This is a genomic window from Butyrivibrio sp. TB, assembly GCF_900110805.1.
Taxonomy (GTDB): Bacteria; Bacillota; Clostridia; order Lachnospirales; family Lachnospiraceae; genus Butyrivibrio; species Butyrivibrio fibrisolvens_C.
Window position 1 is genome coordinate 1 of sequence record NZ_FOER01000014.1, and the last position, 57671, is coordinate 57671.

A 57671-nucleotide genomic window follows, 5' to 3' on the forward strand; every position below is an offset into this window, starting at 1 on the left:
GCTGTTACAGTTGCTCCGGTTGTTCCTGTAAGTTCTTCTGTGTCCTTAAGTGTATATCCGTTGAGATCCAGATCCTGCAGATAGTGCTCTACCTTATACTTGGTATCTGTATTTGCTGTAAACGATCCAACAAATACTACATCTCTAGCAGGCATTATGAACTTATTATTCTCGTCTACAGTTACTGCTGTAGTATCTGTAACCTGTTCCTGCCAGCCTTAGAATGTATAGCCCTGAAGGGATGCATCGGATTTTAATGTAATCTCTGTACCAGCTGTAACATTGTTATCTACAGAAACTATGTATTCTCCATCAACATTAGTTGCAGCAGGATTTGCTCCGGCATATTCGCTATCATACTTATAAGTTACCGTATAAACTGGAATCCTTTCCCATACTGCAAACAGTGCCTAATATGGCATTGTTTCATCAGCTGCTACCTGAGTAACCTCTGTTGTAAATTCGCTATCTGTATAATAATTACCTTCATTGTAGTAAATAAAGATATCGGATTCACTTAGGCTCTGCGTCCATTTGCTCTGAGTATTTTCAAAAGCCTTGGCATCATTATAGGAATCACCCATATTTACTTTAGCCCAGCCTTTGAATATATATCCGCTACGTTCAGGAGCTGACTGGATATCTACAGCATCATTTATTATAAGAGGTGTTCCGTCTGATTTGGTTGCATCTTCATGGAATGCTTTAGTTCCGTCATTCTTATACCAAGGAATGAATGTAGGTGTAGGATTCTCGGACTCCTTATATTTTGCTCGCAGCTGAACTGTATACTTAGCTGACTCAATCTCCTGAGTTCCTTCTTTATAGACTTCATCAGACCTCTTAGCATTTGCAAGAAGTACCTCGTATGTCTGTCCGGGATATATCTTAGATCCGGGAACATCAACATATTTGTCTTCCGTCTCATCATAGGTCTGCATTATCCAGTATTCAAACTGGTATCCACTTGGTGCTGTTACTGCGGATGCTGCTACTGCAGATGCTCCATCAACATAACTTCTATTATCAGATGCTGTCTGAGAACTTGATACCGGAGGATCATAATCTGTATCTGCCGAGCTGTAAACAACATATATGCCATTAGCCCCTTCGATTGTAGATCTCCATTTTGCATAGAGATTAAATTCCTTAGTAATCCATGTTCTTTCTGCATCGGAATTGTATGCACCAGCTCCCACATTGCCCCATTTATCCATAGGATCTGTCATGTGGCTGGTTTTATCATATTGAGTTGTTACAGTTGTTTCATTTAGTTTATATCCGTCTGCGTTGAATAGCTGTGTACAAGCTTCATCTGTATACCATCCTACAAATGTATATCCTACTCTGTTACCTGTAGGAACACTTATTGTTCCATTGTAAGATACACGGAAGTTCATAGCCTGAGATTCAGAACCCCAGTCAAGAGTTGAATCTGTATCTGCGTTTGGATGAAGGAATACACGATACTGAACCTGACGCCACTTAGCATAAACTGTAATTCCGCCTAATGGCATCTTTTCAAAGGTATATTTCTGTGTACATGATCTGTCCATGTACCATCCTTCAAATACATATGCATCATATGTAGGATTATAGTAATTTGATCCTCCTTTATTGTAAGATGAAAGGTTTGCTTCATATTCGATGTTCTCTGCTGTATTAAGGTGTCCTCTGTTAGCTTCGTCTATAATAGGATTACCATTGCCATCTACATATGCTCCATCCATGTAGTTGATGGAGAACTTGTTTCTAGTGTAGTAGAAATATAGGTGATTATTATTACCACCATAATTACTATTTAGATTATTCCAACTAATGTTTCCGCCTGCACTTAAATTAACAGTCTCGTTATTACTTTTGGCAATTGCTAGCCTTGAAAAGCCTTCCAGTTTCCAGAAATCATCATTGTAATAAACATAGTTAAAATCATTCGTCAAATCAGTGTATAAAATATACTGATTACCGTTGAATGTTCTAGTTCCGCTAGTTCCATCCGTTGCTTCTATATAGTAATGGAAATATCTCGTTGCATTATCTGTATGCACAAGAGTAAACGTAATATTTTCAGCTGGCATTCTCTCCATACGTGTAATACGCTGAGTGTATGTTGTAGATCCTGATGGCATCCAAGATGTTACTGCATTAGTTTCAGGATATGTATATCCATCAGAGCCAGTAAAATTCCATATATCACTAATATCCTGATCGTACAGTTTTTTTACAGTATATATATCAACCAAAGGAGTACTTGATGTTCTTACTCCTCCCTGTGCCTGATTAAATCGATGATTTGCATTTGCTCTAAATGTAAATGTATATTCCGTCCTGTCATAATAAATATTTACAACTGCATTTCCTTCAGGTGTAATAATTACATTCTGGTCAAACTCCTTCAGATGGAAACCTTCGTACTGCTTATTAGTACCATTTACACGGGCGTATGCATCGTTGCCGGTTCCTACCTTGGTTACAGAATTTACAGTTGTATTAGTATTTCCTGTCAGATTTATAGCTTCTTCATAATCATAGCCTGTAGCATCTATGTTCTGTCTCCAGATAATTACTGTGTAATTGGAAGTATCAGCCACTATCCAGCTTGCATATATTGTAGTTTTTTCACTTATAGTACTTCCAAACTGGAACTTACCTGTTGTATCAGAAGAATTTTCACCATGTGCATCTGCATGCTCTTTGGTGTCATACCAACCGGCAAAGGTATATCCTAAGCGGGTCATTGTAGTACCGGGCTCTGCTGTTACATCATTAGTTTCAAGGAATACGGGGGCATTATATGTAGCGCCCTTACCATTTTCATCAAATACAAGCCAGTGTCCGGCAGGAGCATTAACATCAAATACTACATCACCTTTTACTGTGATGACATCTTCATTATCGAATGTGTCGCCACTATTATATGTATAATCGACTCCATCCTTTTTGATGATGTTATCGCCTCCAAAAGTAACATGCCATCCCTGGAAGTCATGCTCATCATCAAATGGTGTATATGCCTGATTTACAGTATAATCTATGCCTTGGTCATTCTTATCAGCTCTTACATTAAGGAAGTCCTGGCTAAGGCCTGTACCTTTTTCGTCAAGGTAAGTTATCTTATACTGCTTGATCAGAATCGCATAGTAAGTAACTGTTGTCTCATCATCTATTACAGAATCCCAATTATAACCAGATATAGCTGTACGAACATCAGCAATTGTAAGTCCGGTAGTATCTGCTGTATAATCCTTATTTTCTGTCCACCCTTCAAAATTCACACCATCGGGAAGTGTGCCAACGCCGGGATCATAGAGAACTGTTTCCATATCATCAGAATGCTTTACATATATGGAAGCTATCTCTGTCTCGCCTTTTACGAATTTTACTGTTAATCTGCTATTCTCGTCATGCGTACCAGTAACTACAGCATAGACTGAAAATGCATCTGAACTAAACTCAGCTTTGTTGCCATTTATGCTTGCGCCAACAACTGATGCATTGCCGCTGTCATCAACATGAACAACTGATGCTTCGTTAGCATTTGCGATCTCGCTTGTTGTAAGTGATACGCTTATAGGTACCAGTGGCTCTATCTCGTGACCATCATATGAGAATGTAATATCAACTGCTATAACTTTCTCAACTGTATAGTCATCGCCAGCCTGATCTTCTGCTGCCTTAGTTGCTGCACTTATGATACTGTCATCATTCTTAGCTTCTACGGATACTGTTGTTCCTTTAGGGAATGCGCCTTCAGGAGCATCTATACGAACATAGATTCCGTTAGCTGTTCTATGGAATGTAACTGCAGGCTTTTCTTCTTTCTTTTCGAATGCTGCTGTAAAAGTAGTATCTTTTTCTATATTAGAAGGAGTAAACTTAGCTTCTTCCCAAACTACTGTTCCATTAGCATCTTTCCAGCCTATGAACTCATATCCTTCATCTGCTGTTGCTGTTGATCCTTCGATCTTAGCTTCTTTGTCTTCAAGGTCTATCTTTTCACTTGTCTTGGATACGCTACCACCTTCGGTTGCTTTATATGTAATAGTAACAACCTTGGCACCTGCAACTTCTTCATCTTCTTCGAGTTCGAAAGCTGCTGTGTATGTAGCATCTTCTTCTATATTAGAAGGAACATATGTAGGATCTTCTGATACGATATTGCCATCTGCATCTTTCCAGCCTATGAACTTGTATCCGTCATCTGCTGTTGCCGTTGATCCTTCAAATGCTGCTTCTTCATCATTTACATTGACTGTCTCAGTCTCTTTAGAAACTGATCCGCCTTCTGTAGCTATATAAGCTACTGTTACGTTCTTTTCTTCTACTACTTCAACTTCTTCTACTTCGGGTTCTTCAGGCTCTTCAGGTTCTTCAGGCTCTACAACGATTTCTTCAAATACTGCTGTGTAAGTCTTGGACTCTGTGATTCCTGAAGGAACGAATGTTGCATCTTCAGATACGGTATTATCATCAGCATCTTTCCAATACTTGAATGTATATCCGTCATCTGCTACTGCAACTGTACCTACATATACAACAGTTTCAGCGTCAAGGTTTACTTTCTCTTCGAAGTAGTCAACATACTCATCTTCGCCCTTATAAACCTTACCGCCTTCAGTTGTGTTATATGTAATTGTGATAATGTTGGCCTCATCTTCAGAAGTTTCTTCTACAACTTCTTCGGGCTCTTCTGTAAGATCTTCGCCTTCTACATCTTCCTCAAGCTCGCCTTCAGTTTCTTCCTCTTCAACCTCAGGTTCTTCTTCAGGAACTGGCTGTGGTTCAAGCTCTGGATCTGGTGTCGGCTCGGGTTCAGGAGCAGGTTCCGGATCCGGATCCGGCTCGGGTTCCGGTGCCGGTTCAGTAACTTCAGGTGCCGGTTCAGCTGCAGGCTCTGCAGTAGCTTCTACAGTTTCCTCATCAGGCGAACCATCCGCGTAGGTTACTATGGATGCAAAATCACTAGCGAATGTACTCAGCACCAATGCAACTGTCAGCATCCATGCTAAAATTCTCGACTTTGTTTTTCTCATAAGCAATCCCTCTCACTTATACCAGGTTAACTGTTACCTAAGGTAATTTTTTCAGGATTATTTAGAGTTGCCTTCCATCCTCTGTATTTTATTTGCCCTTTTTGAATCTAAAAGCCCTGTGTCTCAAAGCGAGAGTTGCAGCGCATATCCAGTGCATAATGCGTTCTCGTTTTAAGACACAGGGCTCAAAATACCGGGCGTTCCCTGAGTAAAAATTACCAATATGAATTCTTTTTACCTAATATCACTATATCGCTCCAAAAATGTCTTTTCAATAAACATTGGTCGAAATAGCGATAATATGTCACGAAATTATATATTGGTTTTGAACGTATATTCAATCATTTTTATCTTCTCAAGGAACAAAAATCCGCCTTATTATCAATTCCATTCAAAGAATGTCACTGATAATAAGGCGGATTTTGATTCGGTACAATTGAACTTTGTTTATGTACTAAACAAAGATATATTCACAATTCGTACATCTTTATTTAGAGTTTTCTTTTTCTTTTCTTCCTATTAGGATAATACCCGTTATAACACCTGCGCATATAAGGATTATTATTACTCTTAATAGAATCTTGCTTTCATCACCGGTATTTCTGACTCTACTCTCACCAAGTACTGCAGGTGTCTCTGCAGGTACTATAACTTCTTCCTGCCTTGTAGCACCAAGTACTGCAGGTGTATCTACAGGAGCAGGTGGAGTAGGTGTTGTATAGGTTGTAGGCGGTGTCGGAGGCGTTGGCGGTGTTGGAGGTGTTGGAGGAACTGGAGGCGTCGGCGGCGGAGGTGTTACAGAGAATGTATTGGTGAAGTTCGCTCCGCTTCCATCTTGATTAAGACCGTCTATCGTCGCTACAAGTCTGCTGCCTTCGCTGTCATATTTAACACTTACTGTTATGTTATAAACTCTGGTGTCATATGTGACTCCTGATAGGCTTCCTATTACCTCGTTTATCGTGTACTTATGATCTCCGACATCATTTCTGTCATCTGTGAATACATATTGTATCTCTGAGAAAGCAAATGATCCGTCTGCGCTGTTAGTAACTGTCTCTATCACATTGCCTTCTTCATCCTTAAGTTCAAACGAGAACTCGCCAGCTGCAAGGCTTCTTCCTGTAAGTGTCTTGGTTCCTGAAAACTTTACACTGGTTCCTTCAACAGTTTTATCCTCATCATAGATGTTGTTAAACTCTGCGATAAGAGCCAGGTTAAAGTCTGAATCAAATTCGGAAAGATTCTTACCTCTTTCAAAATAGAAGATCTTAAGTGTGTGAACCTTGCCATCCTTGTATCCTGCGCCCAATATATCTGCAAGATTACCGCTGGCAGTATTAACTCTGCTACCCGAGTTCTTGTTAGAATACTGATAATATTGTATTGTCCCTGTGTTAAAGTTAAGCTCAGCTCCAACCTTGTCATGAACTCCGCCGAGGTCTATTACAAGATGTCCGTCAATGAATACCCATACATCATCGTCACCTTCAAAGTTATAGACCATGTCTGCAGTGATACTCGGGTTATCTTCTGTATGTATAAGGCCGTCTGTAGGTATTACAAAGGCTGCTTCTGTTACTGTGCTGAAGTGATAGTTATGGTTATCGCCAGTTTCTTTTTTGCCATTATTATCAAATGGATAAAAAGCTTTGTTTTCATATCTATACGACTCCGCATCACCTATATCGTAGAGGATGACATTCTCTCTCTTATCTGCAACTCCTGCGGATACATCTGTAAAGAGATACTTAAGGCTCTCATTAGATCCGGTAACATCCGGGTTTAATACCGGGTATCCGTCTACAAGTTCAGACTGTACGATACCTGTTGCTCTCTTGTCACTGGCAGCGCTGCCGGTATAATGATTGAATGTTCCGGAAGCTGCTGTATGTCTGGTAGTATTTTCATAATAATAAGTTCCGTCAGAGAACTTAAATGCATGATCCACATTAATCGTCGGCCCATAATAGTCATACAAACTTACGCTTACAGGTGGAAGCGTATCATTCTTGACATATGCAGGGTTTGCTACAAGCTTAGTATGATCATCTATATATTCTGATACATAAAGTCTTAATATAAAGTAGCTTGTATCATATGTCATGTGCGGATCTTTGGCAGAATCATCAGGTATATCTTCTGTAAGCTTGAAATAGTAAGTGTCCGGTGTATCAAAGGAAAGGGTTGAGAATGTTATAATTCCCTTATCATCATTGGGAACGCCACTTTCTTTATAGTAGAGATTACTTGACTCCGGATACGGAGTGCCCTGCTCATCTGTTCTTACTATTGTGAAAGTAAAATCACCTGTTCCAAGATTTTTGCCTGTTCCTGTGAGAATCTTAAATGCCTTGGGAGTATACTGTGCCGGTTTGTAATAAGACTGTGTCTCCCTGTTTGAAACAATTGTGTATGTAGAAAAGTGCTCTGCTTTAAAATCTATATCTTTTGTATTGTTTCTGGTATCACTAACTTTCTCCAGGCCTTCTACTGTTGTTGACCCGCTGGGTCTATCATTTACTTCATCAGCTTCTTTATCTGCATTGTTGTCTGTATTATCAGCTGTATTATTGGCTGAATCTGTATTATTGTCAGGATCTTTCTTTTCCTCTGTAGTCTCAGAAACTGCATCGTCCGATTCATTTGTTTTTACATAATAAACAGTAAGATATGTATCTTCTGAAGCTGTGTCTATAACATTTGAAAATGTGATCTTTACAGAATTTGAATCCTTGGGCTGGATATTGCCGTTTACTTTAGGATTAGTAATAGTTATATCAAAAGTATATGTTTCGCTTGATCTGGTATCGTTTTTGATCTCATCGTCAGATCTTATCAGTATTCCACTAGAATCCGATGATGAACTACCGGTTGCATCATCATTACTTTCTGAAATACTATCAGTCATATCATCGGCTGCTTCCTTGACCTTGGCTTCTAATGAGCTGTCAACTTTGGTCACATTAAGTACTGATCCATCCGGGATAACGCCTGCATCTGCATGCGCTGTAACTGTGATCCCATCTACTGTGACCTCTTTGTCAAATGGATCATTATATGTAAGCTCATCACTACTTACAACAGTAAAGTTGGCATAGAATGCCGCGGAATCATTACCTTCTGCTATTGTCTGTATTAAATCTATACTTGGAGTAAACTCCTCCTTTTCACTTACAATCTGTTCCTCATAGGTCCAGTTGACAAACTCATAGCCTTCATCTGCTGCTGCAAGTGTCCCTGTTATAGTGAGTGTCTCTGCTTCAAGGTCTACATACTCTTCTACCATATCAGTTTTGACATCATCACTTAGAAGTCTTCCGCCATTATTAGCTAAATAGGTTATTTTGAAATTGCCCGTACTATTATCGGCATTTTCAGATGAATCTTCAGATGTTTTTTCTGTAATATTTTCTTCTGTATCTGATCCATCTGATTCATCACTTTCGTCACCTGATCCATCATCTAAAAGATCTGTTTCAGCGCTTTCTTCGGGATCACTTATGTCATGATCAGGGTTGTCCGATTTTTCAGCGTGCATATTATCTGTATTAATATCTGTGCTATTGGTATTTGCATTATTGCCGGTATCTTGATCAGTATTATCTGCTGACGTGCCGGTATCATCATTACTCTGGCTATCTGTTACCGTTATTGCATTCACCGCATTGTCACTAGATCCGCCACTACTGCCAGCGTCATTAACGCTACCTGCTGCACTGTTTTCATCATTTTGTTGTGTCTCATTTAACTGCTGGGTAACACTAGAAGACTCACCTGCGACATTTTCTGCAAGTGTAATAAAGCTGCTGTTTCCAAGAGTATGGAAAAGAACTGTCGCAGCTACAGTTCCGGAAAACAAGGTTTTAACAAATCTTTTGCTCATTCTACCCCTCTCTTCCATTCATATAGCCATAACTATAGCCACTATAAAAGATTCAAGTAAGATAAAACTAGTCGGTAGCAAGCTAAGCAAGTCTACAAAAATGGATTCCCTTTAGCCTCAATCACCTTAAAAGATCTATCGTTTCCTGCTGTATATAGAATTAGTAAATTGTTTTCTTAATAAACCTGCATATATTCCTTATTTATAGCTATCACATGTAGGTAAGATTAAGAAAATATGCGTTTTCTTCAGGTACCCTAACCCTGAAGTCTTACATACATTGGTTATTTTATCACTTTTTGGAGCAGAATGAAATACTTTTGCGTATATTATTATATTTTTTCGTTACTTTTACTTGTATGATATAGTTTTCTTTGATATTTATACGTATACTTATTGTATATTTTCTCGTTTTTTAGTCTCTTATAATATCGGCATATTCGCCGTTGTCTGCCTTTAACAGATCATCCGGAGACAGCTCCAGCTGTGATCCTATACGTCCACCGCTTATATAGATAGTCTCCTGCTCCTTTGCTTGTATGGCTACCTTTGTGACATAATTTTTCTTCATTCCGATAGAAGTTGTGCCGCCTCTGATATAGCCTGTAACTTTATTGATATCTTTGACAGGTATCATCTCTACATTCTTGACACCTACTGCTCTTGCGCACTTCTTAAAGTCAAGTTCCTCTGCAATCGGGATCACGAATACATAGTAGTTATGATCTGCTCCTACGGTCACAAGTGTCTTGAAGACTTTCTCATGAGGAAGTCCAAGAGAATCAGCTATATGTATACCATCAACGAATTCTTTGCATTCATATTCGTGATGCTTGTAAGGGATCTTCATTGTGTCAAGTATACGCATTGCATTTGTTTTTACTTCTTTTTTAGCCATTTCCTTTGTCCTTTTTGCTATAGCTTTTTATTATTCTTTTGTCTTCTTTAACTATATCAGTTCTGTTATAGTTTTATGTTCATCCTTATTATCTATAGTTTTTTCTTTAGATTTTCTTTGATTTTTTATCTTTAACTCTAACTTTTTTACTATAACCATCTTTTATACTTTTCCTAATCTTCGCGCACCCACATTGTACTACTTTTTAACCGGTGATTACACCTGTCTTGTCAGGTGTAAATATCTATTTTTACATTTGTCTTGACTTATTGTAAAGGTAGTAGTATCATCTCCAATTAAGAATCATTGAAACTATTTTTTGATATACAAAGGCAAATTCAGGAGGAGTTTATGGACAAAATATCAAAGGAGATCAGAGATCTTGCCAAAGAAAAGGATGCAGTGATCCTGGCTCACTACTATGTTGACGGCGCAGTACAGGATGTAGCAGATTATGTTGGCGATTCATTCTATCTGGCCAAGGTTGCCAAATCCAACCCACACAAAACTATCGTATTCTGCGGCGTAACATTCATGGGACAGTCCGCCAGCATCTTAAGCCCTGATAAGACAGTGCTTATGCCAGATCTTAATGCTGTATGCCCTATGGCTCTTATGGTAGATGCTGACAAGATAAGGCAGATGAGAGAGCAGTACGATGATCTTGTAGTTGTCTGCTATATCAACTCTATGGCAGAGATCAAGGCTCTTTCAGATGTATGTGTCACAAGCTCCAATGCTCTGAATATTGTTAAGTCACTTCCAAACAAGAATATCTTCTTCATTCCGGATGGTAATCTGGGACGCTTTGTGAAGGAAGAATGCCCTGACAAGAATGTGATCTTAAATCCCGGCTATTGCCATGTACACACTTCTATCACAGCAAATGACGTAGAGAGAGCCTTCAGAGAACATGAAAATGCTGAGGTTCTGGTTCATCCGGAATGTGTTCAGGAAGTATGCGAACTAGCTGACTTCATCGGCTCTACAAAAGAGATAATTGAATATGCTGAAAATTCATCTGCTACTGAGTTCATCGTTTGTACAGAGTCAGGTGTTCTTCACGAGCTTGAGAAAAGAGCTCCCGGCAAGAAATTCTACTTCGTTGGTGCCAAGCAGGTATGCCCTAACATGAAGAAAGTAACTTTGGAAAAAGTCCGTGACTGCCTGTTAAACGGAACCGGAGCCATCAGCGTAAGCGATGAGCTTAGACTTGCTGCTGACAAGCCTCTTGAGAGAATGCTGGAACTTGGCAGTGCAAAAGTACCTGTTACCGCCTAAATATTTTTTATATAAATACTATTTGCGCTGAGCCTGTTGTATAAACTTAAGTGCCCAGCATGGAGGACTATTATGAATAGCGCAAAGAGTTTAAAAACTGATGTAGTGATCGTAGGAAGCGGCGTAGCCGGACTGTATGCAGCCATGAATCTTCCGGATAATCTCAATATCACGATCATATCTAAAGGGAATGTGACTGAGTGTGATTCCTATCTGGCTCAGGGCGGCATATGTATGCTGCGAGATGATGCTGACTACGATTCGTACTTTGAAGATACTATGCGGGCCGGACATTATGAAAATGATCCTGACTCTGTAGATCAGATGATCAGACAATCTCAGGATGTTATCAATGATCTTATAAGTATAGGAACAGATTTTGAGAGAAATGCTGACGGAAGCCTTGATTTCACGAAAGAAGGAGCCCATTCCAACAAAAGGATCCTTTTCCACGAAGACATAACAGGTCAGGAGATTACCTCAAAACTCCTTGAAGCTGTTAAAAAGCTTCCCAATGTGTCAATCTATGAAAATGTCACTATGATAGATCTGATCACAAAGAAAAGCAATATTCTGGGAGATTCAAGCTGCCACGGTGTTGTATGCACAGCCTTACCTGAAAGTGAATTATCTGACAAGTACGGTATCTATGAAACCAATGATGGCAAGAAAATTGTTTTTATAGAGAGCTTTTATACAATCCTTGCATGCGGTGGCATAGGAGGCCTGTTTGATCACAGTACCAACTATCCTATCCTTACAGGAGATGCTCTTGCCATATGCTTAAAGCATGGAATAAAGCTTGAGAATCCCGATTATATCCAAATACATCCTACTACTTTGTACACTGATCATTCATCTATGTATGTAGAGCATTTTGATGGAAGTAAATCCCTTAGACCTTCTACTGATCTCTTAACAGATCGCGCTTTTCTTATATCTGAATCTGTAAGAGGCGAAGGTGGTATTCTTCTAGGTAGTAATGGTGAGAGGTTTACAGATGAGCTTCAGCCAAGGGATGTTGTAAGCAGTGCAATCTTCCAGCAGATGGAAAAAGAAGGTTCGAAGCATGTATGGCTGTCTATGGAGCATATTCCTGAAGATGAGATAAGGAACCATTTTAAACATATCTATGAGCATTGCCTTGAGGAAGGCTATGATGCTACCAAGGAACCTATTCCTGTAGTCCCTGCACAGCATTATTTCATGGGTGGAATCAAAGTTGACCTTAATGGTCAAACTTCTATGAGACATCTTTTTGCAGCCGGTGAGACCTGTTGCAATGGTGTTCATGGTAGAAACAGACTTGCCAGCAATTCTCTTCTTGAAAGTCTAGTATGGGCCAAAAAGTCCGCATTACTTATCAAAGAAAAATATGACAAGCGTGTCGTATTTAGTCATATCCCTTGCAGTGAAAATGCTTCGGATGTTTCTCTTACACAGGTGGCACCTGAATGGATAGATACTATGACTCTTAAAGTCAATAACAAAAAACTTGTTTTATCAGAAATTGAAAGGATGAAAGAATATCATGAAAACCATAAACCAAAGCAGTACATCACATCTCGCACCGGTAACTATGCGCCTTCAGGCAGACGACCTGATCCTGTCAGCGCTTAAAGAGGATATAACATCAGAAGATGTATCCACCAATGCTGTAATGCCTGAGAGCGTCCCTGGAACAGTTGATCTTATCGCTAAGCAGGACGGAGTCATTGCAGGACTGTCTGTATACGAGAGAGTCTTTACTCTTTTAGACCCTGATACTAAAGCTCAGTTCTATGTTAAGGATGGTGACCATGTTACAAATGGTCAGAAGATTGGTAAGGTTGACGGCGATATAAGAGTTCTTCTGTCCGGAGAGCGTGTTGCACTCAACTACCTGCAACGTATGAGCGGCATTGCCACATATACTGCGAATGTAGTAGAATTGCTTAAGGGATCAGATATCAAACTTCTTGATACACGTAAGACTACTCCTAATATGCGAATATTTGAAAAGTATGCTGTAACAGTTGGCGGCGGTTACAACCACAGATACAACTTATCAGATGGTGTACTTCTCAAGGACAACCATATAGGAGCTGCCGGAAGCGTTACAAAGGCTATACAGATGGCCAAGGACTATGCACCTTTTGTCCGTAAGATAGAAGTCGAGGTTGAAAACCTTGATATGGTCAAAGAGGCTGTTGAGGCCGGCGCCGATATCATAATGCTTGACAACATGTCTCATGAAGATATGGAAGAAGCAATGAAGATAATTGACGGCAAGGCAGAAGTAGAAGTATCAGGCAATGTTACCAAAGAAAATATCAAGAGATTGGCAGACCTTGGCGTAGACTATATTTCAAGCGGTGCACTGACTCATTCATCACCGATCCTTGATCTGTCTATGAAGAATCTGCATCCTGTAAATGATTAACATCAAATAAGGTAGGTGTCAAAAACTTTTGACGCCTTATGACGAACTGATTGTTCTGGAGGTGGAAACTTGCGATTATCAGGTGAGGAAAGAAGAAATAACATACTAGAGATTCTGGCTGCTGCTTCTGCACCTATATCCGGGAGTAAGCTTTCAAAGGAGCTTGGTGTAAGCCGTCAGGTAATCGTAACCGATATAGCACTTATCAAGGCTACTCATCCTGATCTTGTAGCCACTAATTCAGGTTATATCCTGATGCATGCCTCTAATACAAGACGCGTATACAAAGTAAGACATACAAATGATCAGATTGAAGATGAACTATCTGCTATCGTAGATCTTGGAGGTAGTGTCCAGAATGTATATGTAGAGCACAAGGTATATGGCACTATAACAGCACCTCTTCAGATAAGTTCTAAAAGAGATATCCAGAACTACCTTCGAGATATGCGCAGCGGAGTCTCATCTCCTCTTTCATCTATTACGGACGGTTACCACTACCATCTGATAGAGGCAAGGTCAGAGGCTATTCTGGATGAGATAGAAGATGTCCTGAAGCAGAAAGGATATCTGATAGAAACCCAGAAAGCTCCGGTTATATATGAGCCCAAGAACTATTCGACTATATGATCGATTAAGATAATAAAAACTACCCATGTTTAAATATGTGGGTAGTTTTTTTAATTAAGAATTTTAACTATTTTTTTATAATAAAAAGCTTCCCGCCATACCCACGGGAAGCTTTTTTATATGGATAAATTATGCCTCAGCCTTAGCTGCAAGCGCATCCTTTATCTGCTTTGTAAGTTCAGGAACAATCTTGTTAAGATCACCTACTACGCCGTAGTCTGCTACGTCGAAGATAGGTGCGTTCTCGTCCTTGTTGATAGCAATGATGATATCAGACTCTTCCATACCTGCTACGTGCTGGATGGCACCTGAAATACCGATTGCGAAGTATACATGAGGACGAACTGTCTGTCCTGTCTGACCAACCTGAAGTTCCTTTGGCTTCCAGCCGTTATCTACAACTGCACGTGAGCAGGAAACTGTTCCGCCAAGTACTTCTGCAAGATCTTCAAGAATCTTGAAGTTCTCTGGGCTGCCTACGCCACGTCCGCCGGATACGAGGATCTTAGCATCAGCGATGTTAGCAACGTTAGCCTTCTCCTTAACGATCTTAAGGATCTCTGTGTAGCAGTTGTTTTCTTCAAATCCAGGATTGAACTTAACAACTTCTGCCTTTGCATCCTTAACAGGAGCGATCTTCTGCATAACGCCAGGACGAACTGTAGCCATCTGAGGACGGAAGTTCGGGCAAGCGATAGTTGCGATTGTGTTTCCACCAAATGCAGGACGAGTCATAAGAAGCTGTTTATGCTTCTGCTCCTGTCCAGGCATAGGATTGAGCGGGAAATCACCGATCTCGAGCTGTGTACAGTCAGCTGTAAGACCTGTGTGTACACGTGAAGATACACGAGGACCAAGATCACGGCCGATTGCTGTAGCACCTACGAGGAGGATCTCAGGCTTGAACTCTTTGATTACCTCTGCAAGAGCGTGTGTATAAGGCTCTGTTCTGTAATCCTTAAGTGCAGGATCATCAACTACGATGACTCTGTCAGCACCGTACTCAGCAAGCTTATCGGAAAGACCTTCAACGTTCTCACCAAGAAGTACTGCTGTTACTTTCTTTTCATCAAGATCTGCTGCGAGATCTTTTGCCTTGCCCAGAAGTTCGAGAGCTATGTTGCTGAGCTCATTATCAACCTGCTGAGCGAAGATAAATACACCCTTATATTCTTCTAAAGACATGTTCATTCTCCTTTTATACTAAATAATTCACATCTTGCATAGCAAATCATTACTATGATTTGCCACGTACGGATTCTTAGATTACGTGCTTCTCATCAAGCTTGCCAAGGATGTACTTAACAGCTTCATCGGTACTGTCAGGAGTAACCTTCTCACCAGCACCCTTCTTAACCTTATCTGAAGCCTTGGCAATCTGTGTAGGAGAACCTTTAAGACCGATATTCTCATCAGCTACATCCTTAAGATCAGCTCTGCCCCATACAGTAACTTCTGCATCGAAAGCATCAAAGATTCCACCAGGAGTCATGTATCTAGGCTCACCAAGCTCTGAAAGAGCTGTAATAAGAACAGGCATCTTAGCCTTTACCATGTGGTAACGGTCTTCGAACTGTCTCTTAACTGTAACTGTCTTCTCGTTCTCATCTACAGAAATCTCTTCTGCGTATGAAATAACCGGGATTCCAAGGTGCTCAGAAATCTGAGGACCAACCTGAGCTGTATCACCATCGATAGCCTGACGGCCTGTGATAACGATATCATACTCAAGGTTACGGATTGCTCCGGCAATTGTTGATGATGTTGCCCATGTATCTGCGCCGCCGAGTACTCTGTCTGTTACAAGGATTGCTTTGTCAGCACCCATTGCAAGAGCTTCACGAAGAACTGCATCAGCCTTAGGAAGACCCATTGTTACAACTGTAACTTCAGCACCATACTGATCTTTGAGCTTAAGAGCTGCTTCAAGACCTGCTTTATCATCAGGATTCATGATAGCAAGCATTGCGCCTCTATCAAGAGTTCCATCCGGTTTGAATTTAACGCCGCCCTTTGTATCAGGGACCTGCTTAACACAAACTACTACTTTCATGTTTTTCTCCTTATATTTGCAGAATCTGAACTATATAAGTTCATTTATATATGCTTTTGTATACGCATATCTGGATATGCATTTTGACGATCATATATCATATTAATGCTTATCATCAAAATAATATTGCTTCTTATATCCTATTATGCAAGTAAGCTTCCTGAGATAACCATACGCTGAACTTCTGAAGTTCCTTCGTAGATCTCAGTAATCTTAGCGTCACGCATCATACGCTCAACTTCGTACTCTCTGATGTAACCATAACCACCAAGGAGCTGTACGCACTTAGTTGTAACGTCCATAGCTGTCTCAGCAGCGAAAAGCTTAGCTTTAGCAGCTTCTACAGAATATCTGTCCTTAGTTCTCTTAGCTTCTGCAGCTTTGTATACAAGGAGCTGTGCAGCTTCTACTTCTGTTGCAAGATTAGCAAGCTGGAACTGTGTATTCTGGAACTGAGCGATTGAACGACCGAACTGCTTTCTCTCTTTTACATAAGCGATTGTTCTCTCAAGAGCGCCTTCTGCAAGACCAAGAGCCTGTGCAGCAATACCGATACGACCACCATCAAGAGTGTGCATAGCGATAGGGAAGCCCTTTCCACGAGCACCAAGCTGATTCTCAGCAGGGATTACGCAATCCTGGAAGATAAGCTCATATGTAGCTGATCCTCTGATACCCATTTTGTGTTCCTTAGTTCCGAATGTGAAACCAGGTGTACCCTTCTCAACGATGAATGCAGTAAACTTCTTCTGCTTTCTGCCCTTCTTGTCTTCTACGATATCTGTGTAAGCGATGATGATATAAACATCAGCTTCTTTACCGTTTGTGATGAAGCACTTAGAACCGTTAAGTGTCCATGTCTTGCCATCTTCTGAAAGAACAGCCTTGGTCTGAACACCCTGAGCGTCTGTACCAGCGCCAGGCTCTGTAAGACCGAAAGCACCAAGCTTCTTACCTGAAGCAAGATCCGGAACGTACTTCTTCTTCTGTTCTTCTGTACCAAATGTAAGAATTGGATCTACGCAAAGAGATGTGTGTGCAGATACAATAACAGATGTTGTACCGCATACTTTAGCGAGCTCTTCTACACACATAACGTATGTAAGAGGATCGCATCCCTGTCCGCCATATTCCTTCGGTACCGGAATTCCTAAGAATCCGCTCTTTCCCATCTTAGTAACTGTCTCGCGTGGGAAAACTTCTGTCTCGTCTGTCTCAATTGCGAGAGGCTTTACTTCTTTTTCTGCAAATTCTCTGAAAAGAGATCTTGCCATTTCATGCTTCTGATCCAGCTGAAAATCCATGTTTTTTCTCCTTTAGTTCTATTGTGACGGCACTGCCGCCAATTTATTCTATCAACACAGGCATTTTACAAATCAAAGACTTGCTATAACCCGTAACTCCCGGGATGGATATATGCCCATCCCGGGAAGCTGATTAATGATATTAAAGCTTGTCAACAGGAGTCTTTGTTCTATCTTCGTTGTACTTATAGAAACCGATACCTGACTTAACGCCAAGGTGACCTGCACGAACCATCTTACGAAGAAGTCCGCATGCACGATACTTAGAATCCTTAGTCTCATTGTAAAGAACATCCATGATAGCAAGAACGATATCAAGACCTACATAATCACCAAGTTCAAGGGGTCCCATAGGATGGTTACATCCAAGCTTCATAGCTGTATCGATACCTTCGATGTCTGAAATACCCTCTGAATATACGAAGATACCTTCGTTGATAAGAGGAATGAGAATACGGTTAACTACGAAACCAGGAGCCTCGTTAACCTGTACAGGTGTCTTACCAAGAGCCTTGGAGATCTCGATAACCTTCTGTGTTGTCTCCTTAGGAGTGTTAGCGCCAGAGATAACCTCGATGAGCTTCATAACAGGAGCAGGATTGAAGAAGTGCATACCGATGATAGGTGTCTTAAGACCTGCACCAATCTCTGTGATAGAAAGAGATGATGTATTTGAAGCATAGATACAATCAGGATTCTTAACGATGTTCTCCTGAAGTTCCTTGAAGCATGCCTTCTTGATATCCATAACTTCAAGAGCAGCCTCTACTACAAGATCAGGATCTGTAGCGATTGTGTTAAGACCAGTCTTAACCTTTGCTACGATAGCGTCTGCAGCTTCCTGAGTCATCTTTTCCTTCTTAACAAGACGTCCAAGATTCTTCTCGATCTTGCTCTTACCGCCATCAGCAAACTCCTGCTTGATATCGCAAAGATATACTGTCTCAACAGCGTCACACTGTGCGAATGCCTGTGCAATACCTGAACCCATTGTTCCTGCACCAATTACAGCTACTTTCATTGTAAATCCTCCTTAGATATATTTTATCTATTATTTTCTGTCAAAAAATATAATCTTATCATTTGATAAAAACAGTTTTCATTTATGATGATAAGATTCATATTGTTTCATAAATCCTGTCAGATCAAGCGTTCTTGAAATCTACGTGCTTAACCTTCTTAGGATCATCCTTCTTACGAAGGAAGTTAGCCATTCCTTCTACCTGATCCTCTGACTCAAAGCATGAACCAAAGAGCTTCTCTTCGATAACAAGTGCGCTGTCAATATCAGTCTGAAGACCATCATTGATTGCTTTCTTACAAGCACGAACAGCAATAGGAGCGTTGCCTGCGATTGTAGCAGCAAGCTTCTCAGCTGCAGGAAGAAGCTCTTCCTGTGTGTATACAGCATTTACAAGACCGATACGAAGTGCTTCATCTGCCTTGATATTACGTGCTGTGTAGATAAGCTGCTTGGCCATACCAACACCAACAGTTCTAGCAAGTCTCTGTGTTCCGCCAAATCCAGGTGTGATTCCAAGGCCTACTTCAGGCTGACCGAACATAGCATTGTCAGAGCAGATACGAATATCACAGCTCATAGAGATCTCACATCCACCACCAAGTGCAAAGCCGTTAACAGCTGCAATAACAGGGATAGGAAGTGTCTCAATTTTACGGAATACATCATTACCCTTCTTACCAAAAGCTTCGCCTTCTGCCTTAGTAAGTGTTGACATCTCTCCGATATCAGCGCCGGCAACAAAAGACTTGTCTCCTGCACCTGTAAGAACAAGTGCTCTTACTGTATTTAAGTCAATGTTATCAAGAACTGTATTAAGTTCATCGAGAACAGCTGAGTTAAGAGCATTAAGTGCTTCCGGACGGTTAATAGTTACAACAGCGATCTTATCTTTCTGTTCATATAAAACAAAGCTCATTGATTCGTCCTCCGATTTTATCCAGTATTAAGAGGGTGTAGATAAGTCCATACAGGCTATCACACCCTCTGTAAGTTTAATTATTCGTACTTCTCAACGATAGTAGCGCATCCCATTCCGCCACCGATGCAAAGAGTTGCAAGACCCTTCTTAGCGTCTTTCTTCTGCATCTCGTGAAGAAGTGTTACAAGGATACGAGCACCTGAAGCTCCAACAGGGTGACCAAGAGCAATAGCACCACCGTTAGGGTTAAGCTGCTTGTCAACGTCGATTCCAAGATCCTTACCAACTGCTACAGACTGAGCTGCGAATGCTTCGTTAGCCTCGATGATATCGAACTCAGATACGTTCTCGATACCAGCCTTCTTCATAGCCTTCTTAGTAGCTGCTACAGGTCCGATACCCATTACTTCAGGACGAACACCAGCAAGTGCTCCAGCTACGAATGTAGCCATAGGCTTAACGCCGAGCTCTTTAGCCTTCTCTTCTGACATAACAACAAGTGCAGCAGCACCGTCATTGATACCTGAAGCGTTACCAGCTGTAACAAATCCATCCTTGTTGATAGGACGAAGCTTAGAAAGAGATTCAGGAGTAACACCCTGTCTAGGACCTTCATCTGTATCGAAGATGATAGTCTCTTTCTTCTTCTTGACCTCTACAGGAACAATCTCATCCTTGAATGCACCAGATTCGATAGCTGCGCAAGCCTTGTTCTGGCTCTTTGCTGCGAACTCATCGAGCTCTTCACGTGTAAGACCCCATTCATTGCAGATGTTGTCTGCTGTCTGGATCATATGATAATCATTGAAAGCATCCCAAAGAGCATCTTTAACCATAGTGTCTACAAGACCACCCTGGCTCTGGCTAGGCCACATCATACGATATCCGTAACGGCCATTAGGAAGTGCAAATGGTGCAAGTGACATGTTCTCCATACCACCGGCAACAACGATATCAGCATCTCCAGCCATGATCATCTGAGCTGCCTGGTTAACACAGTTAAGACCTGAACCACATACAACGTTAGTTGTAACTGCAGGTACTTCTACAGGAAGACCAGCCTTGATAGAAGCCTGACGAGCAACGTTCTGTCCCTGTCCTGCCTGAATAACGCATCCCATGTATACGTGATCAACATCTTCAGGCTTAACACCTGCACGTTTAAGAGCTTCCTTGATAACGATAGCACCTAAATCTACTGCAGGAATTGTGCTAAGAGATCCACCCATTGTTCCGATTGCTGTACGACATGCACCAGCTAAAACTACTTTCTTTGCCATTTTTATACCTCCGTTGTGTAATTGAGCTCATTTGAGAGCTTTGAGTTACATATTTAGTTGTATTGCCTGATAAATTTGTAAAGCTTTTGTTACCATGTATATTCATATTTAATGAGTATTTTCCTTAAGATGGTAACGATTGTTAATTTTTTATCACAACAGATTCATTATAACATAATGTCTGCTGAGATTGCAATATTTTTAACAAAGTGTAAGCGTTTACAATTCAAAAAAATTCTGCTCATACCCAAGCGGGGTTTCAGTATATGGAAACGTGGATGAATACAGCATCCGGAACGATTTATAATCAAGATAGCGTATAGTTTTCAATGGAAACTCACCAATGAAAATTATATATCTATTTACATAGTTTCTTCAAGAAAAAAAGCAACAAAAAGAGGATGTGCAAAATCATCATAATGCACATCCTCTAATACTACTTATTCAGTTACAAAAAGCATATCAAAGTTCAGGTTCAATAAGACCGTATGTGTTGCCTTTTCTCTTGTAAACTACGTTGGTCTCATCTGTCTCTGCATTGATGAAAACAAAGAAATTATGTCCAAGGAGTTCCATCTGTACGCATGCATCTTCAGGATACATAGGCTTAAGATCAAACTTCTTGACTCTTTCAATACGAATATCGTCATCATCCATGTAATCCTGCTCTAAGAACTCCATCTTAAAAGAGCTCTTCTCAGCCTGATGCTTGTCAACGATCTTATTCTTATATTTCTTGAGCTGACGTTCGATGACTTCTTCGACGAGATCAATAGAAGCGTACATATCGCTGCTGACCTGCTCAGAACGGATGATCTTACCTTTGACCGGGATCGTGACTTCGATCTTGTGACGGTCCTTCTCAACATGAAGTGTTACATTAACATTGGTATCAGGATTAAAATACTTCTCAAGCTTACCAAGCTTGTCTTCAACCGCTGATTTAAGTCCGGGAGTTACATCAATGTTCTTACCTATAATTGTAAATTTCATGGCAGTCACCTCTTTACTCGGAAATAATTGATGATTTCCTTTGATAGGTATAGTATAGCATCTTTACATTCAAATATGCAATTAAACATAGCTAACATTAGCATTGTTCACAGTTTGTTCATGACAGGAAGTCATGACAGGAGACAAATGTATTTCCATTAAGACAAAACTGCCCTTTGCATTATGCAAAGGGCAGTTAATAATATCTTATGATTAGAAAATTCTACGAACAGCAAGTGGTGTTCTGTAATTAGCGTTAGAAATGATAATACCGGTCTTGGATGTAGAAGCATGTACTATCTGGCCACCGCCAATGTAGATAGCAACGTGTCCTGAGTAACATACGATATCACCAGGCTGTGCATTTGCAAGTCCGTCTACAGCAGCACCTACACTTCTGTCAGCAGCTGATGAATGAGGCAGGCTAACACCAAAGTTAGCATATACGCTCATTACGAAGCCAGAGCAGTCACATCCGTTTGTTAGGCTTGTACCACCATATACATAAGGATTACCTACGAACTGTACAGCAAATGCTGCAACAGCTTCTCCGATAGAGCTCTTCTCTGTTGTGAAGGATTCAGCTGACTTAACGCTTGATGAAGATGATGACTTGGAAGTATTAGCACTAGCTGACGCTCTTGCAGCTTCCTTGGCAGCTTCTTCCTTAGCAAGTCTTGCTTCCTCTTCGGCTTTGGATTCAGCCTCAACGAATTCAGTAGAAAGTCTTACGTAATCCATTGATACGTAACCTTCACCTTCCTCGATCTCGACTTTAACCCAGCCATCCAACTCTTCTGTTACAACAAGTTCATCATCGATAGGAACAAGTCCAAGAACTTCTGACTCTGTACTTGCTTCCTTACGAACTTTAAGTGTTGTAGTTGTTACTGTAGCAATACGTGTACCAACCTTTGGTGCAAGTTCTACAGCAGCTTCTCCTGTTACACAGTATTCAGCTTTGACATATCCGGTAACAGAACCTGATTTGATCTGATACCATCCATTCTCTTCTCCAAGGTAAGTACCTACGGAATTATTATAAAGTTTACCAACTATCTCATCATTCTCACTAGGTCCACTTCTTACATTAACATAGTCATGTACCTGAGCGATAACAAGGTTTGAAAATGTCTCTTCCTCGTCATTAGTAGTGGTGGTAGCACCGGTTGCCTCTTCAATATCGTTAAGAACTTCTTCATCTACTCTTGATGAAAGAGGAGTAGTTTTAGTAGTCTCTTTAGTTGAGGTCGTTGAAGATCCGGATGAGCTGCTTGTTGATGAGCTCGAACCATCGGAAGCTGAGTTAGCTGATGAATCAGACTGTGCGTCTTCCTGAAGGTTTGATACTTCTACCTGATCTGAAGCAAGTTCATATCCAATTCCGGCGGAAGGAAGTACTGATGTCACTGATGAACCAGCCATTGCTTCTATTCCCGCGCCTGTAAATGTTACAGCAGCCGTCAACATACATACGGCGAACTGCCTACCAAATCTGTTCAATGTTTGGCCTCCCTACATTGTTACGAAATTGTTACACCGATATTTAATATAACCCTTGAGTCTAATTTTGTCAATACTTGTGGCAATTTTAAGATTTAATAATTTACTTTATCTTAAAATTCCACAAAATATGTGCTTTTAAAGGCTATTATTTTGACACTTTTATCAACAAAAGAGGCTCAAGTTATCTGACAACTTGAGCCTCTCTTATTAAAATTGTCCGAGTTGAATATATAATTTCAAGTAAAAAATTGTTACGATTTTCCCACAAGATAGTCTTGAATAGCTGTAACAGCATTAGCACCATCGGCTACAGCCGTAACAATTTGGCGAAGGCGTTTCTTTCTTGCATCTCCGGCTACGTAGATTCCGGGATGTGAAGTAGCACCAGTTTCCGGAGCTATTATATATCCTTTTTCATCACACTCAACAAGGTCTCTGAATTTTTCTGTTTCAGGTGTGATTCCTACAGCAACAAAGCATGCATCTGTATCGAGAGAATTTTCTTCTTTTGTCTTAACATTTTGCACAAGAACAGATTCAACTTTACTGCTTCCTCTTATCTCTTTAACAACACTGTCCCAAACAACTTCTACATTGGGAAGGGACAGAAGTTCATTCTGAAGTGTCTTGGCAGCTCTGAGTTCATCTCTTCTATGAATCAGATATACCTTGCTACATCCCCTTGCAAGAAAGATTGCATCCTCTACTGCTACATCACCTCCGCCTACTACAACTGCGGTCTTGCCTCTAAAGAACGCTCCGTCACATGTAGCACAGTATGATACGCCTACTCCTGTAAATTCATCTTCACCAGGTGCGCCAAGTTTTGAATGATTAGCACCTGATGCTATGATAATGGTATGTGTCTCATATGATCCATTGTCAGTATTAACTTTAAATACCGGAAGCTTAGTATCATTTCCTTCTTCTACTACTTCTATTCCTGATACATTACCTTCAAGGAATAAAGCCCCGAGTTTATCAGCATGTTCTCTAAACTTCATTCCCATATCAAAACCATTGATACCCGGTAATCCAAGATAGTTATCAACTTCATAAGTGTTAAGGATCTGGCCGCCTGATGTAAACTCTTTTTCTATAACTGCAACATTAAGATCAGCTCTCTTGGCATATACTGCTGCTGAAAGTCCTGCAGGGCCGCTTCCTATAATGAGTGTATCGTACATAAATAGACCTCCTTATGATTCGTGGACATTATTAAAACATTTCGTATTTTTATCGTGCTATTTAATTGCGTGCAATCTTTCTATGTTTTTATAATACTCATAAAGTTTGTCTTTTGTCAATTACTTTGTTAACATTAGCTTATAACAAGGCTTTTGTAAGCAATTTATGATTATTGTTTATTATCTAAACATAAAATACGGACAGTTTTTCACAGGACAATACCCAGTGCACTGACTGTCTTATTATAAAAGGAGTTATAAAATGGACGATTACGTTCTTGTAACAGGTGCATCCAGAGGCATCGGCAAAGCTATAGCCAATGAGCTTGCCAATAAAGGCTATAATCTGTATCTTACATGCCTTAAACATGGCGATGACTTAAAGTCGTATAGTGCAGAGCTTTCTGCTAAATACGAGATCAACTGTATACCTTTTGTATGCGACATCGGAAATTATAACGATGTTGCTGAAATGTTCGAGCAGATTCCGAGAGTTAATGTTGTTATCAATAATGCCGGAATTGCCTGGCTTGGTCTTCTGACAGATATGGAACCTCACGAGTGGGACAATGTTATAAGGACTAATCTGTCATCTTTGTTCAACACTTCAAAATGTGCAGTCCCCTTAATGCTACGTCAGGGAGGAGGAAAGATCATCAACATCTCTTCTGTATGGGGGCAGGTAGGAGCTTCTACTGAAGTTGCCTATTCTGCAAGCAAGGGCGGTGTTAATGGATTTACAAGAGCTCTCGCCAAAGAACTGGCGCCATCCAATATAAGTGTAAATGCCATATCCTGCGGTGTCATCGATACGGATATGAACAGGTCTCATCTATCTGACGATGATATGGAAGATCTCAGAAACGAAATACCGGCGGGCCGATTGGGCACGCCGGAAGAAGTCGCAGCTATGGTATTAAAAGTTATAGAGTCCCCCAGCTATATGACAGGACAGATCATAACGCTTGATGGCGGATGGATATAAGTAGCCACTTACTTTACTCACAACACGAGGCTTAGTCTGAAAATACTGTAAGACATAAAGAGCTCTTATGAGAGCTCTTTTAAAGTCTTTACAATAGCCTCCTCATCAAGTGGCTTAGAGATAAACTCTACAGCTCCTATTTTGAGAGCTTCCATCATCTTCTGCTTCTGTCCGGCTGCAGTTACCATGATAACCTTAGCCTGAGGGTCAAATCGCATAATAAGTTTTAAAGAGTCTATGCCATCCATTACCGGCATAGTGATATCCATGGTGACAATATCCGGCTTAAGTGTCTGATATAAGTCATAACCTTCCTTGCCATCTACTGCTTCGCCAATAACTGTGTGACCATTACGTTCAAGAATGTCTCTAAGTACTCTTCTGGATGTTCTGGAATCATCTACTATAAGTACGTTTGCCATGCCTTTTCCTCCTCACAACTCATTATATGTCTCAAACAATTTCTGTTTTTGTTGAATCAGATATATTGATGAATATATTTGCATTTGTGCAAAAAACGGGAAGTGAATAAACCACAGGAGCCTTGATATTAGCAAAATGCGTAATATAGACAGGCGGTTCTAGATCTATCATCTCGCTATCACTGCTTTCCTGTGTGACATATATTCCATTAGTACAATTGATGAATTCGCAAAGCGCATCAAGCACATCTTCTCGGGTTTCTATAAATTCTTCTTTGGTATAACTCATTGCTACCTTCTGAAGATCTGTATAGCTTCCTGAAATGCTGTTGCAGAGCTTATCTCTTCCGATGGTCTTCTGATAACCGACACATTCTCCTGATACGTTCTCTTTCTTTTCAAGATAACCGATAGTAACATGCTGATCTATAAGACGATAAACATTTTTAACCGCAATTATAAGCATCTTAACAGTCTTCTCATCAGCATCTTTGGTGAAGATTGGAACTATCCTGGAGATATCATTGCATCTAAGTGCATCTATATCAGACTCCATGAGTCCATACTTTGATGCATACTCCAAAGATAGTTCTGATATCTCCTGGAGAGTCATAAATCCAAGATCTACCAAAGCTTGAGAGAAGGCCATAAATTCATTGCCCTGCTTATCTAGGAGCCTGGAAACCTGCTCAGGAGATAGATACCCCAATTCAATAGCAAGGTCACCAAAGAATTTGTCGTGAGTTGACTGAAGGGAATTAATATGTTCTGCCTGAGGTATACTCATAAGCTTCTCGTTAACAGCTATAACACCGAGTCTGGCTCTGTCTATAGCCTGTTTTTCATAAACCTGCTTAATCTGTTCACCTGTCAGCCTTCCCTGTTCAACAAGATAATAGCCTAACATTCGATCAAACATTTAAACCGCCTTTCAGTAGAAGGTTTACTTGTCAGTCTTAGTCTTAGTTCTCAGGTGTGATATCAGCTGCTTCTACGCTGCTATCACTTGTTTGTGTAGAATTTGTTTTTTCACTTGCCTCATCAGCATCATGTGTGCGTTTGGGCATCTGAATGATCTTGTCTGCAACGTCTTCAGCACTTGCTCTTTTGATAATATCCTGAGCATTTGCTTCATTTACAGTTTTACCTGCATTCTTGGACTCTGCCATCATACGTGAAGCTGCCTCGAGTGCCATCATCTTGTCCTTAGGAAGCATGATATTCTCTCCCATAGGATTGATAGCAAGTCCGTCCTTGTCCTGAACAAATCTTAAAATATCGCTGAATCTGAAGACAGCGCCTTCAAATCCCTCTCTGCCAAACTTCTTGGAGAATTCTATACCATCTGTAAATATCGGAAGAAATAACTTTCCATTATTGGTCTTCATAACAGGGAAGCGAAGCTTGGTATCTTTGTTGAACTTAATACGTCCATCACTCATCATCTCAGCAGGTCCTTCGTGCTGGATAGGCACGATATAACGTCCTGCTCTTGCAAGAGCTACCATTCGAGCTTCCTTGGTCTGTACTACCTGTGCTCTCTTCTCATACTTAACAGGCCAGCGAGCCTCTGATAAAAAGTCAAGCATTGCAAGTCTGAGCTGAGGATTCATGGGAGCTTTCTTCTGGTCCTGACCAAAATCAGGCGGAGCTACAATCTCGCTTCTTGAAAATCTAGCTCTGTAACGACCATTGTCAATAATGATCCTTTCGATTCCAAGATAGTACAGATAATCAAAGAATCCTCTGTCTGTACTCTCTGCTCCCTCAGGAACAGCAGGGCAATCCTTAACGGTAAGCTTTCTATACTGCTTGCCATAAGCTGCAGCTACCTGCTGCGCTATCTCTTTTTCCAGATAGATGTATGCAAATCCGTTCTCTATAAATGGAAACTTGGTCGCATCATCATAGAGACAGTAGATCATCTTGGCATCACGAACTCGGTTTAAAAGTTCGTTGTAAAGAATACGATGATTCTCACTAAATCCTTTTAGTTTACCTTTTGAGTTATAATACTCAAGTGTTGTAAGTACAAATAAAAGTTCCGGAAGTGTAAGAAATTTAAGTGTATCAAGACCTATCTTCTCTTCATAAATAAGTGGTCCTATCTCGTCCTTACGTTCCTGAGATACCGGATCCTCAAACACATCAGGCTCTTCACCCTGTGTACGAATTCTTGAAATTGGAACCGGATGCGGCCATTCAAGGCCTTCATGTGCTGCGATCTGGTCTTCCTTTTCTTTGATGGCCTCCTCTTCTTTGCGCTTTTCGGCGAGCGCAGCGGCCTCTTCTTCTTTCTTTTTGTTTCCCCCGAATAAGTCAAATAAACCCATAAAGCATAGTCCTACTTTCATTAAAGCTATTCATCTTATAATTATAAATGATTATAAATGATGTTACAATGATGTTCTCTATCAAATCATCATTCTTTAAATTAAAGGAATGAGGTAATAGCCCCTCTATCAGCCTTCAAACACAATATATCCATGGATTTAAAAACTGATAAGAGGCGTATTATAAACCGTTCACTATGGTCTGCAAAAATCACATGTGAACATCAATATCTGATTCATAGAAAGCCTTGACACCTTCTGCCATGTATACTGGATCCTTGGCGCCTGCTGTCTCATAAGGAGAATGCATAGCAAGCTGGGCAAGTCCTATATCTACTGTATTAAGAGCAACCTGAGTATTGCTGATATTGCCAAGTGTGGATCCGCCAGGCATGTCACTTCTATTAGTAAACATCTGATAAGGAACCTTAGCCTTGTCCAGAACCATTCTGAACATAGCTTCAGATGCTCCGTCAGTTGTATACTTTTGGTTTGCATTAAATTTAATTACTATACCCTTGTTCATAGCAGGACGATTAACAGGATCTGCCTTATCTGTATGATTAGGATGCATAGCATGTGCATTGTCTGCTGAGAGCATGAAGCTCTGTGCAAGAGCTGTATGATACTGTTCTCTTGTGCGTCCAAGGCCTTCATTGATTCTTTCAAGAGTGTCTTTTAAGAAAGTTGATGCTGCACCCTGCTTAGTTCCGCTTCCAACTTCCTCATTATCAAATACACAATGTACAAGTGTATGTGATGTAGACTCAGCATTAAGGAACGCTTCAAATGTTGTATATACACACTCCTGGTCATCAAGTCTTGATGAGCTTATATATTCTTTGCCGGCTCCCCATACTGTAGGCTTAACTCTGTTATAAAGAAAAAGGTCACTTCCAATAACTTCAGAAACCTTTACTCCTGCAGCCTTAGCTATAGTTTTGTCAAATGTTCCCTTTGTAGCAATATCACCGAAAAGAGGCTGCATATCCTTCTGAGCATTGAACTTATAGCCATTGTTGGCCTCTCTGTTCATATGGATAGCAAGAGACGGCATCATAACAAGATCCCTGTCTACGTTTATAAGCTTCATAGAGATGGAATTGTCTGAGTCCTTCACAAATACTCTTCCTGCAATTGATAACGGTCTGTCAAACCAAGGGCCATCAAGCATTCCGCCATAGCCTTCAACATTAAGCTTTACATACATACCGCCTTCAGTCATTTCAGGATTTTCCTTGATCTTGAAGGATGGTGAATCGCTGTGGCTTGCTGTCATAAGGAAGCCTTTGAAAGACTTCTTAGGAATCTGGAAAGAAATGATAGATGAACCGTTACGTGTAACATAATACTTGCCACCGGCTTTGAGCTTCCAGCTTTCAGACTCGCGAAGCTTTGTATATCCTTCGGCGTCAAGCCTGGTCTCCATATTGCTGATTACGTGGTAGCATGTAGGAGATGCATCGATGAATTTGAGCATATCCTTAGTGATCTTTTCAAACATTTGTAAATCCTTCTTTCAATAAATATCAAATTCGCGAATCGCTTCGCATTATAAACATTTTAATATCAGATAACCCAGTCATTACCATAACCGCCGCACCAGCATTCGCCCTGTTTGAACTCAGCTGATGAGTATTCCTTGCCATTGCCATCCTTATAGATAAGTTCCTGATTTCTTATGGTAACTCTGGTATCTGCAGGTACTGATGCTGTAATGAAACAGTTAGATCCAACTACAGAATCATGTCCTATGATAGTCTCTCCTCCTAGTATAGATGCCCCGGAGTAGATAGTAACATTGTCTTCTACGGTAGGATGTCTCTTCTTGCCACGAAGGTCCTGTCCTCCTCTTGTGGACAAAGCTCCAAGGGTAACACCCTGATATATCTTGACATGTTCGCCGATAACTGTCGTCTCACCAACTACTACACCTGTTCCATGATCTATCATGAAGTATTTACCAATGGTAGCTCCAGGATTTATATCAATACCTGTTTTGGAGTGGGCATACTCTGTCATCATACGCGGGATAAGCGGTACTCTTAGTAAAAAGAGCTCATGAGCAAGCCTGTTAACAGTTGTTGCAAGTATTCCCGGATACGAAAGAACTATCTCTTCCTTACCATATGCTGCCGGATCGCCGTCAAATGTAGCCTGTACATCAGTATCTACGAATTCACGGATCATGGGAATACTCTCACCAAATTCACCTGCTATACGCTTAGCAGCTTCTTTCCTTAAACGCTCGTCCGTATCTCTGTACTCTTCGTTGTAGGTAAGAGCGATAGTGATCTGCTTCTCAAGATTGTACATGACATCTTCTATGAGAACTGACATACGGTTTCTGTCATTAAAACTCCTGTACACTCTGTCTCTATAATATCCAGGGAAAATAACATTAAGAAGTTTATGAGTAATATCCTCAACCGCTTTGGAGTCAGGCTGGCCAAACACATCCATCTTGTCTACATCGCGTTTTTTGTCATAATCCTGAAGTATTACTTTTATAATGTGATCTATATCATGATTATTAGGCATTGGTTTCTCTTCACCCTTTCTTGTCGGTTTCCGAAAAATAGCAATCATTTGGATTATAACATAAATTTCGGCGTTCGGCTTCCATGCCTCACTTTTATCCGAAATTTATTACGATAACTTCCTGTTATAAACATAAATCACACACATAAACACAAAAATCGCAGGCGGCATATACCGTCTGCGACATATAAGTAGTTTGTTTTATTTTCTGAATGCTCCGATTCCCTTTTGAGATGTATTTTCTTTATTTTCACCAATCTTGGAGAACACAGCGATTACAGCTCCAATACCTGCAAAAATATATTGCTGTATAAGCATTTCATTAAAGGCATCTCCCAAATTAAACTGTGCTATCTTCTCATCCACCTCAATAAATGCTTCAAATACGTTGTAGCCTTTAAAAGCGCTTGTTATATCTAGTGCAAAGCAAAATCTTGTTCCTACATATACCATTGCCAAAACTGCAATTATGCTTATAACTATACCTTTTTTTGTCTTTCTTCCGGAAAGCATCTCGTATCCCTTAAATGCGCATAGTCCCATAATTACACCTGTATAGAATGCGACTCTTCCAAGCTTGTACAGAACTACCATAAATACAACACCAATAAGTGCACCGCCTATAGAACCCAATATTCCAAGTCCAACATTTTCTTCTTTTTCCATTTCAGCTGCCATCTTATCAGTACTTACAGCCTTACCATTAAGCATAGCTGCATGACCGCCCTGCATATATGAATTCTGCTGGCCATTGCCCTGATATATATTATTTGAATAGTTAACATTCTCATTGGCGCTGCCCTGAAAGTATGCGCCCTGACCATTATTAAGCTGATTGTTCTCGTATTGTTCCATTTTAAATTCCTCTTTTTATTGTATTATTTGTACTTAAGAAGCCATTGCTTCTTTTAAATTAATCCCTGTTATATCCTATAAAAACATCTTATAAAAATATCTTATAAGAATCTCTTATACGCTCAAAAAAACCAGGTATGCTGCGTCCTTTGCGGCATGTCCTGGTATCTTCAGCCCTCTTTTAACCCTAAGCTTTCCTTAGGTTTTTAGATCATTTAATTAATAAGCCATTATTAATCGCATGATCCATGAGTTGGATGAGTTCCATCGCACTCTGAAATTTACCCCGCTTATTCTCCTCTGCCCACACGACTACTCCTTGCCATGTAGCATGCTGTCTGAACTTGACCTGAATGATGAAGGTTCCCATATTTCCTCTCATCTTCTGGAGTCGTTCAATTTTTTGTTCAAAATCGCTTGTCCTGATGTTGCCGGATCTTGTTACTGCATGGGTACGCATAAAGCTGCGTTCATTAAGTGCTCTCTGCGGGTAATTCCATCTATCGTAAAGATCATCCATGTGAATTACCATTTCATTGATACCTGTGAATTGAAACGCTGAGGCATCATAAGGCTCCCATACCCTTCCAATGAAGTCTCCGTTCTCACATCTATCAATGCCCACGCATATTAAATTGGGTGCATATAGCTTTTGCTGACTGCTCTCAAGTATCTCCATATTAAACTCCTTAAGAAACAGATGAGGCTACATCGGCCTCTTCAGCTTCGTTGACAGCGCTGTCCATCATCTTGATAAGTTCAAGTGTGCTTCTGAAGACTTCTTTGCGTCCTCCTTCAGCCCAAGTGACTTTTCCCTGCCAACTACCTTTTTCCTGGTGCTGAATTTCTACTATGAAAGTACCTTTTTTGTCCTTACTGTCATTCAGCTTGTGAATGCTCATGAATTTTCTCCCTTTCATTTTACATATTATACCCAAGAAATTTACATAATTAGATTAACATTATATACATCATACAAAATATCATATTTCGGTTTTATTTTGATTTTTATTTGATAATATTTAAGAAAAAGAAAATGCAGGCATCCAGTAATACTGTAGCCTGCACTCTCTTATGAGGGGTATTGATGAGATATACGGCAATAGAAAACTAATGCTCAGGTTTTAGTATTCTATTGCCCACCTTTGTCTGCAGTATTGCTGCTGACATGATGTATTATTACACGCTAACCTAAATCAAAACTAAAAATGTTTTTTAGATAACTAAAAATCCCGGTTATTTAGTTAGATATTTTTTCTAACAAAATAATCGGGATCTTTTTACATCCTGTAATTAGAAATAGAAGTATAAGTTTGAAAGTGTTCCACTTTCAAACCCAAATTGATGACGCGAGCTCCATCAATTTGAACCATTAGTCACTCGCTTTGCTCGCGACATGAGGTTAACCATGTACTTCTATACATTCTCTTTTTTAGTCCTATAAAGGTGAAAAATCATATTCAAATGCCCTGCTGCTTCATGCTTGACATCATGCGTCTGTATGCATCTTCAAGGCTATAGAAAGGTTCCCATCCAAGGCTCCTTAGCTTAGCATTAGATAGTTTCATCTTGGTATCTGCTGCATAACCAAACTTATTATCTTCAGGTATATCAAATACTACCTTGATCTTACCTTCTGCAAGCTTCTTAGAGGCAAACTCAGCCATGCCTGCTATGGTTGTATGTGTATCTTCATTACTTACATTGTAAGCAGCAGAATTATCGCCTTTTATAAGTATCGTAAGAAGACCTCTTATTGTATCAGCAGTATAGCAGTAGTTACCTTCTGAAAGTCCCTTTGTATGAAGAACTATATCCTGCTCATTCATCACACTTCTTGCAAACTGTGCAAATACTCTGTTTTCTCCGGGAAGTATTCCGGCTCCGAATGTCTGAGACAGTCTTGCAATCTTGGTCGGAACACCAAATTCCTTGGCATATGCTATGCACATATTCTCGCACATGCGCTTGGTAAGCTGATAGTTGCTTCTTACAACAAGCGGATCGATATATCCCATCACATCCTCAGTTACTACTGTAGGTTCAAAGAAGCTTCCGTATACTTCCATGGATGATAAATAGACAAAAGAACTGCATCCAAGTTCTCTTGCTACTTCCAGCATATTCTTAGTGCCGTCTAAAGCTGTATCTATTGTCTCTACAGGCTTTTCAACCATAGTTTTTGAAGCTGTTACAGCTGCGCCGTGAATTATATAAAAAGGTGCGTTTTTTTTGTCATCAATTCTTGAGACATCAACATATGCAGACTTTACTGCAAGAAGCAGTCCGTCTCTGTCATTAAGATCAGCTCTGACAAATGAGATATCTCCGCGTCCAAACAGATCACCATAGATAGACTGTGCCTTATCAATATTCCTTACAAGAGCAAGAACACTGATATTAGCGTCTTTAAGTCTGTTCATTGCAGCAAGGCTCTTGACCATCTGCATACCTACAAGTCCAGTTGCACCTGTTACCAGTATTATGGAATCTTTGAGTTTCTCAAAAGGAAGAGTCTTGCAAAGCGCTGTATTTTCAAGATCCTCCTGAAGAGTACTATCATTAGGACTTTCTATAATATTGCTACCGTATACGTTCATCATTAACCTCTTCTAACTCAAATCTAGGAAAAAGAAAATCAAACTATATCAATAGATATATTTATTTAGCCTGTTCCTTGGCCTTGGCTTTGGCAGCTCTTTCAGCTGCTTTTCTGTCTTTCTCTGCTTCTTCCTGCTCAAGTCTTACTTTGTGTCCCTTGGCAAGTTTTTCTATATCTTCCGGTTTTTTAGGAAGTTTTTTGGTCATAAGGAATTCTTCGTAAGCATCACAATACAGATCAACCTCATCAGTAAAAGCAACCTGTTTGCCATGATCAAGCCATAAAATCTTGTTACAAAGCTCTCTAACCTGAGAGATTGAATGGCTAACCAGAAGACCTGTAACACCACTATCAAGGATCTCTTTCATCTTGTCGCCGGACTTCTTCCTGAATGCACCATCACCAACTGACAGTACTTCATCGAGAATGATGATATCAGGATTGACAAGACATGCTATTGAAAAAGCAAGTCTTGATTTCATACCGGATGAGAGCTGCTTGAATTCATAATCCTGAAATTCTTCAAGCTCTGCAAATTTGATGATCTCATCATATTTTTCATCAAGAAACTGTCTTGTATATCCAAGAAGGGCGCCTCGAAGGTATGTATTCTCCTTAACGGTCATATCTCCGTCAAATCCGCTGGCAAGCTCAAGTAGAGCTGCAATATTGCCCTTAGTATGAAGTTCTCCATATGTAGGGATCATAATGCCCGTCACAGCCTTTAAAAGTGTAGACTTACCTGCACCATTGGAACCAATGATACCAAGCATGTCTCCCTTTTCAAGCTTGAAAGTTACATCCTTGTCTGCCCAGAATTCCTTGACATGATAATTACCCTTTAAGTGACGGATAACATATTCTTTTAAACCTATAGCCTTAAAATCACCCGTCATATAACGGATGCTGACATTATTACATTCTATAACTGACATAACGTTAATCCTCTTATAAATAGTACAGGAATGCGTGATTATTTTTCTTGTAGATAAGTCCGCCTATAAGTAGGCTTATTCCCGCATAAAAAAGGCATAGGAGATGATATTCCAGTGATGGAACAAGTCCATCGATCATTATCACACGGAAATATTTGATGTATACATATACCGGGTTCAACAAGAACAATCTCTGTCCCAAGGCTGAAAACTTATCAACTGAATAGAATACAGCTGAAACATATGTCAGCAGAGTAAGCACAATATCGTAAAGATATCTTATATCTCTAAAGAACACGAACATTGCTGACAGTATAAGTCCCACTCCGATATTAAGTCCCAAAATGCAAAGGATAGGGAAGATCAAAAGGAACTGTCTTGGGTGAAATGATATTCCATCAAATGCACAGAATATAAAGTATACAACCAGTGTAAGTCCAAAGTTTACAAGAGCTGATACGTTCTTGGATAAAAGGAACATATACTTTGGCACATTGATCTTAGTAAAAATCTTGGAGTTGTTAACAAGGCTGGTCATACCATTCTTGGTAGACTCCTTGTAATATGACAAAACAAGCTGACCACTAAAAAGGTATGTTACATAATGCTCCATCTTGTGGCCAAACAGATTTGAAAAGATCACATACATAACAAGAAGTGTGAAAAGAGGTGAAAGAATACTCCATCCCATTCCCAAAATACTTCTTTTATATTTCTGTTTAAAATCTCTTTTTACCAGCTCTTCAAAAAGAAACTGATACTTTTTACATTTTTTAATTATCTTTTTCATCTTTTACTAAAATAGCTTTTAAGCCCCTCTTAAAGTTTGGTGACACCTTCTTATAAAGAAATGCCAATGCTTCAACTACCAATGCTGTTACAAGTGAACATACAACATAGATCACAGTCTTCTGCTGCTTAGTAAGACTATCACTTAATATCAGGTTAAGATTCTGAGCATAGTATAAATGCGAAAAATACATCGCTGCAGAAAATCTTCCAAGTATCATACTGAATCTGTTGTTACATACCTCTGACAAAATTCCGACCTGAGCAAAAGACAGAATAACTGATATGGACAATATCATCAGGAAGAAATAGTCATCTCTTCCCGGCTTTTCCATGTACATATATACAATAGCCATCAAATATCCTGTAAGCTGAACGATCTCAAAAATAACTCTTGCCAGTCCGGACCAGTTAATATTTTTGATCTTTCTGACTATGTCAAAAGACCAAATACCTATACATATCTCAGCAAAAGCCCTTATATTACCTTTATAAATAATACTGTACACCTTGGTCGGATTCCTTGGATGTCCGTCAAGGATGCACATCATTCCAAGAAGCATAAGCGCAAGGAAAGGGCACCAGATTTTCCTCATCATGTGAGGAAACTTCCTAAGCAGCGGATACAATATAGTCATGCAGATAAGCATAGAAGATATGTACCACATAACGCCATCAAGTCCGCCATCATAGATGCCTGTCATCTTCAAAAGAGACAGTTCCCAGAAATTCTCTTCGAACTCTTCAAAAGCCTCCACTATGCTCATCTGACCTATTATTATTACAAATATAAGTCCTATAAACCATGCAATAGGAAACTGCGGAAGCACCGCCTTAATCTTCTTTTTAATAAAAGAAGCTGTTTCATTAGCAAGATTCCTGTCAACAGGAATTGTATTATAGTTTTTGGAAGACACTATGCGGTCTACCGTATTCATCATCAGATAGCCTGACACAATAAAGAAGAACTCTACACCCAGCGAACCTCCCAGAAAATAACAGTTATCATCTCCCAAAAGGTATCTTGAATGATGAAGAAGTACAATAAAGGCGAAGACAAAACGCAGAATTTCTATCCTACCATTCCTTCGGCTTTTTGTTTTTTCCGCCATATTCCAACCTCTAAAAATTCGTGTAATAAAATCCAAATAAGGGCGCAAAGGTACAATCCCCATGCGCCCTAACTATTTTAACCAAGAAGTTTCATGAGACGATCAACAATTCTCTCACTTGCATGACCATCATCCATGCATCCCTTACCATCAAGGAATTCTTTAACTTTATCTGCATAAAGTTTTTCATCAAATGAACGAACATTCTGCATCATCTCATCATTGCATTTCGCAACAGGGAATGGAGACTCTTCAAGTTTGAAATAGAATCCACGTTCATTGTTATAAATATCTACATCGCGAGCATAGATAAATCCAGGCTTGCCGCTTAATACAAAATCATAGATCCATGAGGAATAATCTGTAATTCCGCAATCTACGAAGGAAAGAAGTTCCTGAATATCAGGAAGATCTGTTACATCGATAACGCAATCCTGTTTAAGCTTGTTCTGAGTCTTTTCTTTCTTCTTATCATTGTCATGATAACGAAGAAGGATCTTCCACTCTCCGCCGAAGCGCTCTTCAAGAGCTTCGACAAGTCTGTCACAATTAAGATCATATACTTCAAAATTGTGAGTATCACGGAATGTAGGGGCATAGAGACAGAGCTTTGTATCAGGGTTAAGACCTCTTTCTTCGAAGAATTCCTTCTTCCACTGAGCTCTCTTCTCCTTGTATGTATCAAAGAAGATATCATTTCTGGCATGTCCGAGACGCATGATACGTGTTTCAGGCCAGAATGTCTCTCTGAATACGTCTTCCTCAAACTTTGAGTTAGAAATACAGTAGTTGGTAAGCTTACCTGTACGTATTGCAGCTTCAGGCCATGAAAGATTAGTATTGTAATGTGCAAGGTCAAAACGCTTGATACCAAGACTTCCGTGCCATGTCTCAAATACACGCTGCTCCTTCTTAACAGGGAAAGGATAGAACTTATCACCAAGAAGTGAATTGATGATAATAACGTGTGAAGAACATGCTGCTACAAAATATTCATAACTGTTCATCTTAACAACATGAACATTAGGAAGATCCGGAACATAACCTCTTGTATTCATATTGGTAACGCCCCAGTATATCTCAACATTGGCATTGCGCTTTATAAGCTCTTCGCATATATACTTAGGGTTACATGAATAGCTGTGGTTGAAAGTGATGAACATGATCCTGTTATGAACTACAGGTGTATTCTGTGAAAGAACTTTACGGTTCTCATAACCTATAGAACGATCAACCCATGTCTTAGTCTGCTTCCAGGCTACTCCCATTCTCTTAAAGAATCTTCCTTCTACAGCTGCAGGGAACATTCTTTTTGCTTTTCTCTTTACAATCTGAACTACTGGCATTATAAATCTCCTAAAAATACTACTATTATGAATAAACTTCGATGCAGAATATCTATATTACAGTCCGAAGATCTGCTGATTCTCACGGGCATCAATTATAGCACGGAACATATAGAAGTCAACCGGAGTTGTGATCTTAATGTTCTCAGGACGGCCCTCAACTGTGAAAAGCTTATGTCCATAATATTTCATCATACTTGCAGAATCAATAAAGTCATCCTTCTGCTCTTCAATAGCCTTAGTATGGCAAGCCATAATATCTTTGATATGGAAACACTGAGGTGCTCTTGCCATGAGACACTGCTTACGGTCAATGATACGTCCTACTTCGCCGTCAGCCTCGTTATCAAGGAAGATAGTCTCAATAGCAGGAGTAACAGTGATGGCATTGCCCTTGGTATTAGCGCACTCAATCGCTTTAGTTATAGTATTAGGGTCTACAAGCGGACGAACACCATCATGTATAAGAACTACATCATCATCGTTATACATAGATGATATAGACTTAAGTCCATGATAGATAGATTCCTGACCTGAGGCACCACCCGGAACAATAGCACGAACCTTGGTAATATTGAACTGTTCGCAATACTTCTTCATCTTAGGTATCCACTCTTCAAGACAAGCGATAACAATACCGTCTATATCAGGATGGTTCTCGAATTTCTCAAGAGTATATATGATAAGCGGCTTACCGTACAGAATAAGGAACTGTTTAGGCACTGCCTTAGAATTCATACGCTTACCGGTACCTCCGGCAAAAATTAATGCTGCATTCATTTGTAAATCCTTTCCAGCCTTACTATCAGGCCAAGAGTGGTCCTCGTTAATTTGAAGATCATCTCTTTTCAATACTGCTTTTTTCTTCCAGACTCAGATAAAAAGGTTTAAAGAAAATATGCTTCTCTATCTGATCAGGAGAAGGTAACTTCATATAATCACCATACAGGTTCTTTAAATACAAATCGATATTACGCGGAACTCTGTACAAATTACCATCATACAACACTTTTCTGGTTCTGCAAACATCTTTTCGTAAATACATCTCTCCAAAGAAGTATTTACGGCCTGTAGGAACGGTTACATACTTGGAATGATCGTTCTTGCAGATGCGGTTCACATTATCTCCTACCCTTACAAGAGTATCAAGTGAGATAAAAGAAATCAAGAAACCTATAGCTATCTTCATTTTGAAGACCTTAGCCATACCAGCTTCACCGCTGTCAGCTGCCATCTTCATCATCTGCTTCCTGTCACGATAGAACTTCCTGCATGACACAAGAAAACCCAATCCGCAACATGCAAGTCCATGAAGATTCCTTGCGAGCGCATTGTTAAAAGTATTCTCCATGACAAAGAGGTCTATAAAGGCTCCGGCTTCTTTGTTTTTAAAATCTTCTCTTGTTACAACACTGGTACCCTTAAGTCTTATCCTGGACAGAAGAAGGTTGTAACCCTTAGTTCCCTGGGGTGTATGAATCCAATACTTCCAGCCGAATTTCCTGGTAAAAAGAGGTATGAACACATCATAATCTCTTCTGGGCATATTGATATCAATATCATCATCCCACGGAATAAAACCATGATGGCGGACCGCACCTAATGCTGAACCGCCACCAAGAGTATATGTAATATTGTTCTCCTCGCAGACAGAAATGATATCTGCAAGGATCATGTTAAGTGTCTTCTGAAGTGCTGCAAGCTGCTTATCATCAAGAACCACATTGCCAGCCGACTCCATATGCTTAAAAGCATTAACTGTTGAAAGTGACAAGGTACACCTTCCTTTAAACTTCGTATTTCTCATGGAAGATTTTGGCACGAAGGAACTTGCTGATCTTCTTGACCCAGTCAATCTTCTCCATATATACATATGGAAGGATCTTAACTTCAGAACGATCAATCCTACCTGTCTCAATCTGATAGTCAAGCCAGACATTGAATATGATCTCGCTGACTCTTCCGCAATATCTACCCTGGAAATGAGACATGTGTCGTACGTCAATCTTCTTCTCAAGCTCTTCAAGAATATTGAACAACCATGTGCAATACTCATTAAGAAGCTCTCTGTCCATAATCATCATATTGAACATATGTCCACTGGTCTGACGAAGGACTTTATCATAGGTTTCTATATATTCAGGATACATCTGAGAGATGATACCCCTTGTAACATAAAGATGTTCTATATAATGAGTGTGCTGATAATGTGAATACAACGACTCAATAACATAATGACGCTTAGTAGGAAGAAAAACACGATACTTGCCAAGCATAGGCTGAAGCTCACGGCGAAGAAGTATCCTGCCTTTTGGATTCCTTGAAGATCTGAATCCGCCAAAATAGCGTCTGTAATGGCATAGACCTATATAATCCGCGTCAAGATTCTTCCAAGCCCAGTATAAACCTGTAAGCTCGCAATAAAGCGGATTCTTCTCAGAAATATTGTCCCCATCGTTATCTTTCTGATAACCAAGGTCCTTGGGATTACCATCCTTGTCCTTATCAAGAGCAGCACCAACCTGCATAGGAATGTACATCTTGCTATGAGGCATCCAATATTTCTTATGAGTATTGACTATTATCTTTACTGACTGATACTTTTTCATATTATTCCTCTGGTTAGATGTCGGAACAGAGCTTGTCACTATGATCAAAAGCTCTATTATCTTTACAAGTCCGAGAGCCTTTCTTTTGGCTCGAAAAAAGGTACACAACCCCGTGTACCTAACTTTCCCCTAACTATAGGATAATATAACATAAAGAAAACGCCATGTCATTGGCATTTGTGATAAAAGTAAACTTTTTTTGATAAATTTTTTGTAAATTTTAATAAAAGATGAACAAATTATGAACGCCGCTCTATTTGCAGTAATAAAGCGGCGCCCGGCTATCATTAAAAAATAGATTATTGGAGCAAATTACCAAATACAATATCTTCTGATTCCGTATTGCGATAAACTCTAAAACTCATCCTATTATATAGGTAAGAACACGATCATCTTGCCTGATCTTCAAGTTCTGCCGGAAGCTCAGCAAGCGATACAACACTATATTTAAAGTCAGCTCTTGAACCGGCAATCTCTTTGAGTCTCTTGTTGATACGGCGGTAGATGATATCACAGTCTTCCTGACTTGTTCCTACAAGAAGTATAAGGAACTGGCTGTTGGAATACTTGGTAAAAGTATCTCCCTGACGAAGTGTGTCATGTATCGCTTCCCAAAGAGCCTGGCTTCTGGCACGAAGCTTGTCCTGATTGCGTATCATCTTGCCTTCATAATCGACCAGAGTACACAGCATCATAAATACTGAATATCCGGTTCTTTCCATATTTCTTGAAAGGATGTGATAAGCATCGATAAAGCTTGGATACGAGCAGTCATATGCACCCTCATCTTCTGAAACTTCTACAGATCTTCTGTCCTGAGTCATCTCAGCCTGTATCTGATGAATCTGTCCGGGAGCATTGTCAATCTTAGCGCTCATCTTATGATACACATCAAGGAGCTTCTCCGGAATTGGAAGACCAAGTTCAGTAGTATAGTATGCTACTGTGTTGTCATACACTCTTAAAGCATTCTTGTAATCGCCCTTAGCTATAAGTGTCTGGATCTGGCCAACCTGCCAATCGTTCTCAGGATAGATCTCTGCTGCGCGTCCATAGATGTGATAGGCTTCTTCATATTCTTTCTTAGAAAGGATATACTCGCCAAGCCAAGATACCACTTCATCATACATCTTGCGAAGTGCAACGCTCTCCATGATAACCCATGTCTCTGTGGACAGAGCAGGAAGAAGCTCTCCCTGATAGAGGTTGAAAGCTTTATTAAAATATTCAAATTTAAGTTCAGGATCCTGCGTATCATGACCCTTTCTGTAATTGTCTTTAAAATCAAGAGCGTCAACCCATACAGGTACAGCAGGGTCAATTATAAACATCTTCTTATGCTTCTTGACATAACTCTGCGCAGGAAGACCAGCAGCTACCATCTGCTTACGCATCTGATAAAGAAGATTGTTGAAACTGTTACTGATGTTAAGAGTCTCTTCTTCACCATAGAGCGCAGAAATAAGCTCATCCTTATAAACGCCCTTATCTCCCTGAAGCCACACTATCTGCAATAGCTGAGTAAACTTCGATGCGTTATTACGCCCCGGAGTTACTTCTTTACCATCATAGACAAGAGAAAACTTCCCCAAGAGCCGTACCTGTAATACTTTTTCATCCACTTTGGTCTGTTCCATATTCAAGTCCTTCCCCTACAACACCCTTCGAATAAGAATAATATCTGATGCACGAAAAACATCGTTTTATCATAATTTCAATCATAATTAGTATATCACATTTTAGTTAATCATCATATTTTCATCAAAAAGTTTTTTTAAGATGTTTTTTTATAATGATACTGTAAGCACTTACATTATCCGTCTAACACATTGATACGTCAGTAAAATGCAGTGATTTAGGTTTATATAAACCGTAAGCTCCACTTGGACGGACCGGAATCACCAAATTCTTCACAGAAGCAGGCAGTATATAAATCATTACCGCGCTGTTAATTGTTTTATGAATTCATGGCATGATATCTGTAGCTTTTTATTCTGGGGTCCGAAACTCGCTTACGCTCAGACATGCGGACCCCTGGCAGAATAAAAAACTCCAGCTATCACGCTCATGAATTCTATAAAACGATTAAAAAGCGTGGTAATGATTTATATACTGCCTGCTCCTGTGAAGAATTTGGTGATTCCGGTCCGTCCAAGTGGTAGTTTTAGTTATAATTTCATGGCATGATATATATTCTGCCCTTATGTGGTCATTTGCTTTCATTGCTTCCTGCAAGAATACGGTAATGCCCAAGCCAAGGATTACAATTAAAAAATTCAGAGCAAACTTCGCTTTTTTATAAACAAAAACTCTCTGCAGAATTATCTCATTAGTAGATAAGACTGTAGAGAGCTTAATTATATAGTTATGTTTTCTTGAACGTAAATTACAGAAACACGCATTTACTGCGTGTTTCGTGATTCAATGAATCGGTTGGTAAATAGGCCCAATGCCGAAGGCATTCTCAATTGGCTTATTTACTGCACTTTTTGCAGTGTACGAGGTAACAGGGAAGACCTACAAATATCATACCGCCAAGGATATTGCCTATGGTTACGGGTATCTGGTTAGAGATAAAACCGCCGATGGAGAGCTTTGAAAGCTGCTCTGCGGTAATTCCGTATGCTTCCTGAGCTTTCTGTACATATGTCTCGTTCATGGAAGCCATGATGCCAACTGGGATATAGAACATATTGGCAACGCAGTGTTCGAAGCCGCCTACAACGAAAGCCATGATCGGGAAGAATATAGCCCATACCTTGCCGCCTATGTCCTTGGATGCTGTTCCCATAAGGATAGCTGCACATACAAGGATATTGCAGAGGATTCCGGATGTAATGCCTTTTACAGGTGTGATTGTGCATTTGCCAAGAGCTACTTTAATAGAATATGCTCCAAGAAGACCTGATGAATAGTCAAGGTTACCGGAAAAATATGTAAGAGCTGCAATTATAACTGCGCCTACAAGGTTGGAAAGCCAGATGATGCAGAGGTCTCTTACAACCTTGCCCCAAGAAAATCTGTGATCCATAGCTCCCATAGATGTAAGACAGTTACCTGTAAATAGCTCACCACCTATGAAGGTTATAAGCATAAGTCCTACAGGGAAGATAATACCTGATACAAATCTTGAAAGGCCTACATTGCTGATATTATGAGCTGCAGTTGAACTTGTAGCTCCTCCAAGAGCTATAAATGCTCCTGCCATTATGCCAAGAATGATCATCTTTATAATAGGAAGATTTACCTTGGTCTCGCCGCCTTTAATATTAGTTTCAATTACCTGAACCGGTGAATTAAATAAATTGTCCATTGTGTGTTATTCTCTCCTCGTTAAAAAAATCACACAACATTATATCAGATATTCCGCCCTTTTCATATATATTTCTTGGATAAAACTTCTCGCTTAGACGGGCGGTGCAGCAGCCCTAGTGAGAGTTTATCCTTAGATAATTATCTTATAGTTACAAAGTCTGTGATTCTTGCAGATTCTATGTCTTTATCACCTTCAAAGCGTACAGGCACTACAAGGTATTCTTTGTCATAAGCAGTTACTCTCTGAGCTTTCTTAAGGAGTTCTTCCGGTATCTGTGTCTCGATGGTATACTTAGAAACCTTGTTGTCTTCAACATACTTAGTATGATCGAGGATCTTATCGAATATTACTTCGTCAGCTACAGATATGGTGAGTTTCTTGCCATCGTCTTCTGTAAGTACGGTTACGCCCAGGCTGCATGGTCTCCATGGTGCTACTATCATGCGGTAGGTGAAGCTTCCTCCTGGTGTAGCCTTTCTGCTTGTGATAGGGCTTGTAGTTCCGATACTTCCGTTATCCTGCATGTCATGAAGGTCATCATTTTCATACTGGCCGTAGCCTGCCTCTATCATGTCAAGGATATTGGCTTTATCTCCTCTTCCCTTGGCAAGGTCATCGCGTCTTTCGCTATCTGTCATGTAATAGAAATAGATACCGTAACGGTGTCTGTATTTAAGGAAGTGTGGGGAAAAGATATAATCGCAGCCGCAGACTTTAAAAGCAGCCTTACAACCAGCAGCAATAACAGGCTTAACATAATCTGTTATATTATCAGCAATATCCTTAGCGCTCTTGCCATCAGGAATAATGATATATTCAGACTCTACTATCTTGTCTGCAGGTATAGTTACGTCAACACCTGTTGTTGTAGTATTAAGATCCTTATCTCCAAGATCAGCAGACAGTACGTAAGGTCCGTAGCAAAGAGCCATAGCTCTATTTTCATCAGGAAGAGACTGAGCATATAACTTCATAGGAAGTCTTATGATTACAACATCTCCCTTCTGAAGGTCATCCTTAATTACTGCAAATCCGTTTTCAATGTCAAAAGATGCTTTGCTTCCATTTACTGTGATCTCCATGTCTCCATCAAGCCAGTATGGGATCCTTAGTGCAAGTTTCTTTAGATTATCAGAATCTCCTGAAAGTATGATCTTAGCAGTGTCTTTATCAAGAAGATCCGCATCAAATGTATATACTATTTCTTTATCATCTTTTCCTTTAGTATATAGTTTGGAACCCATATACAGTCCGATATAGACCTTATCATCATCTTCATAATAGAAGCTGTCGCCAAGCTTGGTGAAGTTCTCCATGCCTGTTCCTGTGCAGCACCAGAACTTATTGAATCTCTCACCGTAGGTCTTGAAATAACCTGTAGCCATAGGCTGGAAGTAAGTAGTCATACCTGTCTCAGGGTTCTGTGATGACAGTATTGAATTGATGAAGGTCTTCTCATAATAATCAAGGTATTTGACATCGCCTGTTACTTCGAAGAGGACCTTTGCAAGTTTGAGCATATTGTAGGTGTTGCAGGTCTCATTGTTGGCATTAGTGCGCTCTGCATCCAAAACCTTATCAAGTCCGAAATGCTCCCACTCGCTGTTACCGCCTGTAACATAGGTATGCTTATTAACAACCATGTCAAAAAAGACTTCTGCAAACTTAAGATACTGAGTTGCATCTACGACTTCTCCGTCTACGGTCCTGCCATGAACATATAAGTATCTTGCGATAGCTCCAAGGAATTTGGGAATTGTTGTATTGGCATGAAGGCCGTCAAGGGCATTGGGCGCACCTGCTTCTATCCTCTTAAAAAGCTTGTCCTGATCAAAGAAGTGTGCAGCCTTGGCATATCTATCCTCACCTGTAAAGCTATACAAAAGGTATAAAGCATCATTCATTCCGCCGTACTCTGTTGAGGTAACAATCTCATTAAGCTCTTGTCCCCAGGATGATGCTCTGTTGTAGGTCCAATCACCGATGCCCTTGGCAAGAGTAAGTGCATCACTACTTCCTGTAAATCTGTAAACATCAAGAATACCTGCAAGGATCTTGTGCATGGTATACCACGGAACCCATGCCTGAGTTATGATATGGGTCTGGCATCTTTCTACATTATCAAACTGCACTTCAACATTATCACGGTCCAGAATAGCTGCGCCAAAGATGAATCCTTCCTTTCCTTTGGAATTCTTCTGGCACTCTAGAAGGGATGTGATAATATAATCAATTTTATCCTTGATGATCTTTCTTACTTCTGAAGATGCGCATGGATTGGCATAGCTCTGCGCAAGTGCTGTGAGATAATGCCCCATTGTATGTCCGCCGATGAGCATATTCTCCCAGCCTTCATATCTTACTGCTCCCTTCATATCAATGCCTGCTGTATCTCTAAAGCCGGCAAGCATTCTGTCATCATCTATAGAAAGCAGATAATCAATCTCTTTCTCAAAAGCATTGACCATATACTGGTCTGTAACCGTAACATTCTCAAGTCCAATGTTCCTTATTTTAAGTATAGTATCTGACATTTGCACCTCCATAAGTTATAGACTAAATACTTCTCCCTTGGATACCTCAGCGTCTTTGAAGACTTCGCCGAGGTACGTGGCCCCGGACATGCAGAATATAAATCATTTCCACGCTGTTAATTGTTTTATAATTCATGGCATGATATCTGGAGAATTTTATTCCGGGGTCTGAAACTCGCTTCGCTCAAACATGCAGACCCCTAACAGAATAAAATTCTCCATCTATCACGCTCATGAATTCTATAAAACAATTAAAAGCATGTAAATGATTTATATTCTGCATGTCCGGAGCCACGTACCTCCTAAAAGTTTTCGAGGATACTACTCTCCCAAGCGGAAAGTAATAGTAATTGTAATAAATCCAATACTTCTCGCATTCATACTTCTGCGAGAAGCTAATGGTGATAATTTCGTAAGCACATAAAACATAACACATACATTTTTTAGTAAAAATAGCAAAGTGCTATTTTAGGTGTCATTTTTTCTCTATTTACAAAATGACACCTAAAGCATATATTTAAAATAACAATAAGAGAAAAAACATAGATCAAAATGAAGTTTTCCAAATATAATAAACGCCTAAAAAATGTGTAAATACATCGTTATATGCCGCTTAATCAGAATTAGCATCTAGAAAAATGCGGCTTATAAAATAAATAATATGCTTAAATAGGTGTCATTTTGTCAGATTTAGTGTTCTAACTACACTTATCTCGTATTATGCACATGTATTCTGGATTTATACATTACAATACAAAATGCTATTTAATTATGGTGTTCTTTTTTACAACATAAGCTTCCCAATTAGATGGTGCAGTATGCTCAAAGGCTTTACTGGGGTAGGCAGAATATAAATCAGTGCCACGCTTTTTAATTGTTTTTTTAAATTTATGAGCATGATAGATGAAGTTTTTTATTCTGCCCGGGGTCCGCATGTTTGAGCTTTAGCGAGTTTCGGACCCCAGAATAAAAAATTTCAGATATCATGCCATAAATTAAAAAACAATTAAAAGCGCGGCATTGATTTATATTCTGCCTGCCTCAGTAAAGCCTTTGAGCATACTGCACCGTCTAATCGGGAAGCTTCACCACAAAAAATCTCGTAGCCATCAGGTTATGGAAGACACCTACCATGGAGGTTTTTATGAAGCTTATTCCTTTAGCTTTATATTCGCAATATTCATATCACTATACCGGGAAGTTCAAGGCTCTTTCTTCGGAATGGCAGCATAATAAGACTTCCCTTAAGGATTATGAGCTTATAATCATGACAGAAGGAGAATTATACCTTAGATATAATGGGCATAACTATACTGTTAAAAAAGGCGAGTATCTCCTCCTTCCTCCATCAAGTGAAGGGTATAGAGAAGGTTTTAAGAAGGCCTACTGCTCTTTTTACTGGATGCACTTTGCAACTGAGCATAGCAGCAAGGTTCCTTATGAGATAAGTTCAGGAAGTCCGAAGATCAAAGAAATAGATACGTCCAAATACGGCTTCATCCCACAAAGCGGGGCCATAGCTTCGCCTGAACGTATCCTTGTAATGATGAAACAGCTTCAGGATATGGTCAAAAATAACTATCCTACCGTCTCACTTAACGCCATGGTGACAAGTATCATGATGGAATTATATGGAGAGATAACTGTCGGAGCGCCATCCACCAGTGATCCTGCCGCCAAGAAGCAGATATATATGGATATCATCGACTATATCCAGACTAATATATCCAAAAATATAAAGATTGCAGAGATAGCAGATGCCTTTGGCTATAATCCAAAATATCTGTCACATCTGTTTGTAGAAATAAGGAATATACCTCTTAAGCAGTTCATAATAAGCCAGAAGATGGATGCAGCTAATTTTATGCTGGCTGATAATGACAAAACCGTATCTCAGATAGCATCTGATCTGGGTTTTTCAGATGTACATAACTTTGCAAGAGCATACAAAAAGTATACAGGACTCACTCCAAGCGAATACAGAAATGCCTTTGCCAAGCGCATGCTCTTCCATGTATGATTCCTTGTTATGAACACGCAAGCTTTTCAACTTCTTCCTTAGTAGGCATGACCTTAAGCGCGCCTTTTCTGGTGGTTATTATAGATGCTGCAGCATTGGCAAATGTCAGCATCTCTTTAAGATCATCTTCTGTAAGACCATCAAGTCCCTGCTCGAGGATATAATTGAGCACACATGCTCCAAAGGTATCGCCTGCTCCTGTAGTTTCGATAGTATTCTTATTAACAAAACCAGGTACTGATACAATCTTATCCCCATAATAAGCTCTGCTTCCGTCTTTGCCCATAGTGACTGTGATAAGCTTAGGATTAAACTGTTTTCTAAGCTCTTCTACGCCTTCATCAAAGTCCTCTTTGCCTGTAAACCATATGATCTCGTTGTCAGAGATCTTTAAGATATCGCACTGCTTCATGCCTTTAGATATCTCTTCTTTGGCATGATCAAGGCTATCCCACAAAGGTTCGCGAAGGTTTGGATCAAAGCTTATGATAGCGCCGCTTTCTTTAGCTACTTCTATAGCCTTGAAGGTCGCCTCTTCGCAGCACTTGCTGGTCATAGACAGACTTCCGTAGTGGAAGATCCTGCAATTTCTAACAAGGTCGAGATTGAGCTCATCTACTGTGAGCATCATATCAGCTCCGGGATTTCTGTAAAAAGAGAAATCTCTGTCTCCATCCTCGTAGGTATGAACGAAGGCAAGTGTTGTATTAACATTATCATCAACAACAAGGCCGGAATCGTCAATGCCAACGCTCCTTATAGCTTCTGTGAGCTGTTTTCCAAATATGTCTTTTCCCACCTTACCAATATATGCTGTAGATTTAGAAAGGCCTGAAAGCATGGACAGAACATTACATACAGCTCCGCCGGGATTAGCTTCCATAATAGGATTGCCCTGAGCGCTTATTCCATTTTCTGTAAAATCTATTAGTAATTCTCCTAACGCTACTACATCTACCTTCTCCATAACTATCCTTTCTATCGGCCAAATTCACAACCCATATTCGTAAAATCGTTTTTTATTTAAAAATGATCAACCCAAACATAATCGTCTATTTACAGATGATTATGTACAACATATCAGACTTTTTATTTTTCAAGGCTATACTTTTCTATATCTATAAGAGCCTCACCATCAGATACAAAGCTGATGACATCAAATGACTGATCATTGTATACATCTATAGTCATTGCATACTTGCCGCCATTTATAAATACTTCTGCGCTGTACTTATCCAAGATAATACGAAGTTCTATCTCGCCGCCCTTATTATCTACGCTGCAGCTTGTCTTATTAACGATAGCTCTTCTTACTCCTGCAAATTCACGGCTAAGTGTCACCATAGACTCATGTGTGTTGTACTTTACAAACGCATAATTGTTATCTTTCTGGAAGAACCTGACTTCAAAATTGTCATATACCTTGCCTTCTGAAGGTCTTACTTTAACAGTAAGATCAAGTTTTCTTCCATTTAAGATCTCAGCGCTATACTCTCCGTTAAGCTTCATGTTAAGTACAGAGATAAGATCACCTCTAAGACTCTCTATCTCTTTGGCAGGAACCTGATAGAGTCTTCCATCTCTTACAGTAACTTCCCTTGGGATAGACATCTGGCCGCACCACAGATCAGAGGGAGTATAGTTATTGCAGGTATCCCAGTTCTGCATCCAGCCTATCATTATACGTCTGCCATCAGCTAATGTGATAGTCTGAGGTGCATAATAATCGATACCATTATCTATGCACTGGTTATTCTCAACCTCGAAATCGCTGTCTTCTCCATCCCAGTTACCTATAAGGCAGAGAGTTCCATTGCCGCTATTGTATCTGCCCGGAATAGCTTCCATATCCTGAGGGCTTGTAAGAAGAACCCATTTTCCATCCTGGAGAAAGAAATCCGGGCATTCCCACATCTTACCAAATGAATTTTTATTCTGTGCTATGATACGTACAAATTCCCATTTAAAGCCGTCTGCGCTCTTATAAAGGAGCATCTGGCCGCTTGTATCACTGCTTCTGTTACCAACAAGGCAATAGATAAGGCCATCCTTGCCTTCAAAAAGCCTTGGATCTCTAAAATCTATATGACTACCGCCCTCCGGAACATCTTCTGATGTGAGGACCGGATTATTTTCGTATTTGACATAATTTACACCGTCACCAACTGCAACGCACTGAGTCTGGCATTCTGTCTTGTTGCCATTTTCATCGACAGTTTCTGAAACACCGGTGTACATAATGAGATGACGACCATCAGAGAGTTCAATTGCACTTCCGGAAAAGCATCCTCTCTTGTCATACTCCATGTCCGGAGCAAGAACTACAGGAAGATATTCCCAATGAAGCAGGTCACTGCTTACAGCATGTCCCCAGTGCATAGGTCCCCAATGATTATCATAAGGATGATACTGGTAGAACATGTGGTACTGACCCTTGTAATAGCAAAAGCCGTTGGGATCATTCATCCAACCAACTCTTGGTGTCAAGTGAAATGAAGGTCTTAAACCTTCCATTTTACTTTCGTTTTCTTTTTCATATTCGCGTGCTTTGTTAAGTATATCTTCCATGTATATTCCCTTTATTACTTGTTCAAACATTTTTCGTGTTTTGATATATCTGATATTGATAAATAAAAAAGCCTGGACAGCTTCAAAAAAACATCTAACAGTATTTGGGGCTTCGCATTATCGCGAAGCCCGCAATCTACCTATTCTAATTCATATTTGTTTTCGGGCAAGTTTAAATCGAAATGTCTTTTGCCCCTTACGTCATATTATTCTGCATAGAATGCATCAAGATACTTCTGATAGATTGAAAGATACTCTTCAAGTCCGTAAGAATTAAGCTCTTCGATATAAGCATCCCAATCAGCATCTGTAAATCCATTCATGATCCAGTCAGCTTTGTGGCTGTTGATGCACTTTGTAACATCAGCAGAAAGATCAGAAAGCCTCTTGGTATCAGCTTCAGACATGAATACGTTAGGATATACATACTTAGTGTTCATATCAGGTGTGTAGATATCCTTGATCCAGTCAAGTCTGTACTGAGCATCATCAGGACATGTTACATATACACCATAGTACTCATCAAGGATTGCAAGAGGTCCGCCAACGCACTCAGCTTCTCTTACTTCTACAGGAGATGCATCACCAAGAGGTGCGTGCTTGAGCATCTTCTCGCCCTTGTCGTTAGTTCCAAGTTCGAAGATATCGAACTCATCGTCTTCACCATAAGTACCCCAGTTGTTCTGTGGAGACTGGAATGGATCATACATAAGATCAAGCCAAGCACATACAAGTGCAGGATTCTTAGCAACGGATGTAACTACGCATCTGCCTCTGTCAAAACCACTTGTGAATGAACCGTTCTGAGGAGTGATGTTTCTGGTATCAGCTGTAAGAGCCGGAAGTGGTACCCAGTCTTCAAGGTTGTCGATATTAGCAACGTCCCAGCTAAAGCATACACCGTATCTTCCGGATTTACCCTTAGATACATATGTTGACCATTCCTGAGTGAATGCTTCTGAATCGATAAGGCCTTCATCATATAACTTATGAAGCCATGCAATACCATCTTTGTAACCCATCTGTGTTGATGAGCAGATTACTTTAAGATCATCTGTAACTGCGATGTGACGGCCTCTGTCGGCATCACCATAGCCTTCGCCAAAACCATTGATAAGGATTGCAGGATCCTGGTCACCATCATTAACGATACAAGACATAGGAATGATGCTTCCGTCAATGTTAAATTCCTTCTGAATAGCATCAGCATTGTCTCTGAATGCGATAAGTACCTGTTCGAACTCGTCTACTGTTGTAGGCATCTCAAGTCCAAGGAAATCAAGCCACTTTTTGTTGATAAAGCTCATATCACCAACAGTCTGGATAGCTGTCTTCTCAGATCCAAGCTGCTCGATCCATGGAAGTGCCCAGATATGACCGTTCTCATCTTCGCACATAGTGCGGTACTCAGGATATTTGTCAAATACAGCCTTAAGGTTAGGCATGTAAGCATCGATATAGTCCTCTAAGGATATGATAGCCCCCTGCTTAGCATACTTAAGAAGGTCACTGTCACTAAAACCTGCTGAAAATACGAAATCTGTAAGAGTCTTAACATTGGACATCTCAAGTGAGATCTTATCACCCCACTGATCAGACTGAATTGCTGTCCACTGAATCTCTACATTGGTCTGCTCCTGAAGACGCTTGAAAATAGTTCTGTTATTAGGATCAGACTCTGTGTTTGCAGGATAGCTGATAGTACCTGTAAGTGTAGTCTTCTCGGCAAGTGGGAATGTAAGCTCAGAAGCATCAACCTGCTGGAACTCTCCTCCACCTACCTGCGCACCGGATTTGCCGCATGCGCTGGCGCCAAATGCCATACACATAGTCAGCGCCGTAGCAATAACTCTTTTTGCATTACTCTTTCTCATTTTCCCTCTCCTTTTTTGCTATTATCCTTTTACTGCACCTGCCATGATTCCGTTTTCAAAATACTTCTGGAAGAACGGGTACATGACGATAAGTGGCAGACTGGAAACAATAATTGTTGAGTACTTAAGTAGCTCAGCGAGCTGTGCTCTTGCTGCTGTACTCTGCATATCAGAGATCATTCCCGATTCCGGCTGGTTCTGGATGAGAATAGATCTAAGTACAAGCTGAAGTGGCTGCTTGGAAACGTCATTGATATAGATCATGGCATCGAAATAGCTGTTCCACATTCCTACAAACTGCCAAAGGGCAAGTGTTGCAATGATCGGCACACATACCGGAAGAAGTATCTTGAAGAAGTATGTAAGATCAGATGCTCCATCAACTTCTGCAGCCTCTCTAAGTTCTGCAGGCACATTCTGGAAATATGTTCTTGCTACTATCATGTTCCATACATTGAATGATCCGGGAAGTATAACAGCCCACATAGTATCAAGAAGTCCAAGATCACTTATAAGAAGGTATGTAGGAATAAGACCTCCACCAAAAAACATAGTTATGATGAAAATAGTATTGAAGAACTTTTTCCCTACAAAATCAGGTCTTGACATAGGATATGCCGCAAGCAGTGTTATGAATACAGACAGTGCTGAAAACAGTACAGAATAAATAACTGCATTCTTAAAACCTACCCAGATCTGGTTATTGCTCAATACTCTTTCATATGCTGTCAGAGTCCACTTGTCGAACTCAAAGGTTATACCCTTATTCTGAAGGGTTATAGGATCCATAAAGGATGCTACGATTATGTATATGATAGGAAGGATTATCGCTACAAGGAAAAGTGCAAGCAGGGCATATCCTGTTATAAGTAAAGACTTATCTGCACCTGAATATCTTGCAAATTCGCTTTTCTTTTTAAGCTGTGCTTTTACTGTGCTCATATTAGATTCCCCTTCCTTCATTCATCTTCTTAACAACCTGATTCATTGAAATAAGAAGAATAATATTTATTACAGTATTGAAAAGACCTACTGCAGTAGAAAAACCATAATCTCCGTCAAGAAGACCTTTCTTATATACATATGTAGAAATAATCTCAGATGAAGCAAGGTTAAGATCAGTCTGAAGAGCATAAGCCTTCTCAAATCCGATACTCATGATATTACCAACGCTCATGATGAACTGGATAAGAACTATATCCTTAATAGCAGGCCACTCAACAACCTTGATCTGCTGAAGAATATTGGCACCGTCTATCTTGGCAGCCTCTCTAAGATCCTGGCTCGCATTGGAAAGTGCTGCTGTGTACATGATGGATGCCCATCCTGCTCCCTGCCAGATACCACTTGCTATATAGATGGTTCTGAACGCTTCAGGCATAGTCATGAAGTTGATGCTTGAATGGAAGAACAGATTCACAGGGCCTGTTACTGACAGAAGGATACGAACGATACCGCACAGTACGATAACTGATACGAAGTTAGGCATATACAGAACAAGCTGTATGTTCTTCTTCATCCTGACGCTTGTAATCCTGTTAAGAAGAAGTGCAAGTATAATAGGAACCGGGAATCCCCATAAAAGTCCATACACACTAAGTTTTAAGGTATTGATCAGATATGTCATAAAATCGGGAGATGATAAGAATCTGTTAAAATGAGCAAATCCAACCCACTCACTTCCCCATATACCTCTAAATGGGTTATATTCCGTAAAGGCAATCATGATTCCGCCCATAGGAACATATTTGAAGATGATAGTCAGTACAAAGGCCGGCATCATAAAAAATACATATAACTGCCAATGGCGCTTTATATAGTTTAGCTTGCTACGAAAATCAACTGCTACTTTTTCTTTCATACAACCTCCCTAATAGCAATTAGCCAGGTATCATAGAATTACTTTTGATAAGCAATATCCTGGTCAGATTATTTTATACAAGATAAAATACCGGATCTGCCGATCTGCCTATGAAACGTTTTTTACATGAAACGTTTTTTGATGTAACTATGGTATACTCCATTTGTGTTATACACGTCAATAGTTTTTGCTAAATGGTTGTTAATTTTGTTGCTTTTGTAGATTCTAAAATGTAAATTTTGTAAAAAAAGACAACCACGAAACGTTTCATGAAATTTGTAATTCATTTCATTATGTGCTATATTTTTTCATGAACCAAAATAAGCAAAGATATATTTACCCCATTCAAACAATCATCTAGTATAACTATCAAGCCCAGTAATTGTGCGGGATCTGTGCACCTGACATTAAATCGCCGCTACAAAACAGGCTCGGAGGATTTCATGAACAAAAAGAGAAATATACCTACTATAAAAGATGTCGCCAAAGAAGCCGGTGTATCACTTGGAACAGTATCCAAGGTCATAAACGGTAAGCCAACAGGTGAAGAATATGTAAGGAAAGTCAATGCAGCCATCAAAAAGCTCGACTATCATGTAAACAGTTATGCGCAAGGGCTTAAGGCCAGCAAGACTTATACGGTTGCGGTCCTTCTTCCAAACACCTATACTCCATTTTTCGGTGACCTTGCGCACTATATTAATATCGAACTTCAAAAGCGTAATTACAGGATGCTTCTATGCTGTTCTGACTATGACAGAAGGCATGAACAGGACTATATAGACATGGTCCTTCAGAATAAGGTTGACGGGATCATAGCACTTACCTATAATCCAAATCTTCAGATACCGGATGATGTTCCTTTTGTATCTATCGATAGAATCATAGCTCCAAACATCCCATGCGTAGCCAGTGACAACTTCGCCGGTGGTCACCTTGCTGCCGAGATACTTGCAAGTAAAGGGTGTAAAAAGCTGGCCTTCCTGCGAAAGGGATCAAATCTTGATAATGAGCCCAATAAAAGAAGGGGCGGTTTTGAAAACGGCTGCATGTTAAAGGGACTTGAATATGAAATGAAGATAATAGACGATGCAGACAGTGACGAAGAATTCCTCAAATTCTTAAAGAGTCATATTCATAATGGTAAGCTTGATTTTGACGGAATGTTCTGCGTTACAGATTCTATAGTTTATGATGTTGTTAAATTCCTAAAGGGGCTTGATATCAGGGTTCCGGAAGATGTGCAGATCATTGGTTTTGACGGTGTCAGGATTCATGGCAACAAGGACTATACTTGCTCTTCTATAGCTCAGCCCACTGACAAGATCGCAGAGATGTGCGTAGAACTGCTATTACAGGACAGCATGAGCATCAAGCCTCCGCTTGTATGCCTTCCCGTAAGCTTCGTAGAGGGCGGCACCACCAAATAACTGCGGCCGCCCAAACTTCGCACTTTCCAAACATACACTACTCCTTGCAGCTGTGCCGACGAGGGATGTTTATAAAGTCTTTTCGCGTCTTGAAGTTGTTATAAATTCAGGGCATGATATCTGGAGCATTATATTCTAGGGGCCGAAACTCGCTTCGCGGGGACATGCGGCCCCTATGCAGAATATAATACTCCATCTATCATAAAGTTTGATTATCCTTTATTTGATTACCCTTTTATTCATCTTCCGTCAGGTATTCACTGCCGAACTCATATATTTCATCAGTAAGGCCTATTTCCTGCCTTCTTTCTTCAAGTTTTTCTTCATGTTCATTTTTAGATATAGCAGTAATACCGGCCTTTTCACACTCCGTCCTTACTATTTCATATGGATTATCAGGATCATCAGGATCGTCAGGAAGCTCATTACTATCTTCATCAAGTATATAGAAATAGTAATAGTCATATCCATCGCCTTCGTCAAATGATATCTCTTCACTATAGATATATGCTGCATCCGGAATATCAAATGTAAGATCCACAGAAGAACCGTCTATATAAGGTGATACACTAAAGGTTCCATCACCATCATAATCATCATAGCCTTCTTCCCACTCTTCATACCACAGCTTGTACTGACCATCAGCATCTACAAATCCGGTATAACCTCCATGAGAAGTTGCCCCGCCAGATCCATAAGAATAAATCATACCGTTATAGCATATGCGTGTCTGACATCTGCTCCAGCTGTCACCAAAATAGCAAATCTTAAGACTTCCATCAATATTTTTGATCACCATATCAAAACTAAATTCGGTGTCAAAAGATATGCTTACAACCATCTCGTAATCATCATCAAGACCGCAATCTATATACGTATCAGTGACACTTTCAACCTTCCATCCTTCAGAATACTGATCTGCTGACGTAAGGTTACCTGTGATATCATCAAGAGTATACTTTTCTCCATCAGAAAGGACCAAAGAAGGTTCGATATACTGGCCCTTATCGCCTTCGATGTCATAAATAGCCTTTTCATTTCCATCAAGGAAAGCCTGATACAACGTAGAAGACTCATCATCAAGATCTATATAACCCTTATCTCTTGGCGCCATAATGGTTTC

The 57671-nt window shown here is 40.0% G+C and carries 44 protein-coding genes (1 of these 44 running past the window's edge); 7 read left to right on the plus strand and 37 right to left on the minus strand.

Annotated features, from left to right (window positions below; all coding sequences use genetic code 11):
• Window positions 1-410: 410 nt before the first annotated feature.
• The 3 genes from BMX21_RS10440 to ybaK all read right to left on the minus strand — a co-directional run bounded on the left by BMX21_RS10440 (window position 411) and on the right by ybaK (window position 9817).
• Entirely contained in the window at window positions 411-5033 is a 4623-nt protein-coding gene (locus tag BMX21_RS10440; protein WP_092044041.1) for an InlB B-repeat-containing protein, read from the minus strand.
• Between the two features lie 487 nt (window positions 5034-5520).
• Complete coding sequence (locus tag BMX21_RS19370) at window positions 5521-8919, minus strand: Spy0128 family protein (RefSeq protein WP_177173998.1); 3399 nt, start codon at window positions 8917-8919, stop codon at window positions 5521-5523.
• 415 nt (window positions 8920-9334) lie between these two features.
• Window positions 9335-9817 (minus strand): Cys-tRNA(Pro) deacylase, encoded by a 483-nt coding sequence (ybaK, locus tag BMX21_RS10450; RefSeq protein ID WP_022754300.1) that lies wholly within the window; start codon window positions 9815-9817, stop codon window positions 9335-9337.
• A gap of 351 nt (window positions 9818-10168) precedes the next feature.
• Here ybaK and nadA point away from each other — a divergent pair, with 351 nt between their 5' ends.
• The 4 genes from nadA (at window position 10169) to BMX21_RS10470 (ending at window position 14150) form a co-directional block, all read left to right on the plus strand.
• The gene (gene nadA, locus BMX21_RS10455) at window positions 10169-11098 is read left to right on the plus strand and encodes a quinolinate synthase NadA (protein ID WP_092044046.1); all 930 of its coding nucleotides are present in this window, start codon (window positions 10169-10171) and stop codon (window positions 11096-11098) included.
• 72 nt (window positions 11099-11170) lie between these two features.
• On the plus strand, window positions 11171-12718 hold the full coding sequence (locus BMX21_RS10460) for an L-aspartate oxidase (RefSeq protein WP_092044049.1): 1548 nt from the start codon (window positions 11171-11173) through the stop codon (window positions 12716-12718).
• Window positions 12630-13520: a carboxylating nicotinate-nucleotide diphosphorylase gene (gene nadC / locus BMX21_RS10465; protein ID WP_022754303.1), complete on the plus strand. Its 891-nt coding sequence runs from the start codon at window positions 12630-12632 to the stop codon at window positions 13518-13520. The genes BMX21_RS10460 and nadC overlap by 89 nt, the downstream gene beginning before the upstream one ends.
• Window positions 13521-13589: 69 nt before the next feature.
• Complete coding sequence (locus BMX21_RS10470; RefSeq protein ID WP_022754304.1) at window positions 13590-14150, plus strand: transcription repressor NadR; 561 nt, start codon at window positions 13590-13592, stop codon at window positions 14148-14150.
• 129 nt (window positions 14151-14279) lie between these two features.
• Here BMX21_RS10470 and BMX21_RS10475 read toward each other — a convergent pair whose 3' ends face one another.
• From BMX21_RS10475 to BMX21_RS10515, 9 genes are all read right to left on the minus strand, one after another.
• Window positions 14280-15335 carry an electron transfer flavoprotein subunit alpha/FixB family protein gene (locus BMX21_RS10475; RefSeq protein ID WP_022754305.1) on the minus strand — a complete coding sequence of 352 codons (1056 nt, stop codon included), beginning with the start codon at window positions 15333-15335 and terminating at the stop codon, window positions 14280-14282.
• Window positions 15336-15411: 76 nt separating this feature from the next.
• The gene (locus tag BMX21_RS10480; protein WP_022754306.1) at window positions 15412-16203 is read right to left on the minus strand and encodes an electron transfer flavoprotein subunit beta/FixA family protein; all 792 of its coding nucleotides are present in this window, start codon (window positions 16201-16203) and stop codon (window positions 15412-15414) included.
• A gap of 143 nt (window positions 16204-16346) precedes the next feature.
• Window positions 16347-17507, minus strand: coding sequence for an acyl-CoA dehydrogenase (locus BMX21_RS10485; RefSeq protein WP_022754307.1), 1161 nt, complete (start codon window positions 17505-17507; stop codon window positions 16347-16349).
• A 142-nt stretch (window positions 17508-17649) separates the two neighbouring features.
• Window positions 17650-18528, minus strand: coding sequence for a 3-hydroxyacyl-CoA dehydrogenase family protein (locus BMX21_RS10490; RefSeq protein WP_022754308.1), 879 nt, complete (start codon window positions 18526-18528; stop codon window positions 17650-17652).
• Between the two features lie 124 nt (window positions 18529-18652).
• Window positions 18653-19447 carry an enoyl-CoA hydratase-related protein gene (locus BMX21_RS10495; RefSeq protein ID WP_022754309.1) on the minus strand — a complete coding sequence of 265 codons (795 nt, stop codon included), beginning with the start codon at window positions 19445-19447 and terminating at the stop codon, window positions 18653-18655.
• A gap of 80 nt (window positions 19448-19527) precedes the next feature.
• Window positions 19528-20730 (minus strand): acetyl-CoA C-acetyltransferase, encoded by a 1203-nt coding sequence (locus BMX21_RS10500; protein WP_027204189.1) that lies wholly within the window; start codon window positions 20728-20730, stop codon window positions 19528-19530.
• A gap of 462 nt (window positions 20731-21192) precedes the next feature.
• Window positions 21193-21723 (minus strand): ribosome hibernation-promoting factor, HPF/YfiA family, encoded by a 531-nt coding sequence (gene hpf / locus BMX21_RS10505; RefSeq protein WP_022754311.1) that lies wholly within the window; start codon window positions 21721-21723, stop codon window positions 21193-21195.
• 213 nt (window positions 21724-21936) lie between these two features.
• Window positions 21937-23226: a C40 family peptidase gene (locus BMX21_RS10510; RefSeq protein WP_242952907.1), complete on the minus strand. Its 1290-nt coding sequence runs from the start codon at window positions 23224-23226 to the stop codon at window positions 21937-21939.
• A gap of 254 nt (window positions 23227-23480) precedes the next feature.
• Complete coding sequence (locus BMX21_RS10515; RefSeq protein WP_022754313.1) at window positions 23481-24416, minus strand: NAD(P)/FAD-dependent oxidoreductase; 936 nt, start codon at window positions 24414-24416, stop codon at window positions 23481-23483.
• A 262-nt stretch (window positions 24417-24678) separates the two neighbouring features.
• Here BMX21_RS10515 and ymfI point away from each other — a divergent pair, with 262 nt between their 5' ends.
• Window positions 24679-25401: an elongation factor P 5-aminopentanone reductase gene (ymfI, locus tag BMX21_RS10520; RefSeq protein WP_022754314.1), complete on the plus strand. Its 723-nt coding sequence runs from the start codon at window positions 24679-24681 to the stop codon at window positions 25399-25401.
• A gap of 65 nt (window positions 25402-25466) precedes the next feature.
• On the opposite strand, the gene BMX21_RS10525 is transcribed toward ymfI, so the two are convergent.
• The 19 genes from BMX21_RS10525 to BMX21_RS10615 all read right to left on the minus strand — a co-directional run bounded on the left by BMX21_RS10525 (window position 25467) and on the right by BMX21_RS10615 (window position 46795).
• A complete protein-coding gene (locus BMX21_RS10525; RefSeq protein ID WP_092044051.1) occupies window positions 25467-25823 on the minus strand; it encodes a response regulator in 357 nt (118 codons plus the stop codon).
• Between the two features lie 31 nt (window positions 25824-25854).
• A complete protein-coding gene (locus BMX21_RS10530; protein WP_092044054.1) occupies window positions 25855-26742 on the minus strand; it encodes a hypothetical protein in 888 nt (295 codons plus the stop codon).
• A 43-nt stretch (window positions 26743-26785) separates the two neighbouring features.
• Window positions 26786-28156, minus strand: coding sequence for an SseB family protein (locus BMX21_RS10535; protein WP_177173999.1), 1371 nt, complete (start codon window positions 28154-28156; stop codon window positions 26786-26788).
• A 211-nt stretch (window positions 28157-28367) separates the two neighbouring features.
• Entirely contained in the window at window positions 28368-29660 is a 1293-nt protein-coding gene (locus BMX21_RS10540; protein ID WP_022754318.1) for a M18 family aminopeptidase, read from the minus strand.
• A gap of 65 nt (window positions 29661-29725) precedes the next feature.
• Window positions 29726-30697, minus strand: a complete 972-nt coding sequence (locus BMX21_RS10545; protein WP_022754319.1) for a serine O-acetyltransferase — start codon at window positions 30695-30697, stop codon at window positions 29726-29728.
• A 201-nt stretch (window positions 30698-30898) separates the two neighbouring features.
• Window positions 30899-31552 (minus strand): hypothetical protein, encoded by a 654-nt coding sequence (locus BMX21_RS10550; protein WP_022754320.1) that lies wholly within the window; start codon window positions 31550-31552, stop codon window positions 30899-30901.
• A 211-nt stretch (window positions 31553-31763) separates the two neighbouring features.
• Window positions 31764-32231 carry a hypothetical protein gene (locus tag BMX21_RS19695; RefSeq protein ID WP_022758045.1) on the minus strand — a complete coding sequence of 156 codons (468 nt, stop codon included), beginning with the start codon at window positions 32229-32231 and terminating at the stop codon, window positions 31764-31766.
• Between the two features lie 10 nt (window positions 32232-32241).
• Window positions 32242-32454: a hypothetical protein gene (locus BMX21_RS10560; RefSeq protein WP_022754322.1), complete on the minus strand. Its 213-nt coding sequence runs from the start codon at window positions 32452-32454 to the stop codon at window positions 32242-32244.
• A 558-nt stretch (window positions 32455-33012) separates the two neighbouring features.
• Entirely contained in the window at window positions 33013-34152 is a 1140-nt protein-coding gene (locus tag BMX21_RS10565; protein WP_092044058.1) for an NAD-dependent epimerase/dehydratase family protein, read from the minus strand.
• 61 nt (window positions 34153-34213) lie between these two features.
• A complete protein-coding gene (locus BMX21_RS10570; protein WP_022754324.1) occupies window positions 34214-35089 on the minus strand; it encodes an ABC transporter ATP-binding protein in 876 nt (291 codons plus the stop codon).
• Between the two features lie 13 nt (window positions 35090-35102).
• The gene (locus BMX21_RS10575; RefSeq protein ID WP_022754325.1) at window positions 35103-35879 is read right to left on the minus strand and encodes an ABC transporter permease; all 777 of its coding nucleotides are present in this window, start codon (window positions 35877-35879) and stop codon (window positions 35103-35105) included.
• A complete protein-coding gene (locus BMX21_RS10580; RefSeq protein WP_177174000.1) occupies window positions 35863-36990 on the minus strand; it encodes an acyltransferase family protein in 1128 nt (375 codons plus the stop codon). Before BMX21_RS10580 ends, BMX21_RS10575 begins: the two co-directional genes overlap by 17 nt.
• A gap of 77 nt (window positions 36991-37067) precedes the next feature.
• Window positions 37068-38336 (minus strand): CDP-glycerol--glycerophosphate glycerophosphotransferase, encoded by a 1269-nt coding sequence (locus tag BMX21_RS10585; protein WP_022754327.1) that lies wholly within the window; start codon window positions 38334-38336, stop codon window positions 37068-37070.
• A 57-nt stretch (window positions 38337-38393) separates the two neighbouring features.
• On the minus strand, window positions 38394-39116 hold the full coding sequence (gene ispD, locus BMX21_RS10590) for a 2-C-methyl-D-erythritol 4-phosphate cytidylyltransferase (protein WP_092044062.1): 723 nt from the start codon (window positions 39114-39116) through the stop codon (window positions 38394-38396).
• A 58-nt stretch (window positions 39117-39174) separates the two neighbouring features.
• Window positions 39175-40110 carry a LicD family protein gene (locus BMX21_RS10595; protein WP_022754329.1) on the minus strand — a complete coding sequence of 312 codons (936 nt, stop codon included), beginning with the start codon at window positions 40108-40110 and terminating at the stop codon, window positions 39175-39177.
• A 13-nt stretch (window positions 40111-40123) separates the two neighbouring features.
• A complete protein-coding gene (locus tag BMX21_RS10600) occupies window positions 40124-40945 on the minus strand; it encodes a DUF4422 domain-containing protein (RefSeq protein ID WP_027218248.1) in 822 nt (273 codons plus the stop codon).
• Window positions 40946-41334: 389 nt separating this feature from the next.
• A complete protein-coding gene (locus BMX21_RS10605; protein ID WP_022754331.1) occupies window positions 41335-42582 on the minus strand; it encodes an AfsR/SARP family transcriptional regulator in 1248 nt (415 codons plus the stop codon).
• 836 nt (window positions 42583-43418) lie between these two features.
• Entirely contained in the window at window positions 43419-44258 is an 840-nt protein-coding gene (locus tag BMX21_RS10610) for a formate/nitrite transporter family protein (RefSeq protein ID WP_092044064.1), read from the minus strand.
• 140 nt (window positions 44259-44398) lie between these two features.
• Window positions 44399-46795 (minus strand): glycoside hydrolase family 127 protein, encoded by a 2397-nt coding sequence (locus BMX21_RS10615; RefSeq protein WP_177174001.1) that lies wholly within the window; start codon window positions 46793-46795, stop codon window positions 44399-44401.
• Window positions 46796-47939: 1144 nt separating this feature from the next.
• On the opposite strand from BMX21_RS10615, the gene BMX21_RS10620 reads away from it, so the two are divergent.
• On the plus strand, window positions 47940-48815 hold the full coding sequence (locus BMX21_RS10620; RefSeq protein WP_177174002.1) for an AraC family transcriptional regulator: 876 nt from the start codon (window positions 47940-47942) through the stop codon (window positions 48813-48815).
• Between the two features lie 7 nt (window positions 48816-48822).
• Here the strand turns inward: BMX21_RS10620 and BMX21_RS10625 are convergent, their stop codons facing one another.
• The 5 genes from BMX21_RS10625 to BMX21_RS10645 all read right to left on the minus strand — a co-directional run bounded on the left by BMX21_RS10625 (window position 48823) and on the right by BMX21_RS10645 (window position 55118).
• Complete coding sequence (locus tag BMX21_RS10625) at window positions 48823-49782, minus strand: PfkB family carbohydrate kinase (protein ID WP_027216861.1); 960 nt, start codon at window positions 49780-49782, stop codon at window positions 48823-48825.
• A 122-nt stretch (window positions 49783-49904) separates the two neighbouring features.
• A complete protein-coding gene (locus BMX21_RS10630; protein WP_092044072.1) occupies window positions 49905-51383 on the minus strand; it encodes a glycoside hydrolase family 32 protein in 1479 nt (492 codons plus the stop codon).
• 206 nt (window positions 51384-51589) lie between these two features.
• Window positions 51590-53257, minus strand: a complete 1668-nt coding sequence (locus tag BMX21_RS10635; RefSeq protein ID WP_022754336.1) for an extracellular solute-binding protein — start codon at window positions 53255-53257, stop codon at window positions 51590-51592.
• 21 nt (window positions 53258-53278) lie between these two features.
• Window positions 53279-54199 carry a carbohydrate ABC transporter permease gene (locus tag BMX21_RS10640; protein ID WP_022758515.1) on the minus strand — a complete coding sequence of 307 codons (921 nt, stop codon included), beginning with the start codon at window positions 54197-54199 and terminating at the stop codon, window positions 53279-53281.
• Between the two features lies 1 nt (window position 54200).
• Window positions 54201-55118, minus strand: a complete 918-nt coding sequence (locus BMX21_RS10645) for an ABC transporter permease (protein ID WP_022754338.1) — start codon at window positions 55116-55118, stop codon at window positions 54201-54203.
• A 443-nt stretch (window positions 55119-55561) separates the two neighbouring features.
• Here BMX21_RS10645 and BMX21_RS10650 point away from each other — a divergent pair, with 443 nt between their 5' ends.
• Window positions 55562-56548: a LacI family DNA-binding transcriptional regulator gene (locus BMX21_RS10650; RefSeq protein ID WP_092044075.1), complete on the plus strand. Its 987-nt coding sequence runs from the start codon at window positions 55562-55564 to the stop codon at window positions 56546-56548.
• A gap of 235 nt (window positions 56549-56783) precedes the next feature.
• On the opposite strand, the gene BMX21_RS10655 is transcribed toward BMX21_RS10650, so the two are convergent.
• Window positions 56784-57671: the 3' portion of a hypothetical protein gene (locus tag BMX21_RS10655; RefSeq protein WP_143057243.1), read on the minus strand. Its footprint extends 750 nt past the window's final position; only the last 888 of its 1638 coding nucleotides appear in the window; its start codon lies beyond the right edge, outside the window; the stop codon is at window positions 56784-56786.

Excerpts from the sequence above, each read along its gene's own strand:
- BMX21_RS10440 (WP_092044041.1), bottom strand. The coding sequence starts at position 5,033 with ATGAGAAAAACAAAGTCGAGAATTTTAGCATGGATGCTGACAGTTGCA.
- BMX21_RS19370 (WP_177173998.1), bottom strand. The coding sequence starts at position 8,919 with ATGAGCAAAAGATTTGTTAAAACCTTGTTTTCCGGAACTGTAGCTGCG.
- ybaK (WP_022754300.1), bottom strand. The coding sequence starts at position 9,817 with ATGGCTAAAAAAGAAGTAAAAACAAATGCAATGCGTATACTTGACACA.
- nadA (WP_092044046.1), top strand. The coding sequence starts at position 10,169 with ATGGACAAAATATCAAAGGAGATCAGAGATCTTGCCAAAGAAAAGGAT.
- BMX21_RS10460 (WP_092044049.1), top strand. The coding sequence starts at position 11,171 with ATGAATAGCGCAAAGAGTTTAAAAACTGATGTAGTGATCGTAGGAAGC.
- nadC (WP_022754303.1), top strand. The coding sequence starts at position 12,630 with ATGAAAACCATAAACCAAAGCAGTACATCACATCTCGCACCGGTAACT.
- BMX21_RS10475 (WP_022754305.1), bottom strand. The coding sequence starts at position 15,335 with ATGTCTTTAGAAGAATATAAGGGTGTATTTATCTTCGCTCAGCAGGTT.
- BMX21_RS10480 (WP_022754306.1), bottom strand. The coding sequence starts at position 16,203 with ATGAAAGTAGTAGTTTGTGTTAAGCAGGTCCCTGATACAAAGGGCGGC.
- BMX21_RS10485 (WP_022754307.1), bottom strand. The coding sequence starts at position 17,507 with ATGGATTTTCAGCTGGATCAGAAGCATGAAATGGCAAGATCTCTTTTC.
- BMX21_RS10490 (WP_022754308.1), bottom strand. The coding sequence starts at position 18,528 with ATGAAAGTAGCTGTAATTGGTGCAGGAACAATGGGTTCAGGTATTGCA.
- BMX21_RS10495 (WP_022754309.1), bottom strand. The coding sequence starts at position 19,447 with ATGAGCTTTGTTTTATATGAACAGAAAGATAAGATCGCTGTTGTAACT.
- BMX21_RS10500 (WP_027204189.1), bottom strand. The coding sequence starts at position 20,730 with ATGGCAAAGAAAGTAGTTTTAGCTGGTGCATGTCGTACAGCAATCGGA.
- hpf (WP_022754311.1), bottom strand. The coding sequence starts at position 21,723 with ATGAAATTTACAATTATAGGTAAGAACATTGATGTAACTCCCGGACTT.
- BMX21_RS10515 (WP_022754313.1), bottom strand. The coding sequence starts at position 24,416 with ATGTACGATACACTCATTATAGGAAGCGGCCCTGCAGGACTTTCAGCA.
- ymfI (WP_022754314.1), top strand. The coding sequence starts at position 24,679 with ATGGACGATTACGTTCTTGTAACAGGTGCATCCAGAGGCATCGGCAAA.
- BMX21_RS10525 (WP_092044051.1), bottom strand. The coding sequence starts at position 25,823 with ATGGCAAACGTACTTATAGTAGATGATTCCAGAACATCCAGAAGAGTA.
- BMX21_RS10530 (WP_092044054.1), bottom strand. The coding sequence starts at position 26,742 with ATGTTTGATCGAATGTTAGGCTATTATCTTGTTGAACAGGGAAGGCTG.
- BMX21_RS10535 (WP_177173999.1), bottom strand. The coding sequence starts at position 28,156 with ATGGGTTTATTTGACTTATTCGGGGGAAACAAAAAGAAAGAAGAAGAG.
- BMX21_RS10540 (WP_022754318.1), bottom strand. The coding sequence starts at position 29,660 with ATGTTTGAAAAGATCACTAAGGATATGCTCAAATTCATCGATGCATCT.
- BMX21_RS10545 (WP_022754319.1), bottom strand. The coding sequence starts at position 30,697 with ATGCCTAATAATCATGATATAGATCACATTATAAAAGTAATACTTCAG.
- BMX21_RS10550 (WP_022754320.1), bottom strand. The coding sequence starts at position 31,552 with ATGGAACAATACGAGAACAATCAGCTTAATAATGGTCAGGGCGCATAC.
- BMX21_RS19695 (WP_022758045.1), bottom strand. The coding sequence starts at position 32,231 with ATGGAGATACTTGAGAGCAGTCAGCAAAAGCTATATGCACCCAATTTA.
- BMX21_RS10560 (WP_022754322.1), bottom strand. The coding sequence starts at position 32,454 with ATGAGCATTCACAAGCTGAATGACAGTAAGGACAAAAAAGGTACTTTC.
- BMX21_RS10565 (WP_092044058.1), bottom strand. The coding sequence starts at position 34,152 with ATGAACGTATACGGTAGCAATATTATAGAAAGTCCTAATGATAGTACT.
- BMX21_RS10570 (WP_022754324.1), bottom strand. The coding sequence starts at position 35,089 with ATGTCAGTTATAGAATGTAATAATGTCAGCATCCGTTATATGACGGGT.
- BMX21_RS10575 (WP_022754325.1), bottom strand. The coding sequence starts at position 35,879 with ATGAAAAAGATAATTAAAAAATGTAAAAAGTATCAGTTTCTTTTTGAA.
- BMX21_RS10580 (WP_177174000.1), bottom strand. The coding sequence starts at position 36,990 with ATGGCGGAAAAAACAAAAAGCCGAAGGAATGGTAGGATAGAAATTCTG.
- BMX21_RS10585 (WP_022754327.1), bottom strand. The coding sequence starts at position 38,336 with ATGCCAGTAGTTCAGATTGTAAAGAGAAAAGCAAAAAGAATGTTCCCT.
- ispD (WP_092044062.1), bottom strand. The coding sequence starts at position 39,116 with ATGAATGCAGCATTAATTTTTGCCGGAGGTACCGGTAAGCGTATGAAT.
- BMX21_RS10600 (WP_027218248.1), bottom strand. The coding sequence starts at position 40,945 with ATGAAAAAGTATCAGTCAGTAAAGATAATAGTCAATACTCATAAGAAA.
- BMX21_RS10605 (WP_022754331.1), bottom strand. The coding sequence starts at position 42,582 with ATGGAACAGACCAAAGTGGATGAAAAAGTATTACAGGTACGGCTCTTG.
- BMX21_RS10610 (WP_092044064.1), bottom strand. The coding sequence starts at position 44,258 with ATGGACAATTTATTTAATTCACCGGTTCAGGTAATTGAAACTAATATT.
- BMX21_RS10615 (WP_177174001.1), bottom strand. The coding sequence starts at position 46,795 with ATGTCAGATACTATACTTAAAATAAGGAACATTGGACTTGAGAATGTT.
- BMX21_RS10620 (WP_177174002.1), top strand. The coding sequence starts at position 47,940 with ATGAAGCTTATTCCTTTAGCTTTATATTCGCAATATTCATATCACTAT.
- BMX21_RS10625 (WP_027216861.1), bottom strand. The coding sequence starts at position 49,782 with ATGGAGAAGGTAGATGTAGTAGCGTTAGGAGAATTACTAATAGATTTT.
- BMX21_RS10630 (WP_092044072.1), bottom strand. The coding sequence starts at position 51,383 with ATGGAAGATATACTTAACAAAGCACGCGAATATGAAAAAGAAAACGAA.
- BMX21_RS10635 (WP_022754336.1), bottom strand. The coding sequence starts at position 53,257 with ATGAGAAAGAGTAATGCAAAAAGAGTTATTGCTACGGCGCTGACTATG.
- BMX21_RS10640 (WP_022758515.1), bottom strand. The coding sequence starts at position 54,199 with ATGAGCACAGTAAAAGCACAGCTTAAAAAGAAAAGCGAATTTGCAAGA.
- BMX21_RS10645 (WP_022754338.1), bottom strand. The coding sequence starts at position 55,118 with ATGAAAGAAAAAGTAGCAGTTGATTTTCGTAGCAAGCTAAACTATATA.
- BMX21_RS10650 (WP_092044075.1), top strand. The coding sequence starts at position 55,562 with ATGAACAAAAAGAGAAATATACCTACTATAAAAGATGTCGCCAAAGAA.